Genomic DNA, 55,424 nt, shown 5'->3' on the forward strand with positions numbered 1-55,424 from the left:
GGGAAACTGAGTCTCGCCGGATCAGCCCGGGCGTGTCGCGCATGTGCCGCTAGGGTGGAAGTGCCCCAGCGGAAGCTGGCGACGAAGCGAGCGGGTTGTGACGCACTATATATATCTGGTCAGACACGGTGAACATCAGGATGCCGAACACGGTGTCGACGACGGACCCCTCTCTCCACGGGGGCAGCGTCAAGCGGAATTGATCGCCGATCGGCTGTCCGGACTCCCGCTCGACGCGGTCTGGCACTCGCCGTTGCTGCGGGCGACCGAGACGGCCCGGGCGATCGCAGAGCGACTTCCCTCCGTCACGCCTGAGCCGTCGGCGCTGCTCTTCGACTGCGTCCCCACGGGTATGACGGAGGAGACGCCGGCGGCCTACGAACCGTTCTTCGGCTCTGTCACCGAGGCCGAGGTCGAGGCGGGCGGCGCGCAGATGGCTGACGCCGTCAACGAGTTCCTGGTCCGCAAGCAGGGCGACGTGCACGAGGTGCTGATCACGCACAACTTCGTGATCTCCTGGTTCGTTCGTGAGGTCCTCGGCGCCCCCGAGTGGCGGTGGATGACGCTCAACCAGGCCCACTGCGGCCTGACCGTCATCGCCCAGAAGCAGGGTCGGCCCTGGACGCTCGTCAACCACAACGAGCTCGGGCATCTGCCCGTCGAGTTGCGCACCGGGCTTCCTGAACCCATTCCCGTGTGATGCGCCGGCGCTGATCGCTCAGCGCAGGCTCTTGCGGTACCAGCGGGTCGCGTTCCGGTTGTCGTTGTAGGCGTCGATCTGTTCGAAGCCGCTGCGGGCGTACAGCCGGCCGGCGGACTCGAGCGTGTGATGCGTGTCGAGCACGAGTTCGGCGGCGCCCCACTCGCGAGCGCGCCGTTCGAGCTCGTCGAGTATCGCGCGTCCCCAGCCCTGGCCTCTCGTGACCGGCTTGAGGAAGAGATGCTTCACCTCGTAGCGGATGCCGGCCTCGCCGTCCGCCAGGCGTCGGATGCCACCGCATCCGACGGCCGCGTCCTCCGGGCCGGCGAGCAGGAACACGCCTGCCGGGCTCTCGAACGCCGCGGGATCGGGGAACACGGTGGTGTACGCGCCACCGGGGAACTCCTCGGCGCGCAGGGCGAAGTATTCGGTGAGGATCGCGCGGGACTCTGCAGTGCCGGGCGAGGACGGACGCAACTCGAGCATGAGTCAACGCTACTCGCCGCGCCGAGCCGGCCTGGCCCAGGGCGCACCGGCCGCTGAATAGACTGAAGGCATGAGCAAGAAGGTGGCACTCGTCGGCGGAACGGGAAAGCTCGGGACGATCATCGGACGCGTGATCGACGACCTCGAGGGTTTCGATGTCGTCCGGGTCCTCACGTCCTCGAGCGATCTGTCAGAGCTCGACGGTGCAGACCTGGTCGTCGACGCGTCGACCCCGCAGGTGAGCGTCGACGTCGTGCGCGTGGCCGTCGAACGAGGCATCAACGTCCTGGTCGGCACGTCGGGGTGGTCGGCGGAGCGCATCGCGCTCATGCGTCCGCTGGTCGAAGCAGCCGAGACCGGGGCTGTGTTCATCCCGAACTTCTCGCTCGGGTCGGTGCTCGGTTCGGCGCTGGCCTCCGCCGCCGCACCCTTCTTCGCATCGGTCGAGATCGTCGAGGCCCATCGCGACACGAAGACCGACTCTCCGAGCGGCACGGCCGTCCGCACTGCAGAGCTCATCGCAGCGGCGCGTGCGGAGCAGGGCCCTGTGAGCGCCCCGCACGCGGACCAGCGTGCGCGCGGGCAGCAGGTCGGCAGCGTGCCGATCCATTCGTTGCGCCGCCCCGGCGTGATCGCTCGACAGGACGTCATCCTTTCCGGCCCCGGAGAATCCCTCACCCTCACCCACGACACCGTGGACTCCGCCGAGGCGTATGCGCCGGGCATCCGTCTCGCGGTCCCGTTCGCGCTCGACGCGCGTGGTGTGTTCGTGGGCCTCGAGAACATGATCGACATCGGGATCAGGGCCCGCTCGTGATGACGCGCATCGGCGTCGCTCTCATCGGGGCGGCGCTGATCCTCTATTTCGTGCTCATGGGGCAGAAGGCGGTCCTGCTCATCGCGAGCGGCGAACCCGTCGGGATCGCCATGGGCATCGCCCTCATCGTGCTTCCCCTGATCGGCGTGTGGGCGCTCGCTCGTGAGATCCAGTTCGGCGTTCAGGCGGAGCGCCTGGGCACGAGACTGGATGCCGAGGGCGGGATGCCGCCGGCCGAGACCGCGCTCACACCCAGCGGCCGCATCGCGAAGGGCGATGCGGAACCGCTGATCCAGCGCTACACGACCGAGGCGGATGCCGCGCAGGACGATTGGCGCGCGCTCTATCGGCTCGGCGTCGTGCAGGACGCAGCCGGACGCCGCAAGGACGCTCGGGCGAGCATCCGCGCGGCCATCCGCCTCGCCAGGGCGAAGGGCTGAGTCCGATCAGGCGAGCGTAGCCTCGAGCGTGATCTCGATGCCCGACAGCGCCTGCGACACCGGGCATCCGGTCTTGGCACCCTCAGCGATCTCCTGGAACTGCTCCTGAGTGAGGCCGGGAACCGTCGCGTTGACGTTCAGGTGGCTGCCGGTGATGCCGACGCCGGGCTTGAACGTCACCGACGCGGTGGTGTTGACGCGCTCCGGCGGGGTGCCGTTCTCGGCGAGGGCGTGCGAGAGCGCCATGCTGAAGCACGACGAGTGCGCGGCGGCGATGAGTTCCTCGGGGGTCGTCGTCGTGTCAGAGCCCTCGCTGCGAGCCTTCCAGTTGATCGGGAACGTGCCGAGGTTCGAGGAGGAGAAGGCGACATTGCCGGAGCCCTCCATCAGTGAACCGTTCCAGGTGGTGGTGGCTTCGCTGGTGACGGGCATGGTTCCTCCAAAGGTCGTGGCGGGGTGTGCGGCCAGCCTACCCACCAGGCGCCTCGCGGGGAACCGGTCGCTCAGGCGCGAGCGGTGCGACCCACGATGCCGGCGCGCTGCAGCAGCAGATAGATCTGGCAGCCGAGGCAGAAGTCGAACACGGCATTGAGGAACGCCGCGATGAAGGCGGCTGCGGCGGCGACGGGCAGCGCCCACGGGACACCGGCCAGATGCAGCACGAGACCGACGGTGACGACGAACAGGCCGACGCCCTGCGCGAAGCGAGGTGGACGCGGATCCTCGGTCTCGGCCGGGGGAGCGAGGCGCGGGTGGACGACGCGGCGGAACAGCACGCTCCACGGCGTCGTGCGCGGCGATACGACGCCCCACAGGAACAGCAGCGCGATCGCGACCAGGAGCAGGAATCCGGGATCGAGGACGCGCTGCGACAGGGTGGTGTCGGCCTGCGCTGTGGATATCCCGATCAGACTCAGGACGACGGCGATGAGCAGGAGAACCGTCGTGATCGAGGCGGCGAAGCGCGGTCCTCGTGGGTCGATGCCCTCCGGTGCGCTCATCGCGACTCCTGGGTGTGAGGGGTGAGGACCGCGCCGAGCGCATGGTCGATGGCGGATCTGCTGGGTACTCCGCCCCAGCGGGAGAGCACTGTTCCGGAGGCGTCGACCAGGAACGTGGTCGGCGTCTGCAGCACGTGATATCGAGTCGCGAGGTCATTGCGGTTCGTCAGATCGATCTCGACGTGCGCGACGTCCGCGTGCTCGTCGGCGATGCTGCCGAGCATTCGGCGCACCTGAGGGCAGCGTGCGCACAGTTCGGTGCTGAACTGCAGCAGAGTCGCCGAGCGTGCGAGGCTCAAACCGTCGAGATCCTCCGACCGGATCACGAGGTGTCCGCCGGAGCGCCGTCGACCGTCCCGCGCGCGCACGATCAGGCCGCACACGATCGCGACCGCCACGATGGCGGCGGTGACGGCGAGTGCGGCGTCGACGGACATGTTCCGAGAATAGGCCGCGCAGGAGGGGACGGCTCCGGATATGACACAGGATGACGGGCGACGCTCGAGTCGGGATCCGCCTGCGATGTCGGAGACCCGGGTATCGTGGCAGACATGAGCGCAGCCGTCCCCACGCCGTACGAAGACCTGCTCCGCGATGTGCTGGAGTCCGGCACGCACAAGGACGATCGCACCGGCACAGGAACGACGAGCGTGTTCGGCCGTCAGATCCGTTTCGACCTGTCGCAGGGGTTCCCGCTGATCACGACCAAGCGCGTGCACTTCAAGTCGATCGCATACGAACTGCTCTGGTTCCTGCGCGGCGATTCCAACGTGAAGTGGCTGCAGGACAACGGCGTGTCCATCTGGGATGAGTGGGCGGATGCCGAGGGCGACCTCGGCCCGGTCTACGGGGTGCAGTGGCGGTCGTGGCCGACACCCGACGGCGGCCACATCGACCAGCTCGCACAGGTGATCGACCAGATCAGGGCTACTCCCGACTCACGGCGACTCATCGTCTCCGCCTGGAACCCTGCAGACATCCCCGACATGGCTCTCGCCCCGTGCCATGCGCTGTTCCAGTTCTATGTCGCCGACGGCAAGCTGTCGTGCCAGCTCTACCAGCGCAGCGCCGACATGTTCCTCGGCGTGCCCTTCAACATCGCCAGCTACGCGTTGCTGACCATGATGATCGCGCAGCAGGTCGGGCTGGAGCCGGGCGACTTCGTGTGGACCGGAGGCGACTGCCACGTCTACGACAACCACGTCGAGCAGGTGCGCGAGCAGTTGAACCGTGAGCCGTACCCGTACCCGACCCTCCGATTCGCGCGCACACCGGAATCGATCCTGGATTACGAGTTCTCCGACTTCGTCGTCGAGGACTACCAGCACCACCCGCCGATCCGCGCGGCGGTGGCGGTGTGAACGCATTGCCTCTCGAACTCCCGTGGGTCGGACTGATCTGGGCCGAGGCAGCCGGCGGCGTGATCGGAGCATCGGGGACGATGCCGTGGCACGTGCCGGAAGATCTTGCGCATTTCAAGCAGATCACGCTCACCGCGCCCGTCGTGATGGGTCGCAAGACCTGGGACTCCCTGCCGGAACGGTTCCGTCCCCTGCCCGATCGCGAGAACATCGTCATCACCCGTCAGCTGGGCTGGACATCGGACGGAGCGCGCCGCGCCGCTGATGTGGCCGATGCCGTTCGAGGCCTCGAGAAGGTCTGGATCATCGGCGGTGCCGAGATCTTCGCGCAGGTGATCGGGCAGGCGGATCGGCTCGAGGTCACCGAGCTCGACCTCGAGGTCGACGGCGACGCGTATGCGCCGTCCAAGGACGGATGGCGCCTCGTCCATGAGGGGGAGTGGCAGACCTCGCGCACCGGCATCCGGTTCCGCTTCCTCGGGTACGAACGCTGATGCCCACCGCGCTGATCACCGGCGCCAGCGCCGGACTCGGTGCGGAGTTCGCCCACCAGCTCGCGGCGCGAGGGGCAGACCTCGTGCTGGTCGCGCGCTCCGAGGATGCGCTCGAGACGCTCGCTGCCGGGCTTCGCGAGACGCACGGCGTCCTCGTGGACGTCCTCGTGGCCGATCTCGTCGTGGAAGCCGACGTGCAGCGCGTCGCGGCGCGGATCGCCGAGCAGGGGCATCCGATCGATCTTCTCGTGAACAACGCCGGCTTCGGGCTGCCGCTGCACTTCGCCGAGAACGACATCGACGACGAAGTGCGCCACCTGCGCATCCACGTCGAGGCGCCGATGAGGCTGATGCACGCTGCTCTCGGCGCGATGCGCGATCGTGGCGGGCGCATCATCAACGTGGCCTCGGTGGCCGGCTTCATCTCGCGCTCGACCTATTCCGCGTGCAAGCAATGGCTCATCGGCTTCAGTCGGTGGGCGAATGCGGAGTACGCGCGCGACGGCGTCACGGTTACCGCACTGTGCCCGGGATTCACGCACACGAGCTTCCACGAGCGCATGGGCCTCGAGCCAGGGCGCGAAGGAGTACCGGCGATCGGCTGGCTGCGGGCCGAGGACGTCGTGCGAGAGGGACTGCGCGATGCTGCCGCGGGCAGAGCGGTGTCGATACCGTCTCTGCGGTACAAGGCGGTCGTCGCACTCACGAGGATCCTGCCGTCGTCGCTGACGGCCAGAGCGGCCAGGCGCGGACGAGTCTGACCCGTCTTCGTGGCGTGCCGATGCCGGCCACTGACCTGTCCGGCGCGATGGAGCGGGACGCGAACCGATACGCTGGAACCATGACGCACTCGGGTAACCCATTCGGACAGGTTCTCGTCGCGCTCGTCACTCCCATGACGGCCGACGGCGAAGTCGACTGGCCCGCCGTCGAGAAGCACATGGATGACGTCATCACCGCGGGTGCGGACGGCATCGTCGTGACGGGAACGACCGGCGAGACCTCCACCCTCACCGACCCCGAGAAGCTCAAGCTCGTCGAGGTCGGAAAGTCCGTGTCCGCCGGACGCGCCAAGATCATCACGGGCGGCGGTTCGAACGAGACCGCACACGCGATCGAGCTCTACAAGGCCAGCGAGAAGGCCGGCGCCGACGGCATCATGATCGTCACGCCCTACTACAACAAGCCCACGCAGGCGGGCATCCTCACGCACTTCCGCCTCGTCGCGGATGCCACCGATCTGCCGGTCATCCTCTACGACATCCCCGGCCGCACCGGCGTGCCGATCAAGTACGAGACGATCCTGCGCCTCGCGAAGCACCCCAACATCCTCGCCGTCAAAGACGCCAAGGGCGACTTCAGCGAGGTCAGCCGTGTGCTGAACCAGTCCGATCTGATGTATTTCTCCGGCGACGACGCGAACGCGCTGCCGCACCTCGCCATCGGTGCCACCGGCCTGATCGGCGTCACGGCCAACATCACGGCCACGCCGTACCGCACGATCGTGGATGCGGTGAACCGGGGCGATCTCGCAGCCGCGACCGCTGAGCACAAGCGCCTCGAACCGCTCGTGCGCGCCACGATGACCCACGTCCCCGGAACCGTGTCGGCGAAGTACATCCTGCACGGCCTCGGCCGTATCTCCAGCCCCCGCGTCCGCCTGCCCCTCGTCGGGCCGGAGGAGTGGGAAGCCGCTCTCATCGAAGACGAGCTCGCGCTCGTCACCGATGTCCCCGGCGCCGATTTCTCGAACTTCCGCCCCGACCGCAACGCGGCCGCCGGCGGTGCGCTGCCGAAGGTGCATGGCACGACGCGTTGAGACGACGGGCGCGCCGCGCGCCCATAAGCATGAACGGGCACGACGAGTGTCCGACTGAGGAGACACCAATGTCCATTCCCATCTCCGCCCCCGCACCGCTCGCCGAAGGCGCTCTCCGTGTCATCCCGCTGGGCGGTCTCGGCGAGATCGGTCGCAACATGACGACCTTCGAGTACGACGGCAAGATCCTGATCGTCGACTGCGGCGTCCTGTTCCCCGAAGAGCACCAGCCGGGCGTAGACCTGATCCTGCCCGATTTCGAGCCCATCAAGGATCGGCTCGACGACATCGTGGGCGTCGTGCTCACGCACGGTCATGAGGACCACATCGGAGCAGTGCCCTACCTTCTGCGGTTGAAGGGCGACATCCCGCTCATCGGTTCGGGCCTCACGCTCGCGCTGGTCGAGGCGAAGCTCAAGGAGCATCGCATCCGCCCGTACACCCTGACCGTGAAAGAGGGTCAGGAGGAGAAGGTCGGACCCTTCGACCTCGAGTTCGTCGCGGTGAACCACTCGATTCCCGACGCCCTGGCCGTCGCCATTCGCACGCCCGCCGGGATGGCGCTGGCGACCGGCGACTTCAAGATGGACCAGTTGCCGCTCGACGGGCGCATCACCGATCTGCGTGCGTTCTCGCGCCTGGGCGAGGAGGGCGTGGACCTGTTCCTCGTCGACTCCACGAACGCCGACGTCCCCGGGTTCACCCCGACGGAGCGCTCGATCGGCCCCGTGCTCGACCAGGTGATCGCGAAGGCGCCCCGCCGGGTCATCGTCGCGAGCTTCTCCAGTCACGTGCACCGGGTCCAGCAGGTGCTCGATGCGGCGCACGCCAACGGACGCCGTGTCGCTCTGCTGGGGCGCAGCATGGTGCGCAACATGACGATCGCGGCCGACCTCGGTTATCTCAAGGTGCCCGAGAACGTGCTGATCGATTACAAGAAGGCCCGCGACCTGCCCGACGAGAAGATCGTCTACATGTCCACGGGTTCGCAGGGTGAGCCGATGGCGGTGCTCAGCCGCATGGCCAACCTCGACCACGCGATCGAGGTGGGAGAGGGCGACACCGTCATCCTCGCCTCCAGCCTGATTCCCGGCAACGAGAATGCCGTCTACCGTGTGATCGACGGACTCACGAAACTCGGCGCCAACGTCGTGCACAAGGCCAATGCAAAGGTGCACGTGTCCGGTCACGCCGCCGCGGGTGAGCTGATCTATTGCTACAACATCCTCCGGCCCAAGAACGTGCTGCCCGTCCACGGCGAGTACCGGCATCTGATGGCCAATGCGAAGCTCGCGCAGGACACCGGCATCCCCGAGGCGAACACGATCCTCGCCTCCAACGGCACGATCATCGACCTCAAGGACGGCCAGACGCACATCGCCGGCCAGCTCGACATCGGCTTCGTGTACGTCGACGGATCCACCGTGGGCGAGATCACGGACGCCGATCTCAAGGATCGCCGGATCCTCGGCGAAGAGGGATTCGTCTCGATCATCGTCGTGGTGGATGCCGCGACCGGGCGCATCATCACTGGCCCGGAGATCCACGCCAGAGGCATCGCCGAGGACGACTCCGTGTTCGACGACGTGGTGCCGAAGATCGTGGCGGCGCTCAAGGAGGCGTCGGGCAACGGCGTCCGTGACACGCACGCCCTCTCGCAGGTGGTGCGACGCACGATCGGACGCTGGGTGAACCAGAAGCTCCGTCGTCGTCCGATGATCGTTCCGCTCGTCATCGAGGCATAGCCCATTCGGCGCGAAAGCCGCGTCATTACGCGGCTTGTCGGCGCCTCGCCGTAGGCTTTCACCATGGCCAGGAGCACCACCAAGACCTCGCGCGCGTCTGAGAAGGCCCCCGCGCGCTCGAAGGCGCAGACGGCCCCCACCAAGAAGCTGCCGGCGACTCCGAAGAAGTACATCGACGAGATCGACAAGCCCCCCGTCGCCGTGCGCGCGTGGCTCGGCCTGGCTCACGGCGTCGGGGGTCTCTTCCGCGCCTTCGGCCCGGAGACCCTCGAGAAGGATCAGCGACGCGACGGGTTCCCGCTGCTGCTGGTGCTGCTGGCGTGCCTCGGCGCGGTCACCGAGTGGTTCTTCATCGGCAACGAGATCGCTCAGAACATCAGCGCCTACTCGGTCGGGCTGATGATCGGTCGCACGGCGTTCCTGATGCCCGTGCTGCTGCTCATCCTCGCGGGATGGCTGTTCCGGCATCCGTCGTCCGTGCACGACAACGGAAGGATCGGGATCGGCTTCGGCCTGTTCGTCCTCTCCATCGCGGGCATCTGCCACCTTGCAGGCGGGCAGCCGGAGCCCAAGGCCGGCATGCCGGCGCTCAGCGCTGCCGGTGGACTCTTCGGCTGGATGCTGGGCGAGCCCCTCTCGTACCTCACCGACATCGTCGCCTACATCCTGCTGGGCGTGCTGGCGGCGCTCAGCATCCTCATCATCACCAAGACCCCGCCGAATCGCATCGGTGCACGCCTCGGCGACCTGTACGCCTGGATGTTCGGTGCCGAAAGGGCCGAGAAGCCCGACGCAGACGAGAAGCCGACCGCGGACAAGACGGAGGGCTCCTTCGACGAGGACGACGACCCGAATGTCCTCCCGTGGTGGCGGCGCAACAAGACCGGCCGGGAAGAAGACCCCGACGAGGGGATCGGTTCGCAGGACCTCACCGAATTGCTGTCACCGAGCGACGGGCCAGTGGACAACACCGCCTACGATCAGGCGGTCATCGTCGCGGATCCGACGGATGCAGCGACCGAGATCCTGACCGACGTGCAGAGCGTCATGGACACGCTCGGCAGCCAGGGCGGCACCGCGCTTCTGGACGACTCGGGCGACACGGGGGAGCAGCCGGAGCTGCCGGGCCTCTCCGGTTTCGGAACCGACGGGCCGGGGGAGCGCGGACTCCAGGCGCCGAGCGCACCGTACTCGCTGCCGTCGCCCGGCGTACTCAGCGCCGGCCCGCCCTCGGTCGCCCGCTCGGAGGCGAACGACAAGATCGTCGAGCAGATCACGAGCGTGCTGTCGCAGTTCAAGATCGACGCCAAGGTGACCGGATTCTCACGAGGTCCGACGGTCACGCAGTACGAGGTCGAGGTCGGCCACGGCGTCAAGGTCGAGAAGATCACGCAGCTGAGCAACAACATCGCGTACGCCGTGGCGTCGAACGATGTGCGCATCCTCTCGCCGATCCCCGGCAAGAGCGCGATCGGCATCGAGATCCCGAACACCGACCGCGAGACGGTCGCCCTCGGTGACGTCATCCGTTCCGCGGCAGCGCACAAGAGCACCCACCCGCTGACGGTGGGCGTCGGAAAAGACGTCGGAGGCAACTTCGTCGTCGCGAACCTCGCGAAGATGCCTCACCTCCTGGTCGCGGGTTCCACCGGCTCCGGTAAGTCCAGCTTCGTCAACTCGATGATCACGAGCCTGCTGATGCGGGCGCGTCCCTCCGACGTGCGCATGGTGCTGATCGACCCGAAGCGGGTCGAGCTCACCAGCTACGCCGGCGTGCCGCATCTGATCACGCCCATCATCACCAACCCGAAGAAGGCCGCGGAGGCCCTCCAGTGGGTGGTGAAGGAGATGGACATGCGGTACGACGACCTGGCATCGTTCGGGTTCCGCCACATCGATGACTTCAACAAGGCCGTGCGCGCGGGCGAGGTCGAGGTGCCGGTCGGCAGCGAGCGCGTGCTCAAGCCGTACCCGTACCTGCTGGTCGTCGTCGACGAGCTCGCCGACCTCATGATGGTCGCCCCGCGCGACGTCGAGGATTCGATCGTGCGCATCACCCAGCTCGCCCGTGCCTCCGGCATCCACCTGGTGCTCGCGACGCAGCGCCCGAGCGTCGACGTCGTGACCGGCCTGATCAAGGCCAACGTGCCTTCGCGCCTCGCGTTCGCCGTGACCAGCGTCACCGACAGCCGGGTCATCCTCGACAGTCCTGGTGCCGACAAGCTGATCGGACAGGGAGACGCGCTCTTCTCGCCGATGGGGTCGTCCAAGCCTTTCCGACTGCAGGGCGCGTGGGTCGAGGAGAGCGAGATCGACGCCGTCGTGAAGCACGTCACGGCACAGGCGAGACCCGAGTACCGCGCCGATGTGCAGGAGGCGCTGGAGCCGACGAAGAAGAAGGAAGTCGACGAGGACATCGGCGACGACCTCGAGGTGCTGCTCGCCGCGGCCGAGCTCGTCGTCTCGTCGCAGTTCGGATCGACCTCGATGCTGCAGCGCAAGCTGCGCGTCGGCTTCGCCAAGGCCGGACGGCTCATGGACCTTCTCGAATCGCGTGAGATCGTCGGACCCTCGGAGGGATCGAAAGCCCGCGACGTGCTGGTGACCGCCGAGCAGTTGCCTGCGGTGATGGCGAAACTCCGAGGCGAGGATCCGCCCGGAGTCACATCCTCGACGCCTGCTCCACCCGTACCGCAGCCGGCTCACGACCCGATCGAAGACCAGTTCCGCGGCTTGCCGGTGGTCGATGAGGATGAGGGCGACGAAGACGCCTGGGGTCTGACGGGGCGCGACTGATGGCGATTCCCCGGCAACTGCCGAACGCCATCACGATCGCGCGGATCCCGCTCGCCGTCGTCTTCTTCGTCCTGCTGCTGCTCGGCGGCACGTACGGACTGGATGACCTCGTGATCCGCTGGGTCGCCGGCGCACTGTTCGTCGTGGCGATATCCACCGACTGGGTGGACGGATATCTGGCGCGCAAGTACGACATCGTCAGCGACTTCGGCAAGCTCTGGGACCCGATCGCGGACAAGCTGCTCACGGGCGCAGGTTTCGTGGGTCTCGCGATCCTCGCGGAGTGGCCGTGGTGGATCGTCATCGTCATCCTCATCCGCGAGTGGGGCATCACCATCCACCGGTTCATGGTCGCCAGCAGCCATATCGTGGCCGCGGCGTGGTTGGGCAAGATCAAGACGGCGGTGCAGGGCGTGACGCTCGGCTGGTGGTTGCTGCCCCTTCACCAACTGATCGGCATGGACTGGTGGATCGGCATCGGAATCGGCCTGATGTACGTGACGCTGGCCCTCACCGTCGTCAGCGGGATCGACTACGCCGTGTCACAGGTGCGCGGATCCCGCACAGGACGAGCGTGAGCGGGAGCGCTGACCTCGTGGCAGCGCTGCGGGCGCGGGGGTGGTCGCTGGGCGTTGCGGAATCCCTGACCGGTGGCGCGCTTGCGGCTGAGATCGTCTCGGTTCCTGGTGCGTCGACGGTACTGTCCGGTGGCGTCGTGGCGTACGCCACACCGGTGAAGGAGTCGTTGCTGGGGGTGGATGCCGCTCTTCTGGCCGAGCACGGTCCCGTGCACGCGTCGGTCGCGGAGCAGATGGCGGCGGGAGTGCGCGCCGCAGTCGCGATCGCGGGCAGGCCCGCAGAGGTCGGGCTCTCCACGACGGGGATCGCAGGGCCCGATTCGCCGGACGGGCAGCCGGTGGGAACGGTGCACGTCGGCGTCGCGACGCCGACGGACGTGCGCTCGTTCGCTTTCCTCTTCGCCGGGGATCGGGCGTCGATCAGAGCGCAGGCGGTCGATGCCGCGATCGACGCGCTCTCGAGAGTGCTGCGGGAATAGGCTGCGCCGTCGGATGGTTGTCACTGATGTGCCGAAGAATGATGTGCTCACACCGAAAGCACAGCGTGAAACAGTAGTTTTTTCATCAGCGAGTCGGGTTAGACTGGCGATCCACTCGGAGGAGTCTCCGGTGACGGAGATCGAGAGGAGGTTCCGGTGATTCTTGTACGACAGGAAATCGGCGATGTGCTGAGGGACTTCCGCCTGCAGAAGGGGCGCACGCTCCGGCAGGTCGCGGGCAAGGCCTCTATAGCACTCGGTTATCTCAGCGAGGTGGAGCGCGGACAGAAGGAAGCGTCCAGCGAGATCCTCGCTTCCGTTGCGGAGGCGCTCGACGTCCCGATCTCGATGATCATGCGTGAGGTCGGCGATCGCATCTCCGTGCTCGAGGGAATCCAGGTGTTCCCGGATGTCGTCCCGGACGATCTCGTCGCTTCGGTCGAGCCCGAGCTCTCGCTGCACTGACCGCAGCGTTCGTCGGAGTAGGGCTTTTCATGCGTCGCAGCGAGTTCCTTCGCGCGGTCGATCTCGAATTCGGCGCGCGAGCCTCCATGCTGAAGACGGATCTCGTGCTCGACGCGCTCGGCAACCGCACCGCAGACGAAGCTCTCGATGAGGGCGTCGCGCCCAGGGAGATCTGGCTCGCGCTCTGCGAGGAGACGGACGTCCCGGCTGAGCGGCGCTACGGCGTCGGCCGGCTCGAGCCGCGCAGACGCTGACACGGCGCTCGTCGGTCTGATCGCCTTCGGGCTACGTCTCTTCGGCGTGTCGTCGAAGATGTGTTCGAAGTGCGCGTAACGTTCTGCACAAGTGGTTTCGAGGTGAACTCATCCCCGGTTCGTGGGGCGTCCGACGCAATGTCGGAGGCCGATCGTACGGTGATGACAGGCCGAAAAGCCATACGCCTTGTCGGAGAGTTCGCCCCACCCGGGGTGGCCGCGACAGCCTACAGGCGGCACCACGCGAACAACAGGAGCACATCATGCCATCAGTCGCAGACCGCGAGAAGTCCCTCGAGTCGGCTCTCGCCCAGATCGATCGTCAGTTCGGAAAGGGTTCAGTCATGCGGCTGGGCAGCGATGAGCGCGCGCCAGTCGCCGTCATCCCCACCGGCTCCATCGCCCTCGACGTCGCCCTCGGCGTCGGAGGTCTCCCGCGTGGCCGCATCGTGGAGATCTACGGCCCGGAGTCGTCGGGTAAGACCACTCTGACGCTGCACGCGATCGCCAATGCGCAGCGCGCCGGTGGCATCGCCGCATTCGTCGATGCAGAGCACGCTCTCGACCCCGAGTACGCCAAGAAGCTCGGTGTCGACATCGACGCGCTCCTGGTCTCCCAGCCGGACACGGGTGAGCAGGCCCTCGAGATCGCCGACATGCTCGTACGCTCCGGTGCCATCGACCTCATCGTCATCGACTCCGTCGCGGCGCTGGTGCCTCGCGCCGAGATCGAGGGCGAGATGGGTGACTCGCATGTGGGTCTGCAGGCACGCCTCATGTCGCAGGCGCTCCGCAAGCTCACGGGTGGTCTGAACCAGACCAACACCACGATGATCTTCATCAACCAGTTGCGCGAGAAGATCGGTGTGTTCTTCGGCTCTCCCGAGACCACGGCCGGTGGTAAGGCGCTGAAGTTCTATGCATCGGTCCGCCTCGACATCCGCCGCATCGAGACGATGAAGGACGGCACCGAGGCCGTGGGCAACCGCACTCGCGTCAAGGTCGTGAAGAACAAGATGGCTCCGCCCTTCAAGCAGGCGGAGTTCGACATCCTGTACGGAACGGGCATCTCGCGTGAAGGCAGCCTGATCGATTTCGGCGTGGAGCACGGTCTCGTGAAGAAGTCGGGCTCGTGGTACACCTACGACGGCGACCAGCTCGGCCAGGGCAAGGAGAACGCACGCTCGTTCCTCATCAAGAACGCTGACGTCGCTCTGGAGATCGAGACGAAGATCAAGCAGAAACTCGGCATCGGCGGCGCGGTCGACGATGCCGCTCCTGAGACTGCTGACGAGCTCGCGCAGCGTCGTCCGGCCTGATGACTGTCGAAGACGGGGGCGAGGCGCGCCTCGCCCCCGTGATCCCCCTCTTCGGCGGGAAGCTCGTTCCGGCTTCGGCGCTGCCGGCGACGCGCGGGGAGAAATCGCCGCGACGACGCGACATGACGACGGCCGACGCGGGCAGTCGCCGCGAGACGGCTCGTGATCGCGATGAGGCAGTGTCCGATCGGCCGTCATCTGACCCCTCGTCATCTGGCCCGTCGTCATCCGACCCGTCGTCATCTGGCCAGTCGTCACCCGACCCGGATCAGGTTCGCACCGCCGGCGAGGAGTCTCTCGTGCGCAAGCTGCGAGCGCGGTCGTTGTCGATCTCCGAGGCGCGTCAGGTTCTGCGCGGCCACGATCTCACCCAATCGCAGATCGACGATGTGATCGACGACTTCTGCCGCCGCGGATACCTCGATGACTCGATCCTCGCTGAGCAACTGGTGATCTCGGGGATCGAGCGCAAAGGCCAGGGTCGCGTCGCGCTCTCACGGGCCCTGGTGCAGCGGGGCATTCCGCGAGACGTCATCGACATGGCACTCGGCGATCTGCCTGACGACGACGCCGAACGTGCGCTGGAATTCGCCCGGACCAAGGCGCGTTCGATGGCGCGGCTCGAATACGACACCGCACTGCGCCGTCTGACCGGACAACTCGCACGTCGCGGCTACGGAGGATCAGTGGCGATGAGCGCGGCGCGGACCGCGCTGAGCGAGGCGTCCCTCGGAAAGGCGACCAGCGGGGTGCGGTTCGTCGACTCGGAGTGACTTCGCCGGATCGCTCGTAGAATGGGGTCACCATGACTATCCTGAGCAGCGAACCGACGATCATCCAGGCCTCGTCGGCGGCCGTCGACGCCGACGGACGTCAACGGACCTATGAGGTGCGCACCTTCGGGTGCCAGATGAACGTGCACGACTCCGAGCGACTGTCCGGCTCCCTGGAGAGCGCGGGATACGTGCGCGCCGAGGCAGCCACGGAGGCGGACGTCGTCATCATCAACACCTGTGCCGTGCGCGACAACGCTGCAGGCAAGCTCTACGGCACGCTCGGGCACCTGGCCTCGATCAAGCGCCGCAAGGAGGGCATGCAGATCGCCGTCGGAGGCTGCCTCGCGCAGATGGACAAGGACGCCGTGCTCGACAAGGCACCGTGGGTCGATGTCGTGTTCGGCACGCACAACATGGGCTCGCTGCCGGGGCTGCTCGAACGCGCGCGCCACAATGGTGACGCCGAGCTCGAGATCCTCGAGTCCCTCGAAGTGTTCCCCTCGACGCTGCCGACCAAGCGCGACTCCGCGCACAGCGGCTGGGTGTCGATCTCGGTCGGCTGCAACAACACCTGCACCTTCTGCATCGTCCCGAGCCTGCGAGGCAAGGAGAAGGACCGTCGTCCCGGCGACATCCTGAACGAGATCCGGCTGCTCGTGGAGGACGGCGCGATCGAGGTCACCCTGCTCGGTCAGAACGTCAACTCCTACGGCGTCGAGTTCGGCGACAGGCAGGCCTTCAGCAAGCTGCTGCGCGCGGCGGGCGAGATCAACGGCCTCGAGCGCATCCGATTCACCAGCCCGCATCCCGCCGCCTTCACCGATGACGTCATCGACGCCATGGCGGAGACGCCATCGGTCATGCCTCAGTTGCACATGCCCCTGCAGTCCGGCAGCGATCGCGTGCTCAAGGCGATGCGCCGCTCGTACCGCAGCTCGAAGTTCCTCGGAATCCTCGATCGTGTGCGCGAACGGATGCCCAACGCCGCGATCTCCACCGACATCATCGTCGGATTCCCCGGCGAGACCGCCGAGGACTTCGAAGACACCATGCGGGTCGTCGAACAGGCGCGATTCGCCAACGCCTTCACATTCCAGTACTCGATCCGCGAGGGCACTCCCGCGGCGACGATGGAAGACCAGGTGCCCAAGGAAGTGGTGCAGGAGCGCTACAACCGGCTCCTCGCACTTCAGGAGCGCATCTCGCTCGAGGAGAACCAGAAGCAGGTCGGCCGCGAGGTCGAGGTGCTGGTCTCCGTCGGTGAAGGCAAGAAGGATGCCGAGACCCACCGCCTCACCGGCCGAGCCGAAGACAACCGACTCGTGCACTTCGAGGTCACCGAGGGTTCCGACATCCCGCGCCCTGGCGACGTCGTGACCGTGAAGATCACGCACGGCGCGCCGTTCCACCTGCTCGCCGACGACCCGAGCGGTGCGCCGCTGCGCATCCGGCGCACGCGCGGCGGAGACGCCTGGGATCGCGCACAGGCCGAGTCCTGCGGCGTCCCGGCGCCGGCAGGGGACACCGGTGCGCCGCGTGCGGTGTCGCTCGGCCTGCCCACACTTCGCGTCGGTGTCTGACTCGCCGAGACCCCGGGTTACGGGCGAGACTCCAGGTTGCAGAGGAGACTCCGGCAGTAGTGAACAGCGTGAGGTGTCGGCGCCGAGGCGGGGTTTCGGCGAAGCGGCGAGGAGAGTCGTGAATCGCCTGTGGGCGGTCGTCGGTGCGACGGGAACCGGCAAGAGCGACCTGGCGCTGAACCTCGCAGAGCAGTTGCGCGACCGCGGCAATCCCGCCGAGATCGTGAATGCCGACGCGATGCAGCTGTATCGGGGCATGGACATCGGCACGGCCAAACTCCCCGTCGCAGAACGGCGCGGCATCCCTCATCATCTCTTCGACATGCGTGATGTGCGCGACGAGGCTGCCGTCGCCTGGTACCAGCCACTCGCGCGCGCCGCGATCGAGGACATCCACTCCCGCGGAGGCGATGCGATCCTGGTGGGCGGCTCCGGGCTGTACGTCTCCAGCGTGATCTTCGATTTCCGCTTCCCGCCCCGCGACGCCGACCTCCGTGCACGTCTCGAGCGCGACCTGGAACAGCACGGTGCCGCTGCGCTGTTCGCGCGTCTCGAGGCGGCGGACCCCGGGACTGCTGCACGCATCGACAGGAAGAACGGGCGCCGTGTCGTGCGCGCGTTGGAGGTGCTGGAACAGGGGGAGAAGACGCACGGATCGGCTCTGCCGGAGGCGCCTGAACTCTGGTATCCCGCCACTCGCATCCTCGCGCTCGGGGCCGAGCGATCCGAGCTGGTCGAGCGCCTCGACAGACGCGTCGAGAGGATGTGGGCGGAAGGGATGCTGGACGAGGTCCGGTATCTGCGGCGGCAAGGGCTGGAGGAGGGCACGACGGCCCGTCGCGCGATCGGATATGCGCAGGCGCTCGCGCAGGTGAAGGGGGAGCTGACCGAGGACGAGGCCATCGCAGCGACGCAGTCGCTCACCCGACGCTACGCGCGCCGTCAGGTGTCGTGGTTCAAACGCTATCCGGAGCTCACCTGGCTCTCTCCCGGAGACGACCTCGAACACCTGCTCTGACGGATGTCGGTGCCCGCCTTCATGATGGAGTCATGAGCACGCACTACTTCACCGCATCCAGCCTCGACGGTTTCATCGCGACGCAGGAGCACTCACTCGATTGGCTGCTCAGGCAAGACATCGATGCCGACGGGCCGATGGCCTATCAGCAGTTCGAGAAGACGATCGGCGCCCTGGCGATGGGGGCGTCGACGTATGAATGGGTGCTCGAGCACGAACAGGGTCGATGGGGATACACCCAGCCGACCTGGGTCTTCACGCATCGTGAGCTGGCGGTTCCCGACGGCGCTGACGTCACTCTCACCCGCGACCCGGTCTCTGAAGTGCACGCCGCGATGACCGCGGCCGCCGGCGGCAGAAACCTGTGGGTGGTCGGCGGGGGCGATCTGGCCGGACAGTTCGCCGACGCCGGGCTCCTCGACGAGGTCTGGGTGCAGTTCGCCCCCGTCACTCTGGGCTCTGGCGCACCGCTGCTTCCGCGAACGCTCGATCTCGAGCTTCTCGAGGTGGCGCGCAACCGCGATTTCATGTGCGGCCGGTATCGCGTGATTCGTGACTGACCGCTCTGTTCGCTAGCCTCGATCGCGTGAACAGCAGCACGTTCTGGCAGATTCGCACATTCGAGCGGCGTGACGCGGACGCGGTCGTGGAGTTATGGCGCGAAGCCGGGCTCACGCGAGCGTGGAACGATCCTTATCAGGACATCGAACGCAAGCTGAAGGTCCAGCCGGAGCTGTTCCTGGTGGCCGAGGCTCCCGGCGCGCACGACAGCCTGTCTCGCATCGTGGGCGCCTTGATGGCCGGTTACGACGGCCATCGCGGATGGCTCTACTATCTGGCATCCGCGTCCGAACTCCACGGATCTGGGATCGGCCGTGGCCTGGTCACTGAGGCGGAACGGCTCCTGGTCGAGATGGGCTGCCCGAAGGTGCAGCTGATGGTTCGAACCGACAACGACGCCGCACTGGGATTCTACGATCGACTCGGCTATGAGCGCTTCGACGTCTTGAACACCGGTAAGCGCCTCATCGTCGACGAGCAATAGGGGCGTCGATCCTCTCTAGACTGGAGTCATGGTCGCATTCACCAAAGGGCACGGCACCGGCAACGACTTCGTGATCATCGCCGACCCCGACGGCGAGCTGGACCTCACACCCGAGCAGGTCGCCGTCCTGTGCGACCGGCACTTCGGGATCGGCGCAGACGGCATCCTCCGCGTCGTGCGCTCCGCCGCGATCCCGGAGGGCGCGGCAGCGCTCGCTGAGGAGCCCGCTGCCGAGTGGTTCATGGACTATCGCAACGCCGACGGATCGATCGCCGAGATGTGCGGCAACGGCATCCGTGTCTTCGCCCACTACCTCGTCGGCGCCGGTCTCGCCGTGATCGAGCCGGGCACGACGCTACCGATCGGCACTCGTGCGGGCGTGCGCGACGTCACGCGCAGCGGTACCGGGTATCAGGTCGATCTCGGCCGCTGGCGGCTGTCCGGAGACGACCCCCTCGCGAAAGCCCGCGGCCTCGACGTCGCGCGTCCTGGCCTCGGAATCGACGTGGGCAACCCGCACGTCGTGGTCGCCCTCGCCTCCGAAGAAGAACTCACCGGACTCGAGCTCGAGTACATCCCCGAACTCGAGCCTCAGCTGCCGGGCGGCGCGAACGTGGAGTTCGTCGTGCCCGGAGAGCCGCTCGTGCGCGACGGCATCGGGCACGTCAGGATGCGCGTGTTCGAACGGGGAGTGGGCGAGACCCTGAGCTGTGGCACCGGTGTCGCGGCCGCCGCACTCGCCGTGCGCTACTGGGCGGGGGAGCGCGCGCCGCACAACTGGAACGTCGAGGTACCCGGAGGCACGCTCGGCGTGCGGATGTTCCCTGCGGAGGACGGCGAGCACGTCGCCCTGTCCGGACCGGCGCAACTCGTCTACAGCGGCACCATCGACCTCGTCTGAGTCCACATCCCGCCGACGAATGAGTCGTCGGATGACGCCCGACGTACCGTCGGCGCGCACCGTGGCGCACGATGGTGCACATGAGCAAGCAGATCCGCTTCAACGCCTTCGACATGAACTGCGTCGCGCACCAGTCCTCGGGAATGTGGCGGCATCCACTCGATCAGTCCGCTCGCTACAAGGAGCTCGGCTACTGGACCGACTTGGCACGACTGCTGGAGCAGGGGCACTTCGACGGCCTCTTCATCGCGGATGTGCTGGGCACGTACGACGTCTACGGCGGCTCGAACGAGGCCGCCATCCGCCACGGTGCGCAGGTGCCGGTCAACGACCCCGTCCTCCTCGTCAGCGCCATGGCCGCGGTGACCGAGCACCTGGGATTCGGCGTGACGGCGGGCACCGCGTACGAGCATCCGTACCCGTTCGCGCGCCGGATGTCGACCCTCGATCATCTGACCGGCGGACGCGTGGGGTGGAACGTGGTGACCGGTTATCTGCCCTCCGCCGCCCGCAACATGGGTCATGACGATCAGCTCGAGCACGACCAGCGCTACGACGTGGCCGACGAGTACCTCGAGGTCACCTACAAGCTGTGGGAGGGGTCCTGGGAGGACGACGCCGTCATCCGCGACCGTAAGAGCGGGGTGTTCACCGACCCGTCGAAGGTGCATGAGATCGGACATCGCGGCGAGCACTTCACGGTCCCCGGCATCCACATCTCCGAGCCGTCGCCGCAGCGCACGCCCGTCATCTATCAGGCCGGCGCCTCGCTACGGGGCATCGCCTTCGCCGCGGGGAACGCCGAGGCGATCTTCGTCGCCGCACCGACCAAGACGGTGCTCGCGGGCACGGTGAAGCGCATCCGCGACGCGCTCGAGGAGGCGGGCCGAGACCGCTATTCGGCCAAGATCTACACGCTGCTGACGATCATCACCGACGAGACCGGCGAGAAAGCGCACGCCAAGCATGAGGACTACCTCCAGTACGCGAGCGATGAGGGCGCGCTGGTGTTCATGTCGGGATGGATGGGCATCGATCTGTCGCAGTACGACCTCGACGAGCCGATCGGCAACGTCAAGAGCAATGCGATCCAATCGACCGTCGCGAACTTCCAGCAGGCCGGTGAGGACGGCAAGGAGTGGAAGGTCCGGGACATCGCTCGGCTGGGCAACATCGGGGGACTGGGACCGCGCGTGGTCGGTTCGCCCTCAGAGGTCGCCGACTTCCTTCAGGAGTGGGTCGAGGAGACCGACGTCGACGGTTTCAACCTCGCGTACGCCATCACACCCGGGACCTTCGAGGACATCGTCGAGTTCATCGTGCCGGAACTCCAGCGTCGCGGTGTGTACCAGACCGAGTACGTGCAGGGGACCCTGCGCCACAAGCTGCACGGACGGGGCGACCGCCTCCCTGACGAGCACCGCGGTGCGAGCTATAGTCTGCGCCGCAGCGCCACGGTCTGAACGCGCCTGGTCGGCATGCGCCGGGTCGGCACGCATCCGGTCGTGGCACGCGCCGGGTCGCCCCCTCAGGCGAGTGAGATCGGCTCGGTGGGCGGGTTGCCGTGCCTGCGGACCTTGAGGATGCGGTAGCCCTTGCCCGTCGCGGTTCGGAAGACGCTGTAGCCGGGGTGGAAGGTCGCGCCGAGCCATCGCTGGAGGGAATCCGCGCCGAGATTGCGCTGCACGACGAGCCATGCGTCGCTGCGCTCGTCGAGACGCGGGATCCACTTCTCGAGCATGTCGTGCAGCACGTTCTTGCCCACCCGGATCGGCGGATTGGAGCGGATCGTGCGGAACACGACGTCGTCGGGAACATCGTCGGGCAGTACGGCGTTGATATTGGTGATGCCGAGAGCTTCGGCATTCCTGCGAACGAGGTCGAGTGCGCGCTCATTCACGTCGACCGCCCACACCGTCGCATGCGGAGAGGCGAGCGCCATGGTGATGCTGATGGGCCCCCACCCGCATCCGAGGTCGAGGAAGTTCCCGCTCGGCGGCAGCGGGGGCATGCTGGCGAAGAGCACTGCGGTGCCGGCATCCACGCGGTCAGGACTGAAGACGCCACCGGCGGTGGTCACTTCGAGTTCACGGCCTGCGAGCGTCACTCGAATGCGTCGCAGGTTCTCCGCACTTGCCGGGGCCGCAGTGAAGTAGTGATCAGACCCCATACGGCGAGCGTACCGGACAGCGGGGTTAAGCTTAAGGCGTCGGACACAGAAGGCAGAGGATGACGAAAGCCACAGACGAGACACTCAACGACGAGACGCTGGATCGCGTGCTTGCAAGTGCACAGACGCGCACCAAGGCCCGAGTGTTCGGCGCCGCGCAGGCGCTGCAGGATTCCTCGACAGCCGCGTACTCCGATCGCGACGGCGACCAATGGGATCTGGAGGATCGTCACGCGTTGCGTCGCGTCGTGGGTCTCTCGACCGAACTCGAGGACGTCACAGAGGTCGAGTACCGGCAGCTGCGGCTCGAGAACGTCGTGCTCGTCGGCGTGTATCCCCAGGGCGCCCAGACGGACGCCGAGAACTCGCTGCGCGAGCTCGCGGCCCTCGCAGAGACCGCCGGCGCCGTGGTGCTCGACGCGGTGCTGCAGCGTCGACCGAACCCCGATCCGGCCACCTACCTCGGTCGAGGCAAGGCGCAGGAGCTCAAGGACCTCGTCGCCGCGACCGGTGCGGACACCGTGATCGCCGACACCGAACTCGCACCGAGCCAGCGGCGTGCGCTGGAGGACGTGGTGAAGGTGAAGGTCATCGACCGCACCACCGTGATCCTGGACATCTTCAGCCAGCACGCCAAGAGTCGTGAGGGCAAGGCCCAGGTCGAGCTAGCACAGCTCGAGTACCTGCTGCCTCGCCTGCGCGGTTGGGGCGATTCGATGAGCCGACAGGCCGGTGGGCAGGTGGGCGCCGGCGGTGCAGGAATGGGATCACGCGGTCCCGGTGAGACGAAGATCGAGCTGGATCGGCGTCGCATCCGTACCAAGATGGCGCTACTGCGTCGGCAGATCCGCGACTTCGGGCCTGCACGCGAAGCCAAGCGTGCCGAGCGGAAGCGCAACACGATTCCGTCCGTGGCGATCACCGGATACACCAACGCCGGCAAATCGAGCCTCCTCAACGCGCTGACCAGCGCGGGAGTGCTGGTCGAGAACGCCCTGTTCGCGACCCTGGACGCCACGGTGCGCCGCACGGAGACCGCCGACGGCCGCGTGTACACATTCACCGACACCGTCGGTTTCGTGCGAAATCTGCCCCACCAGCTGGTCGAGGCGTTCCGCTCCACGCTGGAGGAGGTCGGCGAGGCGGACATCGTGCTGCACGTCGTCGACGGATCGCACCCCGACCCGGCCGGCCAGCTGCAGACCGTCCGCGACGTGATGGGTGACGTGGGCGCGCGCGATCTTCCCGAGATCGTGGTCTTCAACAAGGCCGACCTGATCTCGGACGACGACAGACTGGTGCTGCAGGGCCTCGAGCCCCGCGCGCACTTCGTGTCCTCGCGTTCCGGCGAGGGCATCGAAGAGTTGCGGGCGGCGATCGACGAGGCGCTCCCGAAGCCCGCAGTGGAGGTGCACGCACTCGTACCGTACGATCGCGGCGATCTGGTCGCCGCGATCCACGAGACGGGGATGCTGCTTTCTGCGGAGCACGGTGAGAACGGGACGGACGTCCGTGCCCACGTGTCAGAGCGGCTCGCGGCGGAACTGGCGCCGTTCGCCGTGTGAGCCTCGACGGTCAGTGCGCGCTGAAGCGTGCCTCGACCGTCGCCGAGACGACGATCTCGTCGGGCTCGTATTCCATCGTCGGCGCGGAATCGGCCATGGCGAAGGCAGCACCGCGGGCCTTCAGCATCTGAGGCGCACTGGGAGCCTGTCCCTGCGAGATGAGCCCGACGTCGGCGATCTCCAAGGGGGTGACCTCCGTGAGCCCCAGCGCGCCGGCGTAGGCCTCGGCACGGGCGGCGGCGACGCCGACCGCCGAGGAGGCGACCTCGCGTTCGACGCGGGCGCGCGTCTCGGGGGTGAGCGCCCACTCGACGGAGCCCACCTCGACGCCGTCCCACGCCGACACGTCGGACGCCCATGCGGACAGTTCGGTCGGATCGGTGAAGGTCGCGCTGAAGTCGATGCTCGCGTGATGCACGAGCGCCAGGCGCTTGCCTTCGTTGTTCCATGGGCGCTCCGCGCTCACTGCGAGTCGCTTGCTGGTCCACTCGACGACGGTGCCGGCATCCTTGCGTTCGCCGATGGTGGCCCGCACCGGCTCGGACAGATGCATCACCTGGTCGATGACCGACGTGCGATCGGATCCCTCGGTGCGCACCGTGACGTGGATGGTGGCGCGCTCGGGCGTGAGGCGTGACTCGTTCTCGCCGCGGACGGTGATGATGACATCGCTCATGAGAGCGACTCTACGCCAGGGCCGACATCCCCGCCCGGCGTCGGAATAGCATGCGGCGCGGATCCGTTGTATCCTGTGATGCTCGGGTGATTCGTCAGCCGAGGTGATAAATCCACAGAGTGACAGTGGTTCCTTCGAGAGAAGACACACGGGGCTGATCGGTTTCGACAGTGCTTGTGAATTCACGTGAAGCGGGCCGAGGATGCAGGGTTATCTCGTGAACGCCCCCTGCAAAACAATAGTTGCCGAAACAAAGCGCAACGACTTCGCCCTCGCTGCATAAGCGAGCCCGATAGTCCGTCAGACCGTATGTGATTCCGATACGGATCCTGGCGTCATCTAGGAATCTTGCTGTGTGACGGCGTCTGGACGTCACACGGGACTCTTCCCAGGCTGGGCTCGTCGACTTAGGTGTCTGTGACAAAGGTCGGAGCCGAGTAGAACGTCTGCACAGACTGCGCCCGGAGAAGCCGTGGATACTCAGCGTTGGACGGGGGTTCGATTCCCCCCAGCTCCACGACCGCTGTCACAGGAGAAGCCCCACGATCCGTACCAGGATCGTGGGGCTTCTTCGTGCGCTCGCGGGTCGCGGTCCGGCTCACTCGAAGTCGACGAGGATGAGACTCCGCCTCGTGTCCGCGACCGTCACCCAGCCGTCGCCGAACTCGTACGTCATGCCGAAGCCCTCCTCATCGGGCGACATCGCGGTCTCAGGGTTCTCGGTGATGTACACGTGCCCGTCGGCATCGGCGCGCTGCCACCCTTCGGCGATGAGCCTCTGCTGAGCGGCGCTGGACGCCGCCTGATCGATCGGCGCCCATCCGAACACCTGGACATGGTCGGAGGGGACCGTGTAATCGCCCCACACGCACTGGATGCCGCCTTCGACGATGTCCTCACCCAAGCGGAAATCGTGCTCCTTGTACGTCCAGCCGTGCTCGCTCAACGCCGTGATGGTGCTCGGCGCGATGATCGTCTCGCACGTGGGTGCGGCGCCCGCGGTCTCTTCGGGCGTCGGCGTCGGTGTCGGAGTCGGCGTCGGTTCTGGTGACGCCGCGGCGGTCTCGGTGGGCGTCGAGGTCGGCGTCGGCTCCGGTTCGGCTGCTGCGGCGCACGCCGACAGCGTCAGCGCGATAGTGACCGCCGCGAGTGCGGCGAGGGATATGCGGCGGATCATCTCTGCTTTCGGGTCAGGGCTTCGGCGCCGCGTCGGCGAGTTCGAGGAACGCGTCGTGCAGCAGGCCGTTGCTGGCCAGGGTCGAACGGTCTGCGATGGTGTCGACGCCGCTGAACGAGGTGAAGGTTCCACCGGCTTCGCGCACGATCGGCACGGCGGCGGCGATGTCGTACTCCTTGACGTCGAACTCCGCCACCATCTCGAGCCGTCCCTCGGCGAGAAGCATGTACGAGTAGACATCACCGTAGGCGCGGTCACGCCACACGCGCTCCGCGATGCGCAGCAGCGCGGGCAGGTGTCCGGCATCCGCCCACTGCGTGATGCTCTGGAAGCTCACGGCCGCATCGTCGAGAGATGACACCGCCGAGGTCTCGAGGCGCCGGGGACCGGCCTCCGTCGCCGTCCATGCGCCGGCGCCGGTCGAGGCCCACCAGCGCCTGCCCAGTGCGGGCATGCTGACGACGCCGACGTGGGGTACGCCTTCGACGGCGAGCGAGATCATCGTGCCCCACAGGGGCACACCGCGCATGAAGTTCGCCGTACCGTCGATCGGATCGATGATCCACTGCCGTCGGGTGTCGCCCTCGGTTCCGAACTCCTCGCCCAGGATGCCGTCGGCAGGGCGCTCCTCGGCGAGGAGGGCGCGGATGGCGCGCTCCGTCGCCAGGTCGGCATCGGTCACATGAGAGCGATCGGCCTTCGTGGAGATCCTCAGATCGCTCGCATCGAATCGGGGGAGGGACTGCTCATCGGCGACGTCGGCCAGTCGTAAGGCGAGGGCGAGATCGCTCGCGAGATCGAAGGCTGCGGGGGAGTCGGTCACCCTTTCAGGATAGTCGTCGCCGGTGCCGGATCGTTGCCGCCTCGATTTCGCATGACGCTCCGAAACTGGTAATGTAATTCCTCGGCCGGGGAAACCGGGCCACGCACCTCTAGCTCAATCGGCAGAGCAATTGACTCTTAATCAATGGGTTCAGGGTTCAAGTCCCTGGGGGTGCACGGATCAGCCTCGTAGACTCTCGCCAGTCTTCGAGGCTTTTCTGCTTTCATGGCGCCCGCGCCCCCGTCGCCGAGCCAGTGATCCGCGCTCAGCGTGCCGTGCGGAACAGCCGGGATGCCCATCGCGCCGACCACGAGTCCTCGTGTGCGGCGCGGCGGGCCACCGCCAGGAGTTCCTCCGAAGGCTGGCGTTCGCGGAAGTACAGATCGATCCCCGCGCTCGTGAATGGCGTACGTGCGAACGCGGTGACGGCCCAGCCGTCAGCGGCATCACCCGCGACGAATCGCCAGTCGCTGTGAGCGAACCGGGTGACAGGTCCGACGCCGCGCCAACGCCATCCTCCGTCGGGTGAGCGCTGATCGATCCCGATGATCCGGCGCGGCGCACCGCCCCTGGTCCGGAAAGAGACGACGTCGATGAGGGCACCGTCGGGAAGCGCCGCATACGTGACCATCGGGCCGCTCCGTGTCCGCCAGAGCGAGAGGCTCGTCTCGACGACGTGCCAGCGGCCGACCGCCAGTTCGTCCATCGGTCAGCTCCTCAGACCTGTCATCACCGCGCTGCGCTCCCAGAGCTCGTGCGCCAGGTCGTCGCGCGTGCTCTGCGGATTCACGCGCGCCGCGACGGAGCGCTTCTCGTAGTAGAGACCGGGCACCCATGCCTGGCCGGGAACCGTCTCGGCGAGCCAGACGAGCTGGTCGGCGCCCGTCTCCGGTGTACCCAGGAACCTGCGTGCGAACCTGTTGTTGTACAGGAAGCCCATGGCCCTGCTGCTCGAACCCGCAGCGAATGCCGAGGCGATCACGCCTGGGTGAAACGCCGCCGCATTCACGCCCTGGGACTGCAGGCGGTTGTGCAGTTCGCGGGTGAACAGGATGTTCCCCAGTTTCGCCGCGCCGTACGCCTTCATCGGCGTGTAATCGCGCCTGTTGTCGAGATCGGCCATGTCGATCCTGCCGAACATCCTGGCGGCGATGCTCGCGGTCTGGATGACCGTGGCCCCGCTCGTGATCAGCGTGTCCTGCAGCAGATTCGTGAGCAGGAACGGGGCGAGGTGGTTCACCTGGAATGTCAGTTCGAACCCGTCGACGGTCTCGGTCCTGGCGCCGAACATGCCGCCGGCATTGTTGGCGAGGACGTCGATGCGCGGGTGCCTCGAAGCGAGCGATGACGCGAGCTCGCGCACATCGTCGAGCCGTGAGTAGTCGGCGACCAGATGGTCCGCCTTCAGCTCTCCTGCGATCGCGCGCGTCTTCTCGGGCGAACGCCCGACGACGACCACTTCATGCCCGTCGGCGTGCAGTCGACGCGCGGCGGCGGCGCCTATCCCGTCGCTGGCGCCTGTGATCACCACGGTTTTCCGGTCGCGCATTCGGAGTCCTTCCGCCCCTTCGCCGACGCTCAACTCGCGACGGCGACGACCGCGCCGCTGGTGAGGGCCTTCAGGAGCTCGAACGTCAACGGCATCACAGTGTGAGGATGGCCTGCCGCCGCCCAGATCTCGGCGTGGTCCGAGAGCGCCATGTCGATGTAGGTGCGAAGCGGTGCGGGATGGCCGACGGGTGCGACACCGCCGATCGCCTGGCCGGTCGCCTCGCGTACGACGGATGCCGGAGCCATCGCCACATCGTCGGCGCCGATGCTCTCGCGCAGCACGTCGAGGTCGACGCGGTGCCCACCGCTGGTCATCACCAGGATCGGTTCTCCGTCCGCGACGAGCACCAGGCTGTTCGCGATCGCCGCGACCTCGCATCCGATCGCTTCGGCGGCCTGGGCGGCGGTGCGGGCGGAATCGGGCAGGACGCGCACGTCGACATCCGCACCCGCGGCTGCAAGGTGCTGCACGACGATGATGCTCCGAGGGGGAAGCACGGTCTCACTCATGGGGCAACCGTACCCAATGGTGCGCTGCGCGGCGTTCAGCCTGCGTCCCCGACAGAGATCGCCTCGGCATCCTCGAGCTCCGCATCCGTCGGGTGATCGTCGATGTGCGCGAGAGTCCTGCGCCCGAGGACGATCGTCAGCGTCGCCACCAGCACCGATGCCGCGGCGAAGAGGTAGGGCATCGTCGAGTCGAATGCGTGCCACAGCAATGCGGCGACCGGAGGTGCGATCGCTCCACCGATGAAGCGCACAGCCGAATACGCCGACGAGGCGACGGAGCGCGGCAGGTCGGTCGCCTCCATCACGGCCTCGGTCAGCACCGTGTTCATGACACCCAGGAGCAGTCCGCCGACGATGATGCAGATCACGAGCGCAGGTGCGGTCTCCGCCACGAGGCCCGCGATGATCAGATCGATGGCGAGCAGCGGGAGCACAGTGACGAGCACAGTGGTCCGGCGCATGCGCCGCATCATCCACGGTGCGACCCACACGCTGGTGATCGCGAGCGCTACGCCCCAGCCGAAGAAGGTGAAGCCGATCCCCATGGCGCCGAAGCCCAGCGGGAACGGCGAGAACGCCAGCAGCACGAAGAACCCGATGTTGTAGAACAGTGCGGTGATGGCGAGGACCGCCAGGGCCGGTCTGCGCAGAGCCGTGAACGGCGCCGAGAAGGGCACAGGCCGACGCACCTCCCGTGGTCCTCGCAGCAGTGTGAGGATCGCGATGAACGCGATCGCCATGAGCGTGACGACACCGAAGAACGGACCGCGCCAACTGAGCTCGCCCAACAGGCCGCCGAGCAGCGGACCGATCGCGATGCCGAGCCCGAGAGCGGCTTCGTACAACACGATCGCGGCACCGCTTCCGCCCGATGCGGACCCCACGATGGTCGCGAGCGCCGTCGAGATGAACAGGGCGTTGCCCAGGCCCCAGCCCGCCCGGAATCCGATGATGGCGTCCACGCTGCCGCTCAGCGCACACGCCAGAGCGAAGGCGACGATGAGTGCCAGCCCGATCATCAATGTGGCCTTGGCGCCGATGCGGCTGGAGATCCAACTGGTGAACAGCATCGCGACGCCGGTGACGAGCAGATAGCTGGTGAACAGCAGCTCGGTCTCGGTGGGGCTCGCCTCGAGCGACTCGGCGATCGCAGGGAGGATCGGATCGACGAGCCCGATGCCCATGAACGCGACGACGCTCGCGAAGGCGACCGCCCAGACCTGTGCCGGCTGCTTCCAGACCGAGGCGGTCGCCGCACCGCCGCTCACTCGCCGGCTCCTTTGCTCGGGAGGGTCTCTCTGCTGTGCGACGCGAGGATCTCCGCGGCGCGCGCCAGCGTTGCCCAGTCGACGACGTCCAGGTCGTCGAAGTGCGGAGCGAGGGTGACGCGGAACTCGTCGCGCCATGCTCGGAGAGCGTCCGCTCCGGCGCTCGTGATGTGCACGACGGTCGCCCGGGAGTCAGCGGCATCGGCCGTGCGCGAGATCAGGCCGGCGCGCTCGAGCTCGCCGAGAAGCCGGGTCATGCCCGGCTGCGTGGTGCGCGCGGCAGCCGCGAGCGTTCCGACGCGCTGGCCGTCCTCGCGCTCCAGGATGCTGAGCACCCTCCACTGCGCTGACGGCGCCTCGTTGCGCGCCTGCTGCGCAGCGATGCGGGCGAGCGCATGGGCGGAGATGACGATGGAGGGGATGATCTCGTCGCGTTGCATACCAGAAAGTATATACCTGTTGATATGCAGTGTTCTCAGCGCCGCGCGCTCGCGATGCGCGATGAGAGCTGATGCGCGTGCGCCAGCAATGTGCGACCGAGGTGCGCGATCCGATCGGGACCGAAGCGGAACTCCACGCCCGTCAGGCTCAGTGCCCACTCAGGACGCCCGGCGCGATCGAACACCGCGGCGCCCATTCCCCAGCTTCCCTCCACGATGAGTCCCGGGTTGATCGCGTACCCGCGCTCCTTGGTCTCGGCGAGCCTGGTGCGAAGTGGTTTCACGCCGTGGGTGCGACCCCAGCGCTCGCTGAGCTCAGGATGGCGCTCGAAGTAGGCATCCACATCGTGGTCAGGGAGGAAGGCGAGAATCGCGAGGCCGGCACTCGCGACGCCGAGAGGGAACCGCACGCCTTCGCTGAGCACGAAGGAGCGGATCGGGAACGAGCCCTCCTCCCGCAGCAGGCACACGGTCTCATCCGCACGGCGCACCGACAGGAACGCGCTCTCCTCGGTCTTGACGGCGAGCGAGCGCACGATGTCCCGCGCGAGCGCAGTGATGTCGTATCGGGCGGCAGCCACCGATCCCATGAGGAACAGCTCGGGCCCAGGCATCCATCTGGCCGTCTCGTCGTCGCGGTCAACGAGGCCCTCGGCGCGCAGGGCGCTCAGCAGTCGGTGGGTCGTCGAGCGCGACAGATCGGCGGAGCGCGCCAGTTCGTGCAGGCTCGCGCCTTCTTCACCGCTCGCCGTGACCAGACGCAGCAGACTCGCGGCACGCGCGACGGCCTGCGCGCCGGGCACTGAAGGCATCTTGTTCATGATGTGGACGCTATCCGGACAATCGCCCACATCGCAAGACGCCGTTTCGATTGCGCACGTGACAGGCGGATGCTGGAAGAAGACCTCACACGAAGGAGTGCTGCGTGATCGACAAGCAATGGGCCTCAGCCGCAGAGGCCGTCTCGGACATCCCGGACGGCGCGTCCCTCGCGGTCGGTGGATTCGGACTCTCGGGAAACCCGATCGCTCTCATCGAGGCTCTGCTCGCGCAGGGCACCACCGATCTCAGCATCGTCAGCAACAACTGCGGTGTCGATGATTGGGGACTCGGCGTCCTGCTGAATGCGAAGCGCATCCGCAAGATGACCTCCTCCTACGTCGGCGAGAACAAGGAGTTCGAGCGCCAGTTCCTCTCCGGTGAACTCGAACTCGAGCTGACGCCGCAGGGCACGCTCGCAGAGAAGCTGCGTGCGGGCGGCTCAGGGATCGCGGCGTTCTACACCCAGACCGGCGTGGGCACTCAGGTCGCCGAAGGCGGACTCCCGCGGCGCTACGGCGCCGACGGCTCGATCGCGGTGGCATCACCGGTCAAGGACGTCCGATCGTTCGACGTGAACGGCACGTCCGAGGAGTTCGTCCTGGAAGAGGCCATCACGACAGACTTCGCCCTGGTGCACGCGATGGCGGGGGACCGGCACGGCAATCTCGTGTTCAACAAGGCCGCCCGCAACTTCAACCCGCTCGCGGCGATGTCCGGCCGGGTGTGCATCGCACAGGTCGAGCAGCTCGTGGAGCCGGGCGAGATCGACCCCGACCGCGTGCATCTGCCTGGTGTGTTCGTGCACAGGATGGTCGAGGTCGGCACCGACATCGAGAAGCGCATCGAGCGTCGCACTGTCACGAAGACGGAAGGAGCCTGACCATGGCACTCACCCGCGAGCAGATGGCCGCGCGCGCGGCCGCCGAGCTCACCGACGGTTCCTACGTGAATCTCGGCATCGGCCTACCGACCCTGGTGCCCAATTACGTGCCGGAGGGCGTCACGCTGGTGCTGCAGTCGGAGAACGGCATTCTCGGGGTCGGTCCGTATCCGACCGAGGAGAACGTCGATCCCGACCTCATCAACGCGGGCAAGGAGACAGTGACGACCCTACCCGGAACCGCGTTCTTCGATTCGGCCACGAGCTTCGGGATGATCCGCGCGGGCAAGATCGACGCCGCGATCCTCGGCGCCATGCAGGTCTCAGCCACCGGCGATCTCGCGAACTGGATGATCCCGGGCAAGATGGTGAAGGGCCCCGGCGGCGCCATGGACCTCGTGCACGGCGCCGGCCGTCTGATCATCCTCATGGAGCACGTGGCCAAGGACGGGTCGGCGAAGATCGTGAACGAATGCTCGCTGCCGCTGACCGGCAGGGGAGTGGCGCACCGCATCATCACAGATCTCGCGGTGATCGACGTCACGGACGCCGGTCTCGTGCTGGTCGAGACGGCCCCCGGTGTGAGCGTGCAGGAGGTCGTCGACGCCACTGAACCTCCGCTGATCATCTCGGACGAACTCAAGGAGATCTCATGACCGACATCGTCATCGTCGCGGCGGCCCGCACCCCGCAGGGGCGGCTGAAGGGTCAGCTCTCCTCATTCACCGCGCCGCAGCTCGGCGCGTTCGCGATCAAGGGTGCTCTGATGCAGGGCGGCATCGATCCCTCCGCCGTCGACGCCGTGATCGTCGGCCAGGTGCTCGCCGCCGGATCGGGGCAGAACGCCGCCCGGCAGGCGGCGATCGGGGCCGGCATCGGGTGGGATGTTCCCGCGCACTCGGTCAACAAGGTGTGCCTGTCCGGACTCACCGCGATCATCGACGCCGCGCGCATGATCCGTACCGGAGACGCCACGACCGTGGTGGCCGCCGGTATGGAGTCGATGACCCGGGCGCCGCACCTTCTCATGGGCTCACGCGACGGCTGGACCTACGGCAGCGTCGAGGTGCTCGATCATATGGCCTTCGACGGGCTCACCGACGCGTACGACAAGGAGAGCATGGGCGCGTCGACCGAGCGTCACAACGAGCGCTACGAACTCACCCGGCAGGCGCAGGATGCCGTCGCGGCGGCTTCGCACCAGCGCGCAGCGGCAGCGACCGATTCCGGGGTGTTCGATGCCGAGATCGTGCAGGTGGAGGTTCCCCAGCGCAAGGGCGATCCGGTCGTGGTGACGAAGGACGAGGGCATCCGTCCCGAGACCACAGTCGAGACGCTCGGTGCGCTGCGCGCGGCCTTCGCCGAGGGCGGGTCGATCACCGCGGGGAACTCGTCGCAGATCTCGGACGGTGCGTCCGCGGTGATCGTGACCACGCGCGCGAACGCCGAAGCGCAGGGCTGGCCGGTGCTGGTGACCGTGGGAGCGAGCGGGCAGACGGCCGGTCCGGACAACTCGCTGCAGGCGCAGCCTGCCCGTGCGATCGAGCGTGCGCTGGAGAAGCAGGGCATCACCGTCGCCGATCTCGATCTCGTCGAGATCAATGAGGCGTTCGGCGCGGTCGTGGCACGATCCGCCTCTGAGCTCGGCATCTCCGACGACATGGTGAACATCCATGGCGGCGGCATCGCCATCGGGCATCCGATCGGCGCATCCGGCAACCGCCTCGTCGTGCACATGGCGCACGAACTCGCCCGTCGCGGCAGCGGCACGGCCGCGGTCGGCCTGTGCGGCGGTGGCGGTCAGGGCGAGGCGCTCATCCTCACGCGTTGACAGCCGGTGCCAGGAAGCAGCGCAGGGTCAGTGCTTCTGCGCGGCCTTGAGCCGCTTCTCGAGCTGCTTCGATTCCTTCTTCGACCGTTTCGACTGCACCTTGGCGAAGGGGGAGTCCGCCGCGACCTCGATGCCGCGCTCATCGCGGCGCATGTCAACCGCGGCGCCGATCGCGAGCGCGAGGCTGATGCCCCAGCTGAGCCACGCGAGCGCCGCACGCCAGGTGATCGGCGTCTCGCGAGTGCCGCGGATCAGGGACACGCCCGTGGAGATCGCTCCGAAAAGTCCAGTGCTGAAGACGTAGCGCATACCTTCAACCTACCCGCAGACGCGTAGAATGGAAGGCGACGCTTCGGCGTCCGAAGCTGTGTATCAACCGGCCGTCGGCACCCCGGCGGACAACGGCGGCACCGGATCCCCGCGTCCTCGGACGCGCGAGAGTCATGACCCAGACACACACCGTCGGCCCGTCCCACCTGCTGCGCGAAGCCGGCCTCGCGTACTTCATCGTCGCCTTCGTCGCGCGCCTCCCCTTCGCGATGATGGTCGTCGGCGTTCTCACCGTCGCCGTCTCCGCCAGGGGATCGATCTCGCTCGGAGGCCTCACGTCCGCGGCGGTCGGGATCGGCACCGCGTGCTTCGGGCCGCTGCTCGGCGCGGCGGCCGACCGCTTCGGTCAGCGTTTCGTGCTGCTCGCCCTCGCGGTCGCGAATGCCGCGATGCTCGTCGTCTTCACCGCCGTCATCTACAGCGACGCCGCGGATCTCGTGGTGCTGATGTCCGCCGTCGGCATCGGCGCCACCGCACCGCAGGTCGCGCCGATGTCGCGCTCACGACTGGTCACCATCATCTCCGAGCGGATGCCGGAGGCCGCACGTCAGCGCACGCTCTCCGGGACGATGGCGTATGAGTCCGCTGCCGACGAGACCGTGTTCGTCTTCGGCCCGTTCATCGTCGGAGTGCTCGCGTCGTGGATCGCACCGTGGGCGCCGCTGGTCGGTGCCGCCGCCCTCACGTTGCTTTTCGTGAGCGCCTTCGCTCTGCACCCCACTGGCAGGCACGTCTCCCGCCACCGCGACGTCGACGGGCGCGCCCCGTCGCGCGTGACGGAGCTGTTTCGCCCCTCGCTGCTCGTCGTCGTGGCCGGCATACTCGGCGTCGGGATCTTCTTCGGCACGATGCTCACCTCGCTGACCTCGTTCATGGCCGACCGCGGAGCGCCCGAACAGGCGGGGCTGCTCTACGGCGTGATGGGAGTGGGGTCTGCGATCCTCGCCCTCGGCGTGGCCTGGTTGCCGCCGCGGTTCTCCCTGCGTGCACGCTGGTCGGTGTTCTCCGCAACCCTCCTGCTCGGATCGCTCCTGCTCCTCATCGTCGACACGATCGGTGCGATGTCGGCGGCGCTGGCGATCATGGGCATAGGCATCGGGCCGACGCTCGTGACCCAGTTCAGCCTCGGGGCCGCGCGCAGCCCGCTCGGCAGAACCACGACGGTGATGACGATGCTGGGCTCCGGCGTCATCGTCGGTCAGTCGCTCGGTGCGGCGGTCGCGGGTGAGATCGCCGAGTCGGTCGGAACGTCCGCGGCTTTGATGCTCCCGGTGATCGCCGCCTCGATCACGTTCGCCGCCGGCGCCGTGAACTGGTTCCTCAGCCATAAGAGGCCCTCCACTCGATAGCCTGGGAGAAACCGACCGTCGACGTGAGGAATCCCCATGACCACCGCAGATTTCGTCGTCGTCGCGAACCGGCTTCCCGTCGACCGTGTGGTGAGCGCCGACGGCGAAGAGGCCTGGCGCACCTCGCCAGGCGGTCTGGTCGCGGCCCTCGAGCCGGTCATGAAGCAGGTCGACGGCGCCTGGGTCGGCTGGGCCGGCCAGGCGGACCTCGAGCTCGAGCCCTTCACGGCGAACGGCATCCGGCTGATCCCGATCGCGCTGAGCGCGCAAGAGGTGGCCGAGTACTACGAGGGCTTCGCGAACGACACGATCTGGCCGCTCTATCACGACGTCATCGCGCCGCCGCAGTTCCACCGCGAGTGGTGGGACGCCTACGTCGCGGTCAATCGGCGCTTCGCCGAGGCGGCTGCGCAGGCTGCGGCCGAGAACGGCACCGTCTGGGTGCACGACTATCAGCTGCAGCTCGTGCCCGAGATGGTGCGGGCGCTGCGGCCGGACGTCACGATCGGGTACTTCCATCACATCCCGTTCCCGATGCACGGCCTGTATGCGCAGCTCCCGTGGCGGGACCAGGTGCTGCGCGGACTGCTCGGCGCAGACGTGGTGGGGTTCCAGCGCGCGCAGGACGCCACGTACTTCCTCGCCGCTGTGCGACGGCGCCTCAGGTACGACGTGAAGGCGACCACCGTGGCGGTGCCAGGCGAGAACGGCGATCGCACCGTCATCGCCAAGGCCTTCCCCATCTCGATCGACACCTCCCCGTATCTCGAACTCGCGGCTCGGCCTGACGTGCAGGCGCGTGCACTCGAGATCAGGGAGAGCCTCGGCAACCCGAAGCGCATCCTGCTCGGCGTCGACCGCCTCGACTACACCAAGGGCATCAGGCACCGGATCAAGGCCTACGGCGAGCTTCTCGCGGCCGGCAGGTTGAAGGTCGAGGACGTCACCCTCATCCAGGTGGCCAGCCCGAGTCGTGAGCGTGTGGACGCGTACGTGCATCTGCGCGACGAGATCGAACTCGCGGTCGGCCGGATCAACGGCGACCACGACACGATGGAGCACACCGCGATCCGATACCTTCACCAGGGGTACCCGCGTGAGGAGATGGTGGCGCTCTACCTGGCGGCGGACGTCATGCTCGTCACGGCTCTCAGAGACGGCATGAACCTCGTGGCGAAGGAGTACGTCGCGTCACGGACGGACAACCGCGGAGTGCTGGTGCTGAGCGAGTTCACCGGCGCGGCGGACGAGCTCCGTCAGGCCGTGCGCGTGAACCCGCACGACATCGAGGACCTGAAGGATGCCATCATCACCGCCGTCGAGATGCCTCCCGGCGAGCAGGGAAAGCGGATGCGCTCGTTGCGGCGCCGGGTGCTCGAGCACGACGTGATCGCGTGGTCGTCATCGTTCCTGGAAGCGCTGTCGGCCGCCCGCTCATCCCGCCCATGAGACCGTGACCCGACACCGAGGAGAGACGCTGTGACCCGTACCTGGACACCCGGCACCCCCGACGATGCTCTGAAGGCGATCGCGGGCACTGCGCGCCTGGTCATCGCACTGGACTTCGACGGCACCGCATCGCCGCTGGTGGACGAGCCCATGGCGGCACGGGCGCTGCCCGAGGTGAAGGCGCAGCTCGATCGGCTCGCGGCGCTCCCCGGTACATTCATCGCCTTCGTCTCCGGTCGCAGCCTGCATGATCTGCAGGAGATCACCGAGCACACGGCCGACTCGCGCATCGCTCTCGCAGGATCTCACGGCGCGCAGTACTGGTTCCCGGGGACCGGTGATGCCGATGCACCGGAGGTCGCCGCGGATGATGGATCGCGCGAGGAGCTCTGGGCCGCCGCGCAGCCGATCGTCGACCGCTACGAGAACGTGCGGCTCGAGCAGAAGACCTACGGCATGGGCATCCACACGCGACGGGCGACCCCGGAAGTCGAAGCGGCGGTCTTCAGTGACGTCGATGCCCTGATGGCCGAACGCTTCCCGCAGTGGCGCCGCAGGGCCGGCCATCGTGTGCTGGAGTTCTCCTCACGGGCCGAGGGCAAGGACGCAGCGATGAATGCACTGCGCGAGCACTTCGACGCCACCGGCATCCTGTTCGCCGGCGACGACGTCACGGACGAGGACGCCATGCGCGTGCTGCGACCGGGTGACCTCGGGGTGCGGGTCGGGCCGGGGGAGAGCGCCGCCACCCTGCGTGTGGAGAACCCACAACAGATGGCTGCGCTTCTGGAGGCGCTCGTGACCGAGCGGGTCGCCGGACGGGAATAGACTGCCGTCATGTCCCCGCAAGATCCTTCTTCGAACGCGCCCATCGACATCAAGCCCCGAAGCCGAGTCGTCACCGACGGCATCGAGGCAACGACCTCACGAGGAATGCTCCGCGCCGTCGGCATGGGCGACGCGGACTGGGACAAACCGCAGATCGGCATCGCGTCGAGCTGGAACGAGATCACGCCCTGCAACCTCAGCCTCGACCGCCTCGCACAGGGGGCCAAGGAGGGCGTGCACGGCGGCGGCGGCTACCCGTTGCAGTTCGGCACGATCTCCGTCTCGGACGGCATCTCCATGGGCCATGAGGGCATGCACTTCTCGCTCGTGTCGCGCGAAGTGATCGCCGACTCGGTCGAGACCGTCATGATGGCGGAGCGCCTCGACGGCTCCGTGCTGCTGGCGGGCTGCGACAAGTCCATCCCCGGCATGCTGATGGCCAGCGCCCGCCTCGACCTCTCCAGCGTGTTCCTCTACGCCGGCTCGATCGCACCGGGATGGGTGAAGCTCTCGGACGGCACCGAGAAGGACGTCACCATCATCGACTCGTTCGAGGCCGTCGGCGCATGCCGTGCGGGACTCATGAGCGAAGAGGATCTCAAGCGCATCGAGTGCGCGATCGCACCGGGCGAGGGCGCCTGCGGCGGCATGTACACCGCCAACACGATGGCATCCGTCGCCGAGGCGCTCGGCCTCAGCCTGCCGGGCTCCGCAGCGCCGCCCGCCGCCGACCGTCGTCGCGACTACTTCGCGCACCGCTCCGGTGAGGCCGTCGTGAACCTGCTGCGTCAGGGGATCACCACCAGGGACATCCTCACCAAGGAGGCGTTCGAGAACGCGATCGCTCTCGCGATGGCACTGGGCGGCTCGACGAACGTCGTGCTGCATCTGCTCGCGATCGCCCGCGAGGCGGACGTCGACCTGAACCTGCACGACTTCAACCGCATCGGCGACAAGGTCCCGCACGTGGCCGACATGAAGCCGTTCGGCAAGTACGTCATGAACGACGTCGACCGCCACGGCGGCATCCCCGTCATCATGAAGGCCATGCTCGATGAGGGGCTGCTCCACGGTGACGCGCTCACCGTCACGGGCAAAACCCTGGCCGAGAACCTCGCCGACCTCGACCCGCAGCCGATCGACGGTGAGGTCATCCACACCTTCGACAACCCGATCCACGCCACGGGCGGCCTCACGATCCTGCACGGATCACTCGCCCCGGAGGGCGCGGTCGTGAAGACCGCCGGTTTCGACGCCACGGTCTTCGAGGGCCCCGCTCGCGTCTTCGAGCGCGAGCGCGCGGCGATGGATGCTGTCGCGAACGGCGAGATCAACGCCGGGGAGGTCATCGTCATCCGCTACGAGGGACCCAAGGGCGGTCCCGGCATGCGCGAGATGCTCGCGATCACCGCGGCCATCAAGGGCGCGGGGCTCGGAAAAGATGTACTACTCTTGACTGACGGACGATTCTCAGGCGGCACAACCGGCCTGTGCATCGGCCACATAGCACCCGAAGCGGTGGACGCAGGTCCTATCGCCTTCGTGCGCGATGGTGATCTGATACGGGTCGATATCGCAGCTCGCTCTCTTGACTTACTCGTCGATGAGGCAGAGCTCGCCTCCCGCCGTTCCGGCTGGGAGCCGCTTCCTCCGCGCTATACCCGTGGCGTTCTTGCCAAGTACTCGCGACTCGTGCGTTCCGCTGCAGAAGGCGCGACGACCGGTTGATCCTCGTCGGCTGATTGCTGACGACTTCTCAGATCACCAAGGAAAGACATGACTGCTGATTCTGTTTCGGCCGTTCCACGGCCACCGTCCCAGAAGGCCGCCGCTCCCGAGATCACGGGGGCTGAAGCCGTCGTCCGTGCTCTCGGGCTCCTCGGCGTCACCGATGTGTTCGGCATCCCTGGCGGCACGATCATGCCCGTCTACGATCCGCTCCTCGACGATGACACCGTCCGGCACATCCTCGTGCGCCATGAGCAGGGCGCTGGCCACGCGGCGGAGGGCTACGCCGCCGCGAGCGGTCGGGTAGGAGTCGCTATCGCGACGTCCGGTCCCGGTGCGACCAACCTCGTGACGGCGATCGCGGACGCGTACATGGACTCCGTGCCCCTCGTGGCGATCACCGGGCAGGTGTTCAGCCATCTGATGGGGACGGATGCGTTCCAGGAGGCGGACATCGTCGGCATCACCATGCCGGTGACCAAGCACTCCTTCCTGGTCAAGCATCCTGAGGACATCCCCGGGGCTCTGGCTGCGGCGTTCGAGATCGCCTCCACCGGGCGACCGGGTCCGGTGCTCGTGGACATCACGAAGGACGCGCAGCAGAAGTCGGCGCCGTTCGTGTGGCCGCCGAAGATCGACCTGCCGGGCTATCGTCCGGTGACCAAGGCGCACGGCAAGCAGATCCAGGCGGCGGCCGCACTGCTGACCGAAGCGAAGAAGCCGGTGCTGTACGTCGGCGGCGGTGTCGTCCGCGGTCGCGCGGCGGCAGAGCTTCTCGCCCTCGCGGAGTCGACCGGCGCACCGGTCGTGACGACTTTGATGGCCAGGGGAGTGTTCCCCGACTCGCACCGCCAGCACCTCGGCATGCCGGGCATGCACGGCACGGTTCCAGCGGTGCTCGCGCTGCAGGAGTCCGACCTCATCGTCGCCCTGGGAGCTCGATTCGACGATCGAGTCACCGGGAAGGCCGCGGACTTCGCGCCCAATGCGAAGGTCGTGCACGTCGACATCGATCCGGCCGAGATCTCGAAGATCCGCAACGCTGACGTGCCGATCGTCGGCGACGTGCGCGACGTGCTGATCGATCTGGATGCCGCGTTCCGCGGAGCGGTCGGCAGCGCGAAGCCGGACATCGCGGAGTGGTGGTCGTACCTGGACGGCCTGCGTGAGGAGTTCCCGCTCGGGTACTCGCCCACGGAGGACGGCCTGCTCGCACCCCAGCACGTCATCCAGCGGATCGGCGAGCTCACCGGACCTGAGGGCGTCTACGTCGCGGGCGTCGGGCAGCACCAGATGTGGGCCGCGCAGTTCATCAAGTACGAGCGTCCGAACGCATGGTTGAACTCCGGTGGCGCCGGCACCATGGGCTACTCCGTCCCGGCGGCCATGGGCGCCAAGGTCGCAGAGCCCGACCGCGTCGTGTGGTCGATCGACGGTGACGGTTGCTTCCAGATGACCAACCAGGAACTCGCCACCTGCGCGATCAACAACATCCCGATCAAGGTCGCGATCATCAACAACTCCTCGCTGGGCATGGTGCGCCAGTGGCAGACCCTGTTCTACGACGGGCGTCACTCCAACACCGACCTCAACACGGGTCACGGCACGATCCGCATCCCCGACTTCGTCAAGCTGGCCGAGGCGTACGGCTGCCTCGCGATCCGCGTGGAGAAGGAAGAGGAAGTGGATGCCGCGATCAAGCTGGCGCTCGAGACCAACGATCGCCCTGTCGTGATCGATTTCGTCGTCTCGGCCGACGCCATGGTGTGGCCGATGGTGCCGCAGGGCGTCAGCAACAGCTATGTCCAATACGCGCGCGACCATGCGCCCACGTTCGATGAGGAGGTCTGAGCGATGTCGACCCACGTACTGAGTCTTCTCGTCGAGGACACCCCCGGTCTTCTGACCCGTGTCGCCGGGCTCTTCGCACGCCGCGGCTTCAACATCGAGTCCCTCGCCGTCGGGGTGACCGAGGTGCCGGGTGTTTCGCGCATCACGGTCGTCGTCGACGTCGACCAGCTGCCGCTCGAGCAGGTCACCAAGCAGCTCAACAAGCTGATCAACGTGATCAAGATCGTCGAACTCGATTTCGCGACGTCCGTGCAGCGTCATCACGTGCTCGTCAAGGTGCGCACTGACAACGCCACCCGCTCGAACGTCATCGAGATCGTGAACCTGTTCCGCGCAGCCGTCGTCGACTACGCCTCCGACGCGCTGGTGATCGAGGTCACCGGCGACAAGGGCAAGGTCGAAGCGATCCTGCGGGCGCTCGAGCCGTTCGGCATCAAGGAGCTGTCGCAGTCCGGCCTGCTCGCCATCGGCCGTGGCGGCAAGAGCATCACCGAGCGCGTTCTGCGCGGCTGACCACCCAGACCATAGAACCTCCAGAAGGAAAGAGAAACACCAACGTGAGTACTGAGATCTTCTACGACGCCGACGCCGATCTGTCCCTCATCCAGGCCAAGAAGGTCGCGATCGTCGGCTACGGCTCGCAGGGCCACGCCCACGCGCAGAACCTGCGCGACTCGGGTGTCGAGGTCGCGATCGCGCTGAAGGACGGCTCGAAGTCGGCAGCCAAGGCGGAAGAGGCCGGCTTCCCGGTCAAGTCCGTCGCGGACGCCACCACCTGGGCCGACGTCATCATGATCCTCGCGCCCGACCAGCACCAGCGCACGATCTACTCCGAGTCGATCGCTCCGAACCTCACCGAGGGCAAGACGCTCGCGTTCGCCCACGGCTTCAACATCCGCTTCGGCTACATCGACGCGCCAGAGGGCGTCGACGTCATCCTCGTGGCACCGAAGGCGCCGGGGCACACCGTGCGCCGCGAGTTCGTCGCCGGCCGTGGCATCCCCGACATCATCGCCGTCGAGAAGGATGCCTCCGGCCAGGCGTGGGCTCTCGCGCTCTCGTACGCGAAGGCCATCGGCGGCACCCGCGCCGGCGTCATCAAGACGACCTTCACCGAAGAGACCGAGACCGACCTGTTCGGCGAGCAGGCCGTGCTCTGCGGTGGCGTGAGCCACCTCGTGCAGGCCGGCTTCGAGACGCTCACCGAAGCGGGCTACCAGCCGCAGATCGCGTACTTCGAGGTGCTGCACGAGCTCAAGCTCATCGTCGACCTGATGTGGGAGGGCGGCATCGCCAAGCAGCGCTGGTCGATCTCCGACACGGCAGAGTTCGGCGACTACGTCTCCGGTCCCCGTGTGATCGACGAGCGCGTCAAGGAGAGCATGCAGGGCGTGCTCGCCGACATCCAGTCCGGCGCGTTCGCGAAGCGCTTCATCGACGACCAGGACAACGGCGCCGAGGAGTTCCTGGCGCTGCGTGCCAAGGAGGAGCAGCACCCCATCGAGGTCACCGGCAAGGAGCTGCGCTCGCTCTTCGCATGGAAGCAGCAGGACGAGGACTACGTCGACGGCAGCGCTGCGCGCTGACCCATCGCGTCACCAGAACGGGCATCCCTCGCGGGGTGCCCGTTCTGCGTCTCAGGGTCGCGTGAGCTCCTCGAGCACCTCGATCACGTGGCGGTAGGGCTTGCCGGTCGCGCGGGTCATGCCGATCTCGCAGGTGCGGTTCGCCGACACGAAGGCGTCGAAGCCGTCGCGCGCGGCATCCGCCGCCGACACCTCGGCGGATTCGACGGCCGTGGCGCTGTCGGTGAGTTCGGGATGCAGCATCCCCCGGTCACCGGCGAAGGCGCAGCATCCCCAACCGTCGGGGATGTAGACCTCGTCGGCCACCGCCGCGGCGAGCGCGGTGAGCGCACCCGTCGCACCGAGCGCGGTCGTCGAGCACGTCGGATGCACGGCGATCGAGTCGAGCTTGTGTGAGACGGCGAGTCGGGGGAGCACCTCACGAGCGACGTAGGTCGTGGCGTCCTCGATGCGGAGCCCCGCGTACTCCGGATACTCGGCAAGCGACTTCGACAGCATGACGTGCAGCCCTTCCGTGCAGGAAGCCGCATCGCAGACCACCGGGAGCTCACCGTGACGGCTGGCCTCCCAGAGCGATGCGAGTACGCGCTCTGTCATCCGGTCGTACCCCGACAGATGCCCCTTGGACTTCCACGGCGTGCCGCAGCAGAGCCCGCCGGCGTCGTCGGGGATCACGACGGGGATGCCGGCCCGACTGAGCAGGGCGCTCAGCGCGTCGCGTGAACCGTGTCCTTCGCCCTCAGGGCCGAACATCGTGCCGATGCAGGCGCCGAAGAACACGGCCCGAGCATCGGCGGGTGCTGTCGGTTGCGGCGCCTTCGTGCCACCGCGGGGGAGTCCTGCGTCGTAGAGCGGCATCGTCTCGGCGCCGACGACAGCGCGGCCCAGGCGGGTGACGCCCGTCACCAGAGGAGCAGGGAGCGCCTCCGCGACGGTCAGTGCCATCCCGCCGATCCGGGTCACGGCGCCCCAGCTCTTCGCCGCGGCATCCCATACGCCGTCCTCGATCTTCGAGGCCTCTTCGGCGCGCAGCCTCCGCACGAGGTCACCCGTGTTGATGTCGACAGGGCATGCGACAGCGCACATGCCGTCGACCGCGCACGTCTGCACGCCGTCGTAGTCGTAATCGGTGCGCAACTCCTTCAGCAGCTCGGTGTCGCCGCGTTCCTCGGCCCAGGCCATGTCGCGCCGCAGCACGATGCGCTGACGCGGTGTGAGCGTGATGTCCTTGCTCGGGCACGTCGGCTCGCAGTAGCCGCACTCCACGCAGCGGTCGACCTCGCTCTCGACGGTCGGCACGCGCTTGAGGTCGTGCAGATAGGACTCGGCGTCATCGGAGAGCACGACGCCGGGGTTCAGGATGCCGTCAGGGTCGATCAGGCGCTTGATGTCCCACATGATGTCGGTGAGGAAGTCACCGTACTGGCGACGGACGAACGGCGCCATGATCCGCCCTGTGCCGTGCTCGGCCTTCAGCGATCCGCCCTGGGCGAGCACGAGATCGACGAGATCCGCGGTGAACAGGCGGTACCTCTCGATGCTCGCCGGGTCGTCGAAGCGCTCGTTCAGCAGGAAGTGCACGTTCCCGTCCTTGGCATGGCCGAAGATCACCGAACCCTCGTAGCCGTGCACCGCGAACAGAGCGATCAGCTGCTCGCAGGTCGTGAGCAGGCGATCGACGGGAACGACGATGTCCTCCAGCAACGCGGTCGTACCGGATGGGCGAGCACCCGCAACGGCCGTATAGAGCCCCTTGCGCACCGTCCACAGCGATGCCCGTTCCGCAGCATCCGTCGTGAGCGTCGGCACGACCGCCAGCGGCAGCGCGTCGAACTCGTGCAGCGCCGCGTCAGACGCGACGGCGAGCTCCTCAACACCTGATGCGTGCACCTCGACGAGCAATGCCGCGTGGCCTTGCACGTCGATGCCCGCGATGGCGGCGGGAACATCGCTGAGCCCCTGCGCGACGCGGAGGGACGCGGCATCCATGAGTTCGATCGTCGCGAGGCCGTGCCCGGCGAAGTCGGGGCGAGCCAGACCGGGCAGAGCCGCCATGGCATCGGCGAGGGTCTCGAAGACGAGCAGGGCCGTGGCGATCTGCGGTCGGATCTCGATCGTGCGGAAGCGGGCCTCGGCGACGAACGCCAGAGTGCCCTCGGAACCGATCACCAGGTGCTCGAGGATGCGAACGGGATCATCGAAGTCGACGAGCGCGTTGAGCCCGTAGCCCATCGTGTTCTTCATCGCGAACTGCTGCCGGATGTACTCGGCGTCCTCGGGGGAGCCGAGCAGGCGATCGCGCAGCGCGAGCAGGCCCTCGGCGATCTGCGGCTCGGCCGCCTGCAGCTGCGACAGGGCATCAGGTGCGCCCGTGTCGAGGATCGTGCCGCTCGGCAGCACCAGTACCAGCGACTCGACGGTCCGATAGGAGTTCTCGGTCACACCGCACGCCATGCCGCTGGAGTTGTTCGCGATCACGCCGCCGATCGTGCAGGCGATCTCGCTCGCCGGATCCGGCCCGAGCTTGCGCCGGTATCGTGCGAGCCGGGTGTTGACCTGCCGCACAGTGGCCCCGGGGCCGACGCGCACCGCGCGTCCGTCTTCCTCGACGCCGATCCCGCGGAAGTTGCTGCGCGTGTCCATGAGGATGTCTCCCGAGACGCCCTGCCCTGAGAGGCTCGTGCCGCCGGAGCGGAACGTCAGCGTGCGTCCGGCCGCCCGCACTGCGGTGAACGCGGCCGCGACGCCAGCGGCGTCCGCAGGGGTGAGCACGGCATCCGGGATCAGCAGGTAGTGCGACGCGTCGTGGGCGCGGGCGAAGCGGTCGATGGAGCGGGAACTGAGCGCGGTGTCAGCGCCGAGCAGCGCGGTGTCCAAAGGGTGCGCGAGTGTCGTCGACACGGATCTCCCAAAGTTGTCTGACAAGAATACTGAAGAGTCTAGTCTCGTTTAGGCTGGATGCCATGATCCTCGAGGACCGCTCACTCGGCGTCGTCGGCATCGTCGACGCCGTGACCCGTCAGCTCCGCGCGCGCATCCTCTCCGGAGAGATCTCGGCGGGCGCGCCGCTCACCGAGGCGAAGGTCTCGAAGCTGTTCGGTGTCGCCAGGCCCAGTGCGAAGGCGGCCATCGAGCAGCTGGTCTCGTCAGGACTGCTCGTGCGCACCGCGCATCGCAGTGCACGCGTCATCTCGATCGACCCGCGCATGGTGCGCGACGTCTACCGCACGCGCACCAGACTCGAGAGTGCCGCGCTGCGTGAGCTGGCGGCGTCGAAGAACGTGCCGGCCGCAGCCGCCGACGCCAACGCCCAGCTGCTGCGGATGCCCGAGGGGCCGAGCCCTGAGACCGTCGATCCCGATCTCCGCTTCCACACCGCACTCATCGACGGCATCGCCAGCGAACGCACCTCCCGCATGTACCGCAGCGTGCTCGACGAGGTGCGTCTGTGCATGGCGCAGGTGCAGGGACGGCGCCTCCTCGCGGCGGACGCGATCGCCGCACAGCACGCCGAGATCCTCGATGCCGTGGCCGCCGGCGACGGCGATCGTGCGGCGCTCCTGCTGGCCGAGCATCTGGGATCGGCCGAGGAACGCCTCGTGGAGGCGCTGGGGGAGTAGGACTACTCGGTGTCAGACTCCGGCGCCGCATCCTCCACCTGGATCGGGGCGTCGGCCGGATCCGCCCACACGGGAGCGGGCAGCAGCGTGTCGGTCGCGCCGCCCTGGATCGCGCGCAGAGCATCCGCGATCTCGTCGGCGTTCTCGGGTACGGCGAGCCCGCACGTGTTGAGCTCGGACGCGAACTTCAGCGTGAGACGGATCTTGCCCGCCTCGACGGCCTCGGCGGTGGTGCCGGTGCGCTTCTCGCTGCCGGTCTGGATGTCGGAGACCTCGTCGCAGACGTGGTAGACGCTTCCGCCGTCGACCCACACGACCTCGTCCTGCCCGAGCAGCTGGATGACGGTGGACTGATCCGCCGTGTACTGCTCGACCGACGGGGGGTTGTAATCGATGCCGAGCGCGACGGCGGCGAGGGCGAGGACGACGCCGATGATCCCGGCCGTCGTCTTCTGGCCCTTGTCCATGTCCTTGTTCAGGAAGATGAGGATGATCAGCGGCAGGAATGCGATCACCGCGATGATCGCGCCGAGCTGGTTCTGCACGAAGAAGCGCACCTTGTCGGACTTCTTCGCGGGGTCGAGGCGGTTCGCCTTCTTCCAGAGGATCGAGCCGGTGATCGACAGTGCAGCGATGACGACGAGCGCGACGATGAGGGTGATGAACGCCCACTGCGGGAACTGCGCGGTGACGTTCTGCTCTTCGAGGAGGCCGGTGTCCGGGTTGCGGACGAGTCCGCCGTCCTCTCCGACGAACTCGCGCTGACGAAGAAGCCAGAAGATCGCGACGGCTTCGGCCGCGATGGCGACGAACCAGAGCACCGCAGCGATCCAGCGCAGCGTCGTGGCCTTCTGCTTCGAGCCCGCCGTCGGCTTCCAGTCCGCCGCGGCCGCGCCGTCGGCGTCCGACGTCGCTGACGCGACGGCCTTCTCATTGCGCTCAGCCACGGTGAGTTCCCCTCTTTCTGTGAACGACCTGAGCATATCGGGCACCGCGGGGGCTCGCTACGCTGGGGTCATGACATCGGATGCTGACGACGCCCTCAGCTGGGAGGGCGATGACGATCGGCCGACGCGGACGCCCGCCCCTGATGCAGCGGAGCAGAAGGCCGCGCTGCCGCGGGGCTGGAACGCCGTGGGCAGGCGCAGTGAGACCGTGGGCCGGATCGAAGACGACGGCACGATCAGCGAACCGATCGAGCGTGCACCGCTCAGCACGCCGATGCTGCTGCTCGTCGGCATCGTCGGCGGCATCTATCTGCTCTACACGGTCGGCTGGATCATCGGCGGGCTCACGCTGCAGAGCAGCGCGATGTTCCTGATCCCGGATGTGATGTACCAGGTCGCGTTGTGGGCGGCCGTGCTCGCCCCTGCGCTCTGGTTCGGCGCCGCGTGGGTGCTGACCAGGCGTTCGGCCTCCTGGGTGCGCGTAGCCGGGCTCCTGGCCGGTGTGCTGCTGCTCGTGCCGTGGCCGTTCGTGATGACAGGGGCGGTGGGCGCATGACGGACAACGCGGTCTCCGAGGCGCAGCCGCTCGGGCTGTGGAAGAGCATCGTCGTCGGGCTCGCCGGACTCTTCTACGCGTATGCGGTCTGGAACGCCCTGTCGTACACCTTCACGGTCGCGCCGGCGGGGATCAACGCCTACGGGTGGTTCGTGCTGATCTTCTCGGTGCTGTTCCCGATCCTCGTGTTCGTCATCGTGTACGTGCTCGCTCGCCGTCGCTCCGCCGGCGAGCTGACGATCGCGATGATCGCCGGCCTGGCGCTCGTCGCGGTGTTCTGGATGAATGTGGCCGCCCTCAGCATGCTCACCACTTCGTTCCTGTCCGTCTGACCGGCGTCACACGGCGCGGGACGGCGTGCACGCTCGGGTAAGGTTGACACGATCGCGCCCCGACGGTGTGCGGCGCATCGATCCCCACCCGCGCGTACCCACGCTCATCCCGAAGGATCCTCTGTGCCGAAGACAACCGCGCCGAAGCCCGTCGTGCTCATTGCCGAAGTTCTCTCACCTGCGACCATCGAGGCGCTCGGGCCGGACTTCGACGTCCGTCAGGTCGACGGCACGGATCGTGAGGCGCTGTTCTCCTCACTGGCCGACGCGGATGCCGTACTCGTCCGCTCCGCGACGAAGATCGATGCGGAGGCACTCAGCCACGCACCGAAGCTGAAGGTCGTCGCGCGTGCCGGTGTCGGACTCGACAACGTCGACATCCAGGCATCCACCAAGGCCGGCGTCATGGTCGTCAACGCGCCCACCTCGAACATCATCTCGGCCGCTGAGCTCACCTGCGGCCACATCCTCAGCCTGGCGCGTCACGTCCCCGCCGCGCATGCCTCACTCGCCGCCGGTCAGTGGAAGCGCAGCGCGTACACGGGCACCGAGCTCTACGAGAAGACGCTCGGCATCGTCGGCCTCGGACGGATCGGTGCACTGGTCGCCGCCCGGATGCAGGGCTTCGGGATGAAGATCGTCGCCTTCGATCCGTACGTCACCAGCGCACGCGCGCAGCAGCTCGGGGTCGAGCTGCGCACCCTGGACGAGCTGGTCGCCGAGGTCGACTTCCTCACGATCCACATGCCGAAGACGCCCGAGACCACGGGCATGATCGGTGCAGAGCAGTTCGCGGCCATGAAGAAGACCGCCTACGTCGTCAACGTCGCCCGCGGTGGCCTGATCGACGAGGTCGCTCTGCGCGAAGCGCTGCTGGCCGGCGAGATCGCCGGTGCCGGCCTCGACGTGTTCACCTCCGAGCCCCCGGCAGAGGGCGGTTCGGCGCGGGAGCTGCTGGATCTGCCCAACGTCGTCGTCACTCCGCACCTCGGAGCGTCGACGGATGAGGCGCAGGAGAAGGCCGGCATCTCGGTGGCCCGCTCAGTGAAGCTCGCGCTCGAGGGCGATCTGGTTCCGGATGCTGTCAACGTCGCCGGCGGTGTGATCGATCCCTTCGTGCGCCCCGGCATCGCACTGGTCGAGAAGCTCGGTCAGATCTTCAGCGGCCTCACCACCTCCGCCCTGACGAGTCTCGACATCGAGGTGCGCGGCGAGCTCGCGGACTACGACGTGAGCGTCTATCGGCTGGCCGCGCTCAAGGGCGTGCTCTCCAATGTCGTGAGCGAGAACGTCTCCTACGTCAACGCGCCGCTGTTCGCCGAGCAGCGCGGCATCGAGGCGCGTCTGATCGTGGACAAAGAGAGCCCCGAGTACCGCAACCTGACCACGCTTCGCGGCGCCCTCGCCGACGGAACGGTGCTCACGGTCGCCGGCACGCTCGCCGGCACCCGGATGGTGCAGAAGATCGTCGGGATCAACGGCCACGACATCGAGGTGCCGATCGAGACGCATCACGTCGTGATGCAGTACACGGACCGTCCGGGCATCGTCGCGATCTACGGCCAGAAGTTCGGCGAAGCCGGGATCAACATCGCCGGGATGCAGGTCGCACGACGTGAGGCCGGCGGTCAGGCGCTCACCGTCCTGACGGTCGATTCCCGAGTGCCGGAGGAGCTGCTCTCAGAGGTCGGCGAGGCCATCGACGCCAAGGTGATCCGTTCGATCGAGATCACCGAGGTCTGACCGGATGATGCGGCGCCCGATATGAACGAGCCCGCATTCTCCAGCCTCGCGTTCGGCGAGGGACGGTTCGACCACGGCGATGTCGTGTTCATACCGATTCCTCCGCACGCGAGCGTCGACCCCCGTGTCTGGGCGGAGACTCTGTTCTCCCGCGCATCGATCCCGAAGCCGGTGCAGGCGCTGTTCGGGGTGCGGATGATCTTCGCGTCGCTGCTGGGGCTCCGTCCGGCGCCGGACGGTGTCTTCGAGGTTCGTGAGGTGGTCGGAGACGAGGCACTCATGAGCTTCGACGATGCCCATCTCGACTTCCGATGCGCGGTCGGCGTGGATGCCGAAACGCGCGTGGTCCGAGTGACGACCGTGGTGCGCCTGCACGGATGGCGGGGCCGTGTGTATTTCACGCCGGTGAGTCTGCTGCATCCGATGATCGTGCAGTCGATGCTGCGCCGCACTCGACGCATCCTCTCGGCACGGGCCCCCGGGCTCTAGGACGTCGCGCGGACCACCAGTTCGACGAGCGCGCGCAACTCCTGATCGCGGGGGACCAGCCGGTCCGGACCGTTGATGTCGAGCGAATTGTTGAAGTACAGCCCGTCTCCGACGAGCAGCACGAGGTCGAGCGACGCCTGATCGCGCACACGAGGGCGGATCGCATCGGCCCAACTGCTGCGGGTCTCGCGCAATGCATCGCCGGCGGCGCTCGACCCGCCCTGCGCGAGCCGTGAGACGGCGATGAGCGCGCGGTCGAGCGGCTCGTTCTCCATGACGGAGGTGCGCACGTAGTACGCGACGGGTCCCTCCAATGCGATGTTCATCTCGGTCAGGTCTTCGTCGACGAGACGCATCAGCCGCTCGATCATGCCGGTCGCGAGGTCGTCCTTGGAAGCGAAATGGTAGAGCAGGCCGCCCTTGGACACGCCGGCGGCCTTCGCAGTGGCGTCGAGGGTCGCGGTGCGCTCACCAGAGGAGATGAGGATCTCCTCGAAGGCGTCGAGCACGCGCTCTCGAGCGAGGGGAGGTCTGGCCATATCTGTTACTATACCATCTGGACGGTTTACTATCGAAAGAGGATGAGATGGCCCAGATCGGGGTCGAGACGAGCGGGATCAATGCACCACGTGCGGGGGCACGGGCGTGGCTGGCGCTCGTCGTGCTCATGCTGCCCGTGCTGCTGGTGTCGGTCGACAACACGGTGCTGAGCTTCGCGCTGCCCGAGATCGCGATCGCGCTGGCGCCGTCCGGCGCCGAGCAGCTGTGGATCATCGACGCGTACCCCCTCGTGCTCGCCGGACTCCTCGTCACGATGGGCACTCTGGGCGACCGGTTCGGCCGTCGCCGGATGCTGCTGATCGGATCCACCGGGTTCGCCGCGGTCTCCGTGCTCGCGGCGTTCGCGCCGACGGCAGCGCTTCTGATCGCCGCGCGTGCGCTGCTCGGGTTCTTCGGCGCGATGCTGATGCCCTCGACCCTGTCGCTGCTGCGGTCGATCTTCCAGAACCGCGACCAGCGGCGGATGGCGATCGCCGTGTGGGCGTCGGCCTTCTCCGCCGGTTCGGCGCTCGGCCCGATCGTCGGCGGGTTCCTGCTCGAGCACTTCGCATGGGGTTCGGTCTTCCTCATCGCCGTGCCGGTGCTGATCCCGCTGCTGGTCGGGGCGCCGCTGCTGGTTCCGGAGAGCCGCGACCCGGCCCCGGGCAGGATCGATCCGATCAGCATCGCGTTGTCGATGGGGACGATGATCCCGGTGGTCTACGCGATCAAGGCCGTGGCCGTCGACGGCATCACGGTGGCCGCCGTGCTCTGGGCGCTGCTGGGCGTCGCGATGGGCTGGCTGTTCGTGCGCCGTCAGCTGCGCGCCAAGACGCCGATGCTCGACATGGCGCTGTTCCGTCGGGGGTCGTTCTCCGGCGCGATCCTGGTGAACCTGCTCAGCGTGGTGGCGCTCGTCGGGTTCCTGTACTTCGTGCCGCAGCACCTGCAGCTGATCCTGGGGATGTCGCCGATGATGGCCGGAATCGCCCTGGTGCCGGGAATGCTCGCAGTGATCGTCGCAGGACTGAGCGTCGTCCCTGTGTCACGCCGCGTTCCGCCGCACATCCTGGTCCCTTCGGCCCTCGCCTTCTCGGTTGTCGGATACCTGCTCGTCGCATTCACGACGGCGGGGCACGGCGCGCTCCCACTGATCCTCGCCTTCGTCGTGCTCGGGATCGGCATCGGCGCCGCCGAGACGATCTCGAACGAGCTGATCCTCTCGAGCGCACCCGCGGCGAAGGCCGGCGCCGCGAGCGCGGTGTCCGAGACCGCGTACGAACTGGGTGCGGTGCTGGGCACCGCGGTGCTCGGCGGTATCATCACGGCGTTCTACCGCTCGGCTCTCGTGGTTCCGGAAGGCGTTCCTTCCGGTGTCGCCGAGGCCGCGCGTGAGACCCTCGCCGGGGCGTACACCGCGGCCGAGGAGTTGCCGGATGCGCTGGGGTCGGCGCTGTGGGAGGCCGCGGCATCCGCCTTCGACTCCGGGGTGCTGGTGACCTCGCTGATCGGCGCGGTCCTGGTCGTGGGGGCCGGCACGATCGCCGCCGTCACACTGCGCACGAAGGCCGCACGCTGACCAGTACGCTGGTGGATACGTGCCCCGCGCGAAGTCGCGCCACGGGCGATCCCGGTGCAAGGAGTGTCAATGTCGCGTGTCGTGAAGCTGGCCGTCATCCCCGGTGACGGCATCGGTCCCGAGGTCGTCGCCGAGGCGGAGAGGGCGCTCGACGCCGTCACCGCCGGCAGCGACGTCACGTTCGAGAAGACGCACTTCTCGCTCGGTGCCGCGCGATACCTCGAGACCGGGGACACCCTCACGGACGAGGATCTCGCCGCGATCAGGGCCCATGACGCCATCATCCTCGGCGCCGTCGGCGGAACGCCGGGCGACCCGCGGCTGAAGGACGCGAACATCGAACGCGGCCTGCTGCTGAAGTTGCGCTTCACGTTCGATCACTACGTCAACCTGCGCCCGTCGAAGCTCTATGCCGGAGCTCCTGGGCCGCTCGCCGATCCCGGCGAGGTCGACTTCGTGGTCGTGCGCGAGGGTACGGAAGGACCGTACGTCGGCAACGGCGGCGCGATCAGGGTCGGCACGCCGCACGAGATCGCGAACGAGACCAGCGTGAACACCGCCTACGGCATCGAGCGCGTGGTGCGGTACGCCTTCGAACTGGCAGGGCGTCGTCGGCAGAAGCTCACCCTCGTGCACAAGACCAACGTGCTCGTGCACTCGGGTGGCATGTGGAAGCGCATCGTCGACGAGGTGGCGACGGAGCACCCTGACGTGGCCGTAGACTATCTCCACGTCGACGCGGCAACGATCTTCCTGGTCACGAACCCCTCCCGCTTCGACGTGATCGTCACCGACAACCTCTTCGGCGACATCCTCACGGATCTGGCAGGCGCCGTCACCGGTGGCATCGGCCTCGCCGCATCGGGCAACATCAACCCCGACGGCGCGTTCCCCTCGATGTTCGAGCCCGTTCATGGTTCGGCGCCCGACATCGCGGGCCAGCAGAAGGCCGACCCCACTGCGGCGATCCTGTCCGTCGCCCTGCTGCTCGACCACCTCGGGCTCGCGCAGGAATCCGATCGCCTCACACGCGCGATCGAAGCCGACATCGCAGCACGGGCCGGTTCCCGTACCACCAGCCAGACGGGCGACGCGATCATCGCACGGCTCCAGGCGTAGTCTGAGACCACGCGCACGCCGCCCGCAACGAACGCAGGATGTGACATGACAACGACCGAGACCGAACTCGCCCCGCTCGAGTTCTCCGTGACCAAGAACCTCGCTGCACGCTCCGCCGCGCAGCGCGATGAAGCCCTCGCCAACCCGGGCTTCGGCACGATCTTCACCGACCACATGGTCGACATCTGCTGGTCGGCGCGCGGGGGATGGCACCGACCGCGTGTCCAGCCGTACGGCCCGATCTCGCTCGACCCCGCGGCCGCCGTGCTGCACTACGGCCAGGAGATCTTCGAAGGCATCAAGGCCTACCGCCACGCCGACGGTTCGATCCACACCTTCCGCCCCGACCAGAACGCGGCGCGTCTGCAGCGCAGCGCCCGCCGGATGGCTCTGCCCGAGCTCCCCGCCGACTACTTCCTCCAGTCGCTGCGCGAACTCATCGCGGTCGACGGGGCCTGGGTGCCGTCAGGAGAGGACCAGAGCCTCTACCTGCGCCCGTTCATGTTCGCGAAGGAGGCGTTCCTCGGTGTGCGCCCGGCGCAGAAGGTCGCGTACTACGTGATCGCTAGCCCCGCGGGCTCCTACTTCAAGGGCGGCGTCAAGCCGGTGCGCATCTGGCTCTCCGAGACGCATGCCCGTGCCGGCAGGGGCGGTACGGGAGCGGCGAAGACGGGCGGGAACTACGCCTCCAGCCTGCTGCCGCAGGCCGAAGCCTACGACAAGGGCTGCGACCAGGTCGTGTTCCTCGACCAGGACGGCAATGTCGAAGAGCTCGGCGGGATGAACGTCGTGTTCGTGTTCAAGGACGGACGCGTCGTCACGCCGGAGTCAGACAGCATCCTCGAGGGCATCACACGCAACTCGCTTCTGCAGCTCGCCGAGGATCGCGGCCACACCGTCGAGCGCCGTCCGGTCTCCCTGCAGGAGTGGCGCGACGGTGTCGCGTCCGGTGACATCGTCGAGGTGTTCGCATGCGGCACGGCCGCCGTCGTCACACCCATCGGTGCACTGGTCACGGCCGACTTCGAGGATGTGCAGCCCACCGGCGAGCTCGCCCTCTCGCTGCGCGAGGAGCTCACCGACATCCAGTACGGTCGCGCGACGGACAAGCACGGCTGGCTCCACCGCCTCGACGCCTGACCTCGTCCCAGCCGTACCGGCGCAGAGACCCGGGCTAGGCTGGAGCGGTGAAGATCGCTCGGTTCAGCCACAATGACGCCATCCGCTACGGCATCGTCGACGAGCAGGAGCTCGTCGTCCTCGCCGGAGACCCGATGTTCGCAGGGTACGAGACCACGGGCGAGCGCGTGCCGCTCGCGGATGCCGCGCTGCTCGCACCTGTGATCCCTCGGTCGAAGGTGGTGTGCGTGGGCAAGAACTATCACGATCATGCCGCCGAGATGGGGGGAGTGGCACCGGAGGAACCCCTCCTGTTCCTCAAGCCCAACACCTCGGTGATCGGCCCTGGCGACACGATCGTCCGTCCGACGATCTCGGAGCGCACCGAGCACGAGGGTGAGCTCGCGGTGGTCATCGGCCGGATCGCGAAGAACGTCACGGCGGGGAACGCACTCGATTACGTGTTCGGGTA

60 protein-coding genes, 1 tRNA gene and 1 other RNA gene (2 of these 62 only partly in view) are annotated in these 55,424 nt (G+C 67.4%); 44 read left to right on the forward strand and 18 right to left on the reverse strand.

Going from position 1 to position 55,424, the window contains the following annotated elements:
- Positions 1-10, forward strand: the 3' end of a protein-coding gene (locus ACYVG2_RS03395) for an aldo/keto reductase (RefSeq protein ID WP_460779679.1). The gene continues 1,019 nt to the left of window position 1, outside the view; 10 of the gene's 1,029 nt are visible here — the last part of the coding sequence; the start codon falls outside the window, past its left edge; it ends in the stop codon at positions 8-10.
- Between the two features lie 87 nt (positions 11-97).
- A complete protein-coding gene (locus ACYVG2_RS03400) occupies positions 98-700 on the forward strand; it encodes a histidine phosphatase family protein (RefSeq protein ID WP_448965352.1) in 603 nt (200 codons plus the stop codon).
- An 18-nt stretch (positions 701-718) separates the two neighbouring features.
- Here ACYVG2_RS03400 and ACYVG2_RS03405 read toward each other — a convergent pair whose 3' ends face one another.
- Positions 719-1,186 carry a GNAT family N-acetyltransferase gene (locus ACYVG2_RS03405; protein WP_460779680.1) on the reverse strand — a complete coding sequence of 156 codons (468 nt, stop codon included), beginning with the start codon at positions 1,184-1,186 and terminating at the stop codon, positions 719-721.
- Between the two features lie 70 nt (positions 1,187-1,256).
- Between ACYVG2_RS03405 and dapB the strand changes: the two genes are divergently transcribed.
- Together dapB and ACYVG2_RS03415 are read left to right on the forward strand one after the other, a co-directional pair.
- Complete coding sequence (gene dapB, locus ACYVG2_RS03410) at positions 1,257-2,003, forward strand: 4-hydroxy-tetrahydrodipicolinate reductase (protein ID WP_460779681.1); 747 nt, start codon at positions 1,257-1,259, stop codon at positions 2,001-2,003.
- Positions 2,003-2,443: a hypothetical protein gene (locus tag ACYVG2_RS03415; RefSeq protein WP_460779932.1), complete on the forward strand. Its 441-nt coding sequence runs from the start codon at positions 2,003-2,005 to the stop codon at positions 2,441-2,443. Before dapB ends, ACYVG2_RS03415 begins: the two co-directional genes overlap by 1 nt.
- A 6-nt stretch (positions 2,444-2,449) precedes the next feature.
- Here the strand turns inward: ACYVG2_RS03415 and ACYVG2_RS03420 are convergent, their stop codons facing one another.
- The 3 genes from ACYVG2_RS03420 to ACYVG2_RS03430 form a co-directional block, all read right to left on the reverse strand.
- A complete protein-coding gene (locus ACYVG2_RS03420) occupies positions 2,450-2,875 on the reverse strand; it encodes an OsmC family protein (protein WP_448965355.1) in 426 nt (141 codons plus the stop codon).
- A gap of 71 nt (positions 2,876-2,946) precedes the next feature.
- Positions 2,947-3,444, reverse strand: a complete 498-nt coding sequence (locus tag ACYVG2_RS03425) for a DUF4395 domain-containing protein (RefSeq protein WP_460779682.1) — start codon at positions 3,442-3,444, stop codon at positions 2,947-2,949.
- Complete coding sequence (locus ACYVG2_RS03430; RefSeq protein ID WP_460779683.1) at positions 3,441-3,881, reverse strand: TlpA family protein disulfide reductase; 441 nt, start codon at positions 3,879-3,881, stop codon at positions 3,441-3,443. The genes ACYVG2_RS03425 and ACYVG2_RS03430 overlap by 4 nt, the downstream gene beginning before the upstream one ends.
- A 114-nt stretch (positions 3,882-3,995) precedes the next feature.
- Between ACYVG2_RS03430 and ACYVG2_RS03435 the strand changes: the two genes are divergently transcribed.
- From ACYVG2_RS03435 to ACYVG2_RS03520, 18 genes are all read left to right on the forward strand, one after another.
- Entirely contained in the window at positions 3,996-4,805 is an 810-nt protein-coding gene (locus tag ACYVG2_RS03435) for a thymidylate synthase (RefSeq protein ID WP_460779684.1), read from the forward strand.
- An 80-nt stretch (positions 4,806-4,885) separates the two neighbouring features.
- A complete protein-coding gene (locus ACYVG2_RS03440) occupies positions 4,886-5,299 on the forward strand; it encodes a dihydrofolate reductase (RefSeq protein WP_460779933.1) in 414 nt (137 codons plus the stop codon).
- Positions 5,299-6,060, forward strand: a complete 762-nt coding sequence (locus tag ACYVG2_RS03445; protein WP_460779685.1) for an SDR family NAD(P)-dependent oxidoreductase — start codon at positions 5,299-5,301, stop codon at positions 6,058-6,060. Before ACYVG2_RS03440 ends, ACYVG2_RS03445 begins: the two co-directional genes overlap by 1 nt.
- Before the next feature lie 80 nt (positions 6,061-6,140).
- Positions 6,141-7,118 (forward strand): 4-hydroxy-tetrahydrodipicolinate synthase, encoded by a 978-nt coding sequence (gene dapA, locus ACYVG2_RS03450; RefSeq protein WP_460779686.1) that lies wholly within the window; start codon positions 6,141-6,143, stop codon positions 7,116-7,118.
- A gap of 68 nt (positions 7,119-7,186) precedes the next feature.
- Complete coding sequence (locus tag ACYVG2_RS03455; RefSeq protein WP_448965361.1) at positions 7,187-8,863, forward strand: ribonuclease J; 1,677 nt, start codon at positions 7,187-7,189, stop codon at positions 8,861-8,863.
- Between the two features lie 63 nt (positions 8,864-8,926).
- Positions 8,927-11,659 (forward strand): FtsK/SpoIIIE family DNA translocase, encoded by a 2,733-nt coding sequence (locus tag ACYVG2_RS03460; RefSeq protein WP_460779687.1) that lies wholly within the window; start codon positions 8,927-8,929, stop codon positions 11,657-11,659.
- Positions 11,659-12,237 (forward strand): CDP-diacylglycerol--glycerol-3-phosphate 3-phosphatidyltransferase, encoded by a 579-nt coding sequence (gene pgsA / locus ACYVG2_RS03465; protein ID WP_460779688.1) that lies wholly within the window; start codon positions 11,659-11,661, stop codon positions 12,235-12,237. The genes ACYVG2_RS03460 and pgsA overlap by 1 nt, the downstream gene beginning before the upstream one ends.
- A complete protein-coding gene (locus ACYVG2_RS03470; RefSeq protein ID WP_460779690.1) occupies positions 12,234-12,716 on the forward strand; it encodes a CinA family protein in 483 nt (160 codons plus the stop codon). Before pgsA ends, ACYVG2_RS03470 begins: the two co-directional genes overlap by 4 nt.
- Before the next feature lie 156 nt (positions 12,717-12,872).
- A complete protein-coding gene (locus ACYVG2_RS03475; protein WP_460779691.1) occupies positions 12,873-13,181 on the forward strand; it encodes a helix-turn-helix domain-containing protein in 309 nt (102 codons plus the stop codon).
- Positions 13,182-13,210: 29 nt separating this feature from the next.
- Complete coding sequence (locus ACYVG2_RS03480; protein WP_448965366.1) at positions 13,211-13,435, forward strand: DUF3046 domain-containing protein; 225 nt, start codon at positions 13,211-13,213, stop codon at positions 13,433-13,435.
- 263 nt (positions 13,436-13,698) lie between these two features.
- Entirely contained in the window at positions 13,699-14,754 is a 1,056-nt protein-coding gene (gene recA, locus ACYVG2_RS03485) for a recombinase RecA (RefSeq protein WP_448965367.1), read from the forward strand.
- Positions 14,754-15,527: a regulatory protein RecX gene (locus tag ACYVG2_RS03490; RefSeq protein WP_460779692.1), complete on the forward strand. Its 774-nt coding sequence runs from the start codon at positions 14,754-14,756 to the stop codon at positions 15,525-15,527. The genes recA and ACYVG2_RS03490 overlap by 1 nt, the downstream gene beginning before the upstream one ends.
- Before the next feature lie 32 nt (positions 15,528-15,559).
- A complete protein-coding gene (gene miaB / locus ACYVG2_RS03495; protein ID WP_460779693.1) occupies positions 15,560-17,110 on the forward strand; it encodes a tRNA (N6-isopentenyl adenosine(37)-C2)-methylthiotransferase MiaB in 1,551 nt (516 codons plus the stop codon).
- Positions 17,111-17,228: 118 nt separating this feature from the next.
- The gene (gene miaA / locus ACYVG2_RS03500; protein ID WP_460779694.1) at positions 17,229-18,128 is read left to right on the forward strand and encodes a tRNA (adenosine(37)-N6)-dimethylallyltransferase MiaA; all 900 of its coding nucleotides are present in this window, start codon (positions 17,229-17,231) and stop codon (positions 18,126-18,128) included.
- A 32-nt stretch (positions 18,129-18,160) separates the two neighbouring features.
- Entirely contained in the window at positions 18,161-18,688 is a 528-nt protein-coding gene (locus ACYVG2_RS03505; protein WP_460779696.1) for a dihydrofolate reductase family protein, read from the forward strand.
- Between the two features lie 26 nt (positions 18,689-18,714).
- A complete protein-coding gene (locus ACYVG2_RS03510; RefSeq protein ID WP_460779697.1) occupies positions 18,715-19,173 on the forward strand; it encodes a GNAT family acetyltransferase in 459 nt (152 codons plus the stop codon).
- Positions 19,174-19,201: 28 nt separating this feature from the next.
- Positions 19,202-20,074 (forward strand): diaminopimelate epimerase, encoded by an 873-nt coding sequence (gene dapF, locus ACYVG2_RS03515; RefSeq protein ID WP_460779698.1) that lies wholly within the window; start codon positions 19,202-19,204, stop codon positions 20,072-20,074.
- An 80-nt stretch (positions 20,075-20,154) separates the two neighbouring features.
- Positions 20,155-21,537: an LLM class flavin-dependent oxidoreductase gene (locus tag ACYVG2_RS03520; RefSeq protein WP_460779699.1), complete on the forward strand. Its 1,383-nt coding sequence runs from the start codon at positions 20,155-20,157 to the stop codon at positions 21,535-21,537.
- A 65-nt stretch (positions 21,538-21,602) separates the two neighbouring features.
- Here the strand turns inward: ACYVG2_RS03520 and ACYVG2_RS03525 are convergent, their stop codons facing one another.
- Complete coding sequence (locus tag ACYVG2_RS03525) at positions 21,603-22,244, reverse strand: class I SAM-dependent methyltransferase (protein ID WP_460779700.1); 642 nt, start codon at positions 22,242-22,244, stop codon at positions 21,603-21,605.
- 59 nt (positions 22,245-22,303) lie between these two features.
- Between ACYVG2_RS03525 and hflX the strand changes: the two genes are divergently transcribed.
- Positions 22,304-23,809: a GTPase HflX gene (gene hflX / locus ACYVG2_RS03530; protein ID WP_460779701.1), complete on the forward strand. Its 1,506-nt coding sequence runs from the start codon at positions 22,304-22,306 to the stop codon at positions 23,807-23,809.
- A 10-nt stretch (positions 23,810-23,819) separates the two neighbouring features.
- Here the strand turns inward: hflX and ACYVG2_RS03535 are convergent, their stop codons facing one another.
- Complete coding sequence (locus tag ACYVG2_RS03535; RefSeq protein ID WP_460779702.1) at positions 23,820-24,485, reverse strand: SIMPL domain-containing protein; 666 nt, start codon at positions 24,483-24,485, stop codon at positions 23,820-23,822.
- Positions 24,486-24,635: 150 nt separating this feature from the next.
- Between ACYVG2_RS03535 and ssrA the strand changes: the two genes are divergently transcribed.
- Positions 24,636-25,005, forward strand: a transfer-messenger RNA (tmRNA) gene (gene ssrA / locus ACYVG2_RS03540).
- A 78-nt stretch (positions 25,006-25,083) separates the two neighbouring features.
- Here ssrA and ACYVG2_RS03545 read toward each other — a convergent pair.
- Positions 25,084-25,662 (reverse strand): hypothetical protein, encoded by a 579-nt coding sequence (locus ACYVG2_RS03545; RefSeq protein WP_460779703.1) that lies wholly within the window; start codon positions 25,660-25,662, stop codon positions 25,084-25,086.
- Positions 25,663-25,675: 13 nt separating this feature from the next.
- Entirely contained in the window at positions 25,676-26,485 is an 810-nt protein-coding gene (locus ACYVG2_RS03550; protein WP_460779704.1) for an inositol monophosphatase family protein, read from the reverse strand.
- Between the two features lie 103 nt (positions 26,486-26,588).
- On the opposite strand from ACYVG2_RS03550, the gene ACYVG2_RS03555 reads away from it, so the two are divergent.
- Positions 26,589-26,661: transfer RNA gene (locus tag ACYVG2_RS03555), tRNA-Lys, on the forward strand.
- Positions 26,662-26,750: 89 nt separating this feature from the next.
- Here the strand turns inward: ACYVG2_RS03555 and ACYVG2_RS03560 are convergent.
- From ACYVG2_RS03560 to ACYVG2_RS03585, 6 genes are read right to left on the reverse strand one after another with little or no spacing between them, the layout of a single operon-like run.
- Complete coding sequence (locus tag ACYVG2_RS03560) at positions 26,751-27,191, reverse strand: hypothetical protein (RefSeq protein ID WP_460779705.1); 441 nt, start codon at positions 27,189-27,191, stop codon at positions 26,751-26,753.
- Positions 27,192-27,194: 3 nt separating this feature from the next.
- Positions 27,195-28,034 (reverse strand): SDR family NAD(P)-dependent oxidoreductase, encoded by an 840-nt coding sequence (locus ACYVG2_RS03565; protein ID WP_460779706.1) that lies wholly within the window; start codon positions 28,032-28,034, stop codon positions 27,195-27,197.
- 29 nt (positions 28,035-28,063) lie between these two features.
- Positions 28,064-28,546, reverse strand: a complete 483-nt coding sequence (locus ACYVG2_RS03570) for a YbaK/EbsC family protein (RefSeq protein WP_460779707.1) — start codon at positions 28,544-28,546, stop codon at positions 28,064-28,066.
- A 35-nt stretch (positions 28,547-28,581) separates the two neighbouring features.
- The gene (locus ACYVG2_RS03575) at positions 28,582-29,814 is read right to left on the reverse strand and encodes an MFS transporter (RefSeq protein WP_460779708.1); all 1,233 of its coding nucleotides are present in this window, start codon (positions 29,812-29,814) and stop codon (positions 28,582-28,584) included.
- The gene (locus ACYVG2_RS03580) at positions 29,811-30,254 is read right to left on the reverse strand and encodes a MarR family winged helix-turn-helix transcriptional regulator (RefSeq protein WP_460779709.1); all 444 of its coding nucleotides are present in this window, start codon (positions 30,252-30,254) and stop codon (positions 29,811-29,813) included. The genes ACYVG2_RS03575 and ACYVG2_RS03580 overlap by 4 nt, the downstream gene beginning before the upstream one ends.
- Positions 30,255-30,289: 35 nt before the next feature.
- Entirely contained in the window at positions 30,290-31,075 is a 786-nt protein-coding gene (locus ACYVG2_RS03585) for an IclR family transcriptional regulator (protein WP_460779710.1), read from the reverse strand.
- Positions 31,076-31,179: 104 nt separating this feature from the next.
- Between ACYVG2_RS03585 and ACYVG2_RS03590 the strand changes: the two genes are divergently transcribed.
- Genes ACYVG2_RS03590 through ACYVG2_RS03600 form a run of 3 tightly spaced genes read left to right on the forward strand, consistent with a single transcriptional unit; the run spans position 31,180 to position 33,787 of the window.
- Positions 31,180-31,956, forward strand: a complete 777-nt coding sequence (locus ACYVG2_RS03590) for a CoA transferase subunit A (RefSeq protein ID WP_460779711.1) — start codon at positions 31,180-31,182, stop codon at positions 31,954-31,956.
- A 2-nt stretch (positions 31,957-31,958) separates the two neighbouring features.
- On the forward strand, positions 31,959-32,612 hold the full coding sequence (locus ACYVG2_RS03595; protein WP_448965387.1) for a 3-oxoacid CoA-transferase subunit B: 654 nt from the start codon (positions 31,959-31,961) through the stop codon (positions 32,610-32,612).
- Positions 32,609-33,787 (forward strand): acetyl-CoA C-acyltransferase, encoded by a 1,179-nt coding sequence (locus ACYVG2_RS03600; RefSeq protein WP_460779712.1) that lies wholly within the window; start codon positions 32,609-32,611, stop codon positions 33,785-33,787. Before ACYVG2_RS03595 ends, ACYVG2_RS03600 begins: the two co-directional genes overlap by 4 nt.
- A gap of 27 nt (positions 33,788-33,814) precedes the next feature.
- Here the strand turns inward: ACYVG2_RS03600 and ACYVG2_RS03605 are convergent, their stop codons facing one another.
- A complete protein-coding gene (locus ACYVG2_RS03605) occupies positions 33,815-34,096 on the reverse strand; it encodes a hypothetical protein (protein ID WP_448965389.1) in 282 nt (93 codons plus the stop codon).
- Between the two features lie 134 nt (positions 34,097-34,230).
- On the opposite strand from ACYVG2_RS03605, the gene ACYVG2_RS03610 reads away from it, so the two are divergent.
- Genes ACYVG2_RS03610 through ilvC form a run of 7 tightly spaced genes read left to right on the forward strand, consistent with a single transcriptional unit; the run spans position 34,231 to position 42,908 of the window.
- Positions 34,231-35,466, forward strand: a complete 1,236-nt coding sequence (locus tag ACYVG2_RS03610) for an MFS transporter (protein ID WP_460779713.1) — start codon at positions 34,231-34,233, stop codon at positions 35,464-35,466.
- Between the two features lie 36 nt (positions 35,467-35,502).
- Positions 35,503-36,915: an alpha,alpha-trehalose-phosphate synthase (UDP-forming) gene (locus ACYVG2_RS03615; protein ID WP_460779714.1), complete on the forward strand. Its 1,413-nt coding sequence runs from the start codon at positions 35,503-35,505 to the stop codon at positions 36,913-36,915.
- Between the two features lie 30 nt (positions 36,916-36,945).
- On the forward strand, positions 36,946-37,743 hold the full coding sequence (gene otsB / locus ACYVG2_RS03620; RefSeq protein ID WP_460779715.1) for a trehalose-phosphatase: 798 nt from the start codon (positions 36,946-36,948) through the stop codon (positions 37,741-37,743).
- 9 nt (positions 37,744-37,752) lie between these two features.
- Positions 37,753-39,471 (forward strand): dihydroxy-acid dehydratase, encoded by a 1,719-nt coding sequence (gene ilvD, locus ACYVG2_RS03625; RefSeq protein ID WP_448965393.1) that lies wholly within the window; start codon positions 37,753-37,755, stop codon positions 39,469-39,471.
- 48 nt (positions 39,472-39,519) lie between these two features.
- The gene (locus ACYVG2_RS03630; protein WP_448965394.1) at positions 39,520-41,322 is read left to right on the forward strand and encodes an acetolactate synthase large subunit; all 1,803 of its coding nucleotides are present in this window, start codon (positions 39,520-39,522) and stop codon (positions 41,320-41,322) included.
- 3 nt (positions 41,323-41,325) lie between these two features.
- The gene (ilvN, locus tag ACYVG2_RS03635; protein WP_460779716.1) at positions 41,326-41,835 is read left to right on the forward strand and encodes an acetolactate synthase small subunit; all 510 of its coding nucleotides are present in this window, start codon (positions 41,326-41,328) and stop codon (positions 41,833-41,835) included.
- 44 nt (positions 41,836-41,879) lie between these two features.
- On the forward strand, positions 41,880-42,908 hold the full coding sequence (ilvC, locus tag ACYVG2_RS03640; RefSeq protein WP_448965396.1) for a ketol-acid reductoisomerase: 1,029 nt from the start codon (positions 41,880-41,882) through the stop codon (positions 42,906-42,908).
- Between the two features lie 51 nt (positions 42,909-42,959).
- On the opposite strand, the gene ACYVG2_RS03645 is transcribed toward ilvC, so the two are convergent.
- Complete coding sequence (locus ACYVG2_RS03645) at positions 42,960-45,809, reverse strand: FAD-binding and (Fe-S)-binding domain-containing protein (RefSeq protein ID WP_460779717.1); 2,850 nt, start codon at positions 45,807-45,809, stop codon at positions 42,960-42,962.
- Between the two features lie 62 nt (positions 45,810-45,871).
- Here ACYVG2_RS03645 and ACYVG2_RS03650 point away from each other — a divergent pair, with 62 nt between their 5' ends.
- Complete coding sequence (locus ACYVG2_RS03650) at positions 45,872-46,528, forward strand: GntR family transcriptional regulator (RefSeq protein WP_460779718.1); 657 nt, start codon at positions 45,872-45,874, stop codon at positions 46,526-46,528.
- A 2-nt stretch (positions 46,529-46,530) separates the two neighbouring features.
- Here the strand turns inward: ACYVG2_RS03650 and ACYVG2_RS03655 are convergent, their stop codons facing one another.
- A complete protein-coding gene (locus ACYVG2_RS03655; protein WP_448965399.1) occupies positions 46,531-47,475 on the reverse strand; it encodes a hypothetical protein in 945 nt (314 codons plus the stop codon).
- A gap of 70 nt (positions 47,476-47,545) precedes the next feature.
- Between ACYVG2_RS03655 and ACYVG2_RS03660 the strand changes: the two genes are divergently transcribed.
- From ACYVG2_RS03660 to ACYVG2_RS03675, 4 genes are all read left to right on the forward strand, one after another.
- Complete coding sequence (locus tag ACYVG2_RS03660) at positions 47,546-48,031, forward strand: hypothetical protein (protein WP_460779719.1); 486 nt, start codon at positions 47,546-47,548, stop codon at positions 48,029-48,031.
- A complete protein-coding gene (locus tag ACYVG2_RS03665; RefSeq protein ID WP_448965401.1) occupies positions 48,028-48,363 on the forward strand; it encodes a hypothetical protein in 336 nt (111 codons plus the stop codon). Before ACYVG2_RS03660 ends, ACYVG2_RS03665 begins: the two co-directional genes overlap by 4 nt.
- A 123-nt stretch (positions 48,364-48,486) precedes the next feature.
- Complete coding sequence (gene serA, locus ACYVG2_RS03670) at positions 48,487-50,106, forward strand: phosphoglycerate dehydrogenase (RefSeq protein ID WP_460779720.1); 1,620 nt, start codon at positions 48,487-48,489, stop codon at positions 50,104-50,106.
- Positions 50,107-50,127: 21 nt separating this feature from the next.
- Entirely contained in the window at positions 50,128-50,595 is a 468-nt protein-coding gene (locus ACYVG2_RS03675) for a DUF2867 domain-containing protein (RefSeq protein WP_460779722.1), read from the forward strand.
- Here ACYVG2_RS03675 and ACYVG2_RS03680 read toward each other — a convergent pair.
- Positions 50,592-51,134, reverse strand: a complete 543-nt coding sequence (locus tag ACYVG2_RS03680; protein ID WP_460779723.1) for a TetR family transcriptional regulator — start codon at positions 51,132-51,134, stop codon at positions 50,592-50,594. The genes ACYVG2_RS03675 and ACYVG2_RS03680 overlap by 4 nt on opposite strands.
- A 47-nt stretch (positions 51,135-51,181) precedes the next feature.
- Here ACYVG2_RS03680 and ACYVG2_RS03685 point away from each other — a divergent pair, with 47 nt between their 5' ends.
- The 4 genes from ACYVG2_RS03685 to ACYVG2_RS03700 form a co-directional block, all read left to right on the forward strand.
- On the forward strand, positions 51,182-52,714 hold the full coding sequence (locus ACYVG2_RS03685; RefSeq protein ID WP_448965405.1) for an MFS transporter: 1,533 nt from the start codon (positions 51,182-51,184) through the stop codon (positions 52,712-52,714).
- Between the two features lie 69 nt (positions 52,715-52,783).
- Positions 52,784-53,833 (forward strand): 3-isopropylmalate dehydrogenase, encoded by a 1,050-nt coding sequence (locus ACYVG2_RS03690; protein ID WP_460779724.1) that lies wholly within the window; start codon positions 52,784-52,786, stop codon positions 53,831-53,833.
- 45 nt (positions 53,834-53,878) lie between these two features.
- Positions 53,879-54,973 (forward strand): branched-chain amino acid aminotransferase, encoded by a 1,095-nt coding sequence (locus ACYVG2_RS03695; protein ID WP_448965407.1) that lies wholly within the window; start codon positions 53,879-53,881, stop codon positions 54,971-54,973.
- A gap of 47 nt (positions 54,974-55,020) precedes the next feature.
- Positions 55,021-55,424: the 5' portion of a fumarylacetoacetate hydrolase family protein gene (locus ACYVG2_RS03700; RefSeq protein WP_460779725.1), read on the forward strand. It continues 373 nt past the right edge of the window; 404 of the gene's 777 nt are visible here — the first part of the coding sequence; the start codon lies at positions 55,021-55,023; the stop codon falls past the right edge of the window.

Source organism: Microbacterium shaanxiense (assembly GCF_054779995.1).

Coding starts and splice junctions, on each gene's coding strand:
- ACYVG2_RS03405 (WP_460779680.1), bottom strand. CDS start 1,186: ATGCTCGAGTTGCGTCCGTCCTCGCCCGGCACTGCAGAGTCCCGCGCG.
- dapB (WP_460779681.1), top strand. CDS start 1,257: ATGAGCAAGAAGGTGGCACTCGTCGGCGGAACGGGAAAGCTCGGGACG.
- ACYVG2_RS03415 (WP_460779932.1), top strand. CDS start 2,003: ATGACGCGCATCGGCGTCGCTCTCATCGGGGCGGCGCTGATCCTCTAT.
- ACYVG2_RS03420 (WP_448965355.1), bottom strand. CDS start 2,875: ATGCCCGTCACCAGCGAAGCCACCACCACCTGGAACGGTTCACTGATG.
- ACYVG2_RS03425 (WP_460779682.1), bottom strand. CDS start 3,444: ATGAGCGCACCGGAGGGCATCGACCCACGAGGACCGCGCTTCGCCGCC.
- ACYVG2_RS03430 (WP_460779683.1), bottom strand. CDS start 3,881: ATGTCCGTCGACGCCGCACTCGCCGTCACCGCCGCCATCGTGGCGGTC.
- ACYVG2_RS03435 (WP_460779684.1), top strand. CDS start 3,996: ATGAGCGCAGCCGTCCCCACGCCGTACGAAGACCTGCTCCGCGATGTG.
- ACYVG2_RS03440 (WP_460779933.1), top strand. CDS start 4,886: ATGCCGTGGCACGTGCCGGAAGATCTTGCGCATTTCAAGCAGATCACG.
- ACYVG2_RS03445 (WP_460779685.1), top strand. CDS start 5,299: ATGCCCACCGCGCTGATCACCGGCGCCAGCGCCGGACTCGGTGCGGAG.
- dapA (WP_460779686.1), top strand. CDS start 6,141: ATGACGCACTCGGGTAACCCATTCGGACAGGTTCTCGTCGCGCTCGTC.
- ACYVG2_RS03455 (WP_448965361.1), top strand. CDS start 7,187: ATGTCCATTCCCATCTCCGCCCCCGCACCGCTCGCCGAAGGCGCTCTC.
- ACYVG2_RS03460 (WP_460779687.1), top strand. CDS start 8,927: ATGGCCAGGAGCACCACCAAGACCTCGCGCGCGTCTGAGAAGGCCCCC.
- pgsA (WP_460779688.1), top strand. CDS start 11,659: ATGGCGATTCCCCGGCAACTGCCGAACGCCATCACGATCGCGCGGATC.
- ACYVG2_RS03480 (WP_448965366.1), top strand. CDS start 13,211: ATGCGTCGCAGCGAGTTCCTTCGCGCGGTCGATCTCGAATTCGGCGCG.
- recA (WP_448965367.1), top strand. CDS start 13,699: ATGCCATCAGTCGCAGACCGCGAGAAGTCCCTCGAGTCGGCTCTCGCC.
- ACYVG2_RS03490 (WP_460779692.1), top strand. CDS start 14,754: ATGACTGTCGAAGACGGGGGCGAGGCGCGCCTCGCCCCCGTGATCCCC.
- miaB (WP_460779693.1), top strand. CDS start 15,560: ATGACTATCCTGAGCAGCGAACCGACGATCATCCAGGCCTCGTCGGCG.
- ACYVG2_RS03505 (WP_460779696.1), top strand. CDS start 18,161: ATGAGCACGCACTACTTCACCGCATCCAGCCTCGACGGTTTCATCGCG.
- dapF (WP_460779698.1), top strand. CDS start 19,202: ATGGTCGCATTCACCAAAGGGCACGGCACCGGCAACGACTTCGTGATC.
- ACYVG2_RS03520 (WP_460779699.1), top strand. CDS start 20,155: ATGAGCAAGCAGATCCGCTTCAACGCCTTCGACATGAACTGCGTCGCG.
- ACYVG2_RS03525 (WP_460779700.1), bottom strand. CDS start 22,244: ATGGGGTCTGATCACTACTTCACTGCGGCCCCGGCAAGTGCGGAGAAC.
- hflX (WP_460779701.1), top strand. CDS start 22,304: ATGACGAAAGCCACAGACGAGACACTCAACGACGAGACGCTGGATCGC.
- ACYVG2_RS03535 (WP_460779702.1), bottom strand. CDS start 24,485: ATGAGCGATGTCATCATCACCGTCCGCGGCGAGAACGAGTCACGCCTC.
- ACYVG2_RS03545 (WP_460779703.1), bottom strand. CDS start 25,662: ATGATCCGCCGCATATCCCTCGCCGCACTCGCGGCGGTCACTATCGCG.
- ACYVG2_RS03560 (WP_460779705.1), bottom strand. CDS start 27,191: ATGGACGAACTGGCGGTCGGCCGCTGGCACGTCGTCGAGACGAGCCTC.
- ACYVG2_RS03565 (WP_460779706.1), bottom strand. CDS start 28,034: ATGCGCGACCGGAAAACCGTGGTGATCACAGGCGCCAGCGACGGGATA.
- ACYVG2_RS03570 (WP_460779707.1), bottom strand. CDS start 28,546: ATGAGTGAGACCGTGCTTCCCCCTCGGAGCATCATCGTCGTGCAGCAC.
- ACYVG2_RS03580 (WP_460779709.1), bottom strand. CDS start 30,254: ATGCAACGCGACGAGATCATCCCCTCCATCGTCATCTCCGCCCATGCG.
- ACYVG2_RS03585 (WP_460779710.1), bottom strand. CDS start 31,075: ATGAACAAGATGCCTTCAGTGCCCGGCGCGCAGGCCGTCGCGCGTGCC.
- ACYVG2_RS03595 (WP_448965387.1), top strand. CDS start 31,959: ATGGCACTCACCCGCGAGCAGATGGCCGCGCGCGCGGCCGCCGAGCTC.
- ACYVG2_RS03600 (WP_460779712.1), top strand. CDS start 32,609: ATGACCGACATCGTCATCGTCGCGGCGGCCCGCACCCCGCAGGGGCGG.
- ACYVG2_RS03605 (WP_448965389.1), bottom strand. CDS start 34,096: ATGCGCTACGTCTTCAGCACTGGACTTTTCGGAGCGATCTCCACGGGC.
- ACYVG2_RS03610 (WP_460779713.1), top strand. CDS start 34,231: ATGACCCAGACACACACCGTCGGCCCGTCCCACCTGCTGCGCGAAGCC.
- ACYVG2_RS03615 (WP_460779714.1), top strand. CDS start 35,503: ATGACCACCGCAGATTTCGTCGTCGTCGCGAACCGGCTTCCCGTCGAC.
- ilvD (WP_448965393.1), top strand. CDS start 37,753: ATGTCCCCGCAAGATCCTTCTTCGAACGCGCCCATCGACATCAAGCCC.
- ACYVG2_RS03630 (WP_448965394.1), top strand. CDS start 39,520: ATGACTGCTGATTCTGTTTCGGCCGTTCCACGGCCACCGTCCCAGAAG.
- ilvN (WP_460779716.1), top strand. CDS start 41,326: ATGTCGACCCACGTACTGAGTCTTCTCGTCGAGGACACCCCCGGTCTT.
- ACYVG2_RS03650 (WP_460779718.1), top strand. CDS start 45,872: ATGATCCTCGAGGACCGCTCACTCGGCGTCGTCGGCATCGTCGACGCC.
- ACYVG2_RS03660 (WP_460779719.1), top strand. CDS start 47,546: ATGACATCGGATGCTGACGACGCCCTCAGCTGGGAGGGCGATGACGAT.
- ACYVG2_RS03665 (WP_448965401.1), top strand. CDS start 48,028: ATGACGGACAACGCGGTCTCCGAGGCGCAGCCGCTCGGGCTGTGGAAG.
- ACYVG2_RS03675 (WP_460779722.1), top strand. CDS start 50,128: ATGAACGAGCCCGCATTCTCCAGCCTCGCGTTCGGCGAGGGACGGTTC.
- ACYVG2_RS03680 (WP_460779723.1), bottom strand. CDS start 51,134: ATGGCCAGACCTCCCCTCGCTCGAGAGCGCGTGCTCGACGCCTTCGAG.
- ACYVG2_RS03685 (WP_448965405.1), top strand. CDS start 51,182: ATGGCCCAGATCGGGGTCGAGACGAGCGGGATCAATGCACCACGTGCG.
- ACYVG2_RS03690 (WP_460779724.1), top strand. CDS start 52,784: ATGTCGCGTGTCGTGAAGCTGGCCGTCATCCCCGGTGACGGCATCGGT.
- ACYVG2_RS03695 (WP_448965407.1), top strand. CDS start 53,879: ATGACAACGACCGAGACCGAACTCGCCCCGCTCGAGTTCTCCGTGACC.